49 protein-coding genes, 8 tRNA genes and 2 pseudogenes (2 of these 59 running past the window's edge) are annotated in these 56,614 nt (G+C 60.6%); 38 read left to right on the top strand and 21 right to left on the bottom strand.

From position 1 onward, the window contains the following. Positions 1–1,787 carry the 5' portion of a TonB-dependent receptor plug domain-containing protein gene (locus tag HU722_RS10050; RefSeq protein ID WP_345945871.1) on the bottom strand. Its footprint begins 334 nt before the window's first position, so 1,787 of the gene's 2,121 nt are visible here — the first part of the coding sequence; it begins with the start codon at positions 1,785–1,787; its stop codon lies beyond the left edge, outside the window. Positions 1,788–1,981: 194 nt separating this feature from the next. On the opposite strand from HU722_RS10050, the gene HU722_RS10055 reads away from it, so the two are divergent. The 9 genes from HU722_RS10055 to HU722_RS10095 all read left to right on the top strand — a co-directional run bounded on the left by HU722_RS10055 (position 1,982) and on the right by HU722_RS10095 (position 9,826). Further along, positions 1,982–3,007, top strand: coding sequence for an NAD(P)H-dependent glycerol-3-phosphate dehydrogenase (locus HU722_RS10055; protein ID WP_065872654.1), 1,026 nt, complete (start codon positions 1,982–1,984; stop codon positions 3,005–3,007). A gap of 10 nt (positions 3,008–3,017) precedes the next feature. Continuing rightward, a complete protein-coding gene (locus HU722_RS10060; RefSeq protein ID WP_065872653.1) occupies positions 3,018–3,365 on the top strand; it encodes a DUF4389 domain-containing protein in 348 nt (115 codons plus the stop codon). After that, on the top strand, positions 3,362–3,811 hold the full coding sequence (sixA, locus tag HU722_RS10065; protein WP_065872652.1) for a phosphohistidine phosphatase SixA: 450 nt from the start codon (positions 3,362–3,364) through the stop codon (positions 3,809–3,811). The genes HU722_RS10060 and sixA overlap by 4 nt, the downstream gene beginning before the upstream one ends. A gap of 85 nt (positions 3,812–3,896) precedes the next feature. Further along, positions 3,897–5,546 carry an AMP-binding protein gene (locus HU722_RS10070; RefSeq protein WP_186752968.1) on the top strand — a complete coding sequence of 550 codons (1,650 nt, stop codon included), beginning with the start codon at positions 3,897–3,899 and terminating at the stop codon, positions 5,544–5,546. A gap of 30 nt (positions 5,547–5,576) precedes the next feature. Beyond that, a complete protein-coding gene (locus HU722_RS10075) occupies positions 5,577–6,020 on the top strand; it encodes a hotdog fold thioesterase (protein WP_065882479.1) in 444 nt (147 codons plus the stop codon). Positions 6,021–6,117: 97 nt separating this feature from the next. Then, positions 6,118–6,921, top strand: coding sequence for an alpha/beta fold hydrolase (locus HU722_RS10080; protein WP_065891396.1), 804 nt, complete (start codon positions 6,118–6,120; stop codon positions 6,919–6,921). After that, the gene (locus HU722_RS10085) at positions 6,918–7,772 is read left to right on the top strand and encodes an alpha/beta hydrolase (RefSeq protein ID WP_065882483.1); all 855 of its coding nucleotides are present in this window, start codon (positions 6,918–6,920) and stop codon (positions 7,770–7,772) included. Before HU722_RS10080 ends, HU722_RS10085 begins: the two co-directional genes overlap by 4 nt. Before the next feature lie 102 nt (positions 7,773–7,874). Continuing rightward, positions 7,875–8,693, top strand: a complete 819-nt coding sequence (locus tag HU722_RS10090; RefSeq protein WP_065882484.1) for a DUF4892 domain-containing protein — start codon at positions 7,875–7,877, stop codon at positions 8,691–8,693. A gap of 71 nt (positions 8,694–8,764) precedes the next feature. Continuing rightward, positions 8,765–9,826 (top strand): AI-2E family transporter, encoded by a 1,062-nt coding sequence (locus HU722_RS10095; RefSeq protein WP_065872646.1) that lies wholly within the window; start codon positions 8,765–8,767, stop codon positions 9,824–9,826. Between the two features lie 38 nt (positions 9,827–9,864). On the opposite strand, the gene HU722_RS10100 is transcribed toward HU722_RS10095, so the two are convergent. Both HU722_RS10100 and HU722_RS10105 read right to left on the bottom strand, forming a co-directional pair. Beyond that, positions 9,865–10,902 carry a sensor histidine kinase gene (locus tag HU722_RS10100; protein ID WP_065882486.1) on the bottom strand — a complete coding sequence of 346 codons (1,038 nt, stop codon included), beginning with the start codon at positions 10,900–10,902 and terminating at the stop codon, positions 9,865–9,867. Next, positions 10,902–11,666 (bottom strand): response regulator, encoded by a 765-nt coding sequence (locus HU722_RS10105; RefSeq protein WP_065872756.1) that lies wholly within the window; start codon positions 11,664–11,666, stop codon positions 10,902–10,904. The genes HU722_RS10100 and HU722_RS10105 overlap by 1 nt, the downstream gene beginning before the upstream one ends. 259 nt (positions 11,667–11,925) lie before the next feature. On the opposite strand from HU722_RS10105, the gene pyrF reads away from it, so the two are divergent. Next, positions 11,926–12,624 (top strand): orotidine-5'-phosphate decarboxylase, encoded by a 699-nt coding sequence (gene pyrF / locus HU722_RS10110; protein WP_049709204.1) that lies wholly within the window; start codon positions 11,926–11,928, stop codon positions 12,622–12,624. Positions 12,625–12,761: 137 nt separating this feature from the next. On the opposite strand, the gene HU722_RS10115 is transcribed toward pyrF, so the two are convergent. Further along, positions 12,762–13,769, bottom strand: a complete 1,008-nt coding sequence (locus tag HU722_RS10115; protein ID WP_065882488.1) for an NADP-dependent oxidoreductase — start codon at positions 13,767–13,769, stop codon at positions 12,762–12,764. Positions 13,770–14,009: 240 nt separating this feature from the next. On the opposite strand from HU722_RS10115, the gene HU722_RS10120 reads away from it, so the two are divergent. From HU722_RS10120 to HU722_RS29210, 4 genes and pseudogenes are all read left to right on the top strand, one after another. Further along, on the top strand, positions 14,010–14,771 hold the full coding sequence (locus HU722_RS10120) for an SDR family oxidoreductase (protein ID WP_065872642.1): 762 nt from the start codon (positions 14,010–14,012) through the stop codon (positions 14,769–14,771). Between the two features lie 204 nt (positions 14,772–14,975). After that, positions 14,976–16,388 carry an aminotransferase-like domain-containing protein gene (locus tag HU722_RS10125; RefSeq protein WP_065882490.1) on the top strand — a complete coding sequence of 471 codons (1,413 nt, stop codon included), beginning with the start codon at positions 14,976–14,978 and terminating at the stop codon, positions 16,386–16,388. Positions 16,389–17,384: 996 nt separating this feature from the next. Then, a pseudogene (locus HU722_RS29205) lies at positions 17,385–17,561 on the top strand (HAMP domain-containing protein); the annotation flags it as partial. A gap of 204 nt (positions 17,562–17,765) precedes the next feature. Further along, a complete protein-coding gene (locus HU722_RS29210) occupies positions 17,766–18,470 on the top strand; it encodes a methyl-accepting chemotaxis protein (RefSeq protein ID WP_371905664.1) in 705 nt (234 codons plus the stop codon). Between the two features lie 36 nt (positions 18,471–18,506). Here HU722_RS29210 and HU722_RS10135 read toward each other — a convergent pair whose 3' ends face one another. After that, complete coding sequence (locus tag HU722_RS10135; protein ID WP_065882494.1) at positions 18,507–19,319, bottom strand: alpha/beta fold hydrolase; 813 nt, start codon at positions 19,317–19,319, stop codon at positions 18,507–18,509. A 117-nt stretch (positions 19,320–19,436) separates the two neighbouring features. Further along, on the bottom strand, positions 19,437–20,207 hold the full coding sequence (locus HU722_RS10140) for a hypothetical protein (protein WP_065872638.1): 771 nt from the start codon (positions 20,205–20,207) through the stop codon (positions 19,437–19,439). 358 nt (positions 20,208–20,565) lie between these two features. Between HU722_RS10140 and HU722_RS10145 the strand changes: the two genes are divergently transcribed. The 4 genes from HU722_RS10145 to HU722_RS10160 all read left to right on the top strand — a co-directional run bounded on the left by HU722_RS10145 (position 20,566) and on the right by HU722_RS10160 (position 20,980). Continuing rightward, positions 20,566–20,641 (top strand) — tRNA-Glu (locus HU722_RS10145). 4 nt (positions 20,642–20,645) lie between these two features. Next, a tRNA-Gly gene (locus HU722_RS10150) sits at positions 20,646–20,721 on the top strand. 104 nt (positions 20,722–20,825) lie between these two features. After that, positions 20,826–20,901, top strand: a tRNA-Glu gene (locus tag HU722_RS10155). Between the two features lie 3 nt (positions 20,902–20,904). Further along, positions 20,905–20,980: transfer RNA gene (locus tag HU722_RS10160), tRNA-Gly, on the top strand. A 140-nt stretch (positions 20,981–21,120) separates the two neighbouring features. Here the strand turns inward: HU722_RS10160 and HU722_RS10165 are convergent. Further along, a pseudogene (locus HU722_RS10165) lies at positions 21,121–22,859 on the bottom strand (dipeptidase). 138 nt (positions 22,860–22,997) lie between these two features. Continuing rightward, on the bottom strand, positions 22,998–23,639 hold the full coding sequence (locus HU722_RS10170) for an alanyl-tRNA editing protein (RefSeq protein ID WP_065882497.1): 642 nt from the start codon (positions 23,637–23,639) through the stop codon (positions 22,998–23,000). An 89-nt stretch (positions 23,640–23,728) separates the two neighbouring features. On the opposite strand from HU722_RS10170, the gene HU722_RS10175 reads away from it, so the two are divergent. After that, a complete protein-coding gene (locus HU722_RS10175) occupies positions 23,729–24,661 on the top strand; it encodes a LysR family transcriptional regulator (protein WP_186755211.1) in 933 nt (310 codons plus the stop codon). A 91-nt stretch (positions 24,662–24,752) separates the two neighbouring features. On the opposite strand, the gene HU722_RS10180 is transcribed toward HU722_RS10175, so the two are convergent. Further along, positions 24,753–25,160, bottom strand: coding sequence for a PA2817 family protein (locus tag HU722_RS10180; protein WP_049709191.1), 408 nt, complete (start codon positions 25,158–25,160; stop codon positions 24,753–24,755). 189 nt (positions 25,161–25,349) lie between these two features. Next, positions 25,350–27,797 (bottom strand): acyl-CoA dehydrogenase, encoded by a 2,448-nt coding sequence (locus HU722_RS10185; RefSeq protein ID WP_065945636.1) that lies wholly within the window; start codon positions 27,795–27,797, stop codon positions 25,350–25,352. 158 nt (positions 27,798–27,955) lie between these two features. On the opposite strand from HU722_RS10185, the gene HU722_RS10190 reads away from it, so the two are divergent. The 4 genes from HU722_RS10190 to HU722_RS10205 all read left to right on the top strand — a co-directional run bounded on the left by HU722_RS10190 (position 27,956) and on the right by HU722_RS10205 (position 31,134). Further along, a complete protein-coding gene (locus HU722_RS10190) occupies positions 27,956–28,615 on the top strand; it encodes a transglutaminase-like domain-containing protein (RefSeq protein WP_065872633.1) in 660 nt (219 codons plus the stop codon). A 57-nt stretch (positions 28,616–28,672) separates the two neighbouring features. Beyond that, the gene (locus tag HU722_RS10195; RefSeq protein WP_065872755.1) at positions 28,673–29,290 is read left to right on the top strand and encodes a glutathione S-transferase family protein; all 618 of its coding nucleotides are present in this window, start codon (positions 28,673–28,675) and stop codon (positions 29,288–29,290) included. 135 nt (positions 29,291–29,425) lie between these two features. After that, positions 29,426–30,358, top strand: a complete 933-nt coding sequence (locus HU722_RS10200) for an ABC transporter ATP-binding protein (RefSeq protein ID WP_049709188.1) — start codon at positions 29,426–29,428, stop codon at positions 30,356–30,358. Further along, the gene (locus HU722_RS10205) at positions 30,355–31,134 is read left to right on the top strand and encodes an ABC transporter permease (protein WP_049709187.1); all 780 of its coding nucleotides are present in this window, start codon (positions 30,355–30,357) and stop codon (positions 31,132–31,134) included. Before HU722_RS10200 ends, HU722_RS10205 begins: the two co-directional genes overlap by 4 nt. 65 nt (positions 31,135–31,199) lie before the next feature. Here HU722_RS10205 and HU722_RS10210 read toward each other — a convergent pair whose 3' ends face one another. Next, a complete protein-coding gene (locus HU722_RS10210; protein ID WP_065872632.1) occupies positions 31,200–31,736 on the bottom strand; it encodes a TetR/AcrR family transcriptional regulator in 537 nt (178 codons plus the stop codon). 91 nt (positions 31,737–31,827) lie between these two features. Between HU722_RS10210 and HU722_RS10215 the strand changes: the two genes are divergently transcribed. From HU722_RS10215 to HU722_RS10230, 4 genes are all read left to right on the top strand, one after another. After that, a complete protein-coding gene (locus tag HU722_RS10215) occupies positions 31,828–33,021 on the top strand; it encodes an MFS transporter (protein WP_186755209.1) in 1,194 nt (397 codons plus the stop codon). A gap of 43 nt (positions 33,022–33,064) precedes the next feature. Beyond that, positions 33,065–33,376: a cupin domain-containing protein gene (locus HU722_RS10220; RefSeq protein WP_028615765.1), complete on the top strand. Its 312-nt coding sequence runs from the start codon at positions 33,065–33,067 to the stop codon at positions 33,374–33,376. 106 nt (positions 33,377–33,482) lie between these two features. After that, positions 33,483–34,631, top strand: coding sequence for a TDT family transporter (locus HU722_RS10225; protein ID WP_065891408.1), 1,149 nt, complete (start codon positions 33,483–33,485; stop codon positions 34,629–34,631). Between the two features lie 58 nt (positions 34,632–34,689). Beyond that, positions 34,690–36,564: an MFS transporter gene (locus HU722_RS10230; RefSeq protein ID WP_065872629.1), complete on the top strand. Its 1,875-nt coding sequence runs from the start codon at positions 34,690–34,692 to the stop codon at positions 36,562–36,564. Between the two features lie 112 nt (positions 36,565–36,676). Here the strand turns inward: HU722_RS10230 and sugE are convergent, their stop codons facing one another. The 3 genes from sugE to rdgC form a co-directional block, all read right to left on the bottom strand. Continuing rightward, complete coding sequence (gene sugE / locus HU722_RS10235; protein WP_010211634.1) at positions 36,677–36,991, bottom strand: quaternary ammonium compound efflux SMR transporter SugE; 315 nt, start codon at positions 36,989–36,991, stop codon at positions 36,677–36,679. Between the two features lie 106 nt (positions 36,992–37,097). Next, complete coding sequence (locus HU722_RS10240) at positions 37,098–38,063, bottom strand: bile acid:sodium symporter family protein (RefSeq protein WP_065882506.1); 966 nt, start codon at positions 38,061–38,063, stop codon at positions 37,098–37,100. Positions 38,064–38,229: 166 nt separating this feature from the next. After that, complete coding sequence (gene rdgC / locus HU722_RS10245; RefSeq protein ID WP_065872627.1) at positions 38,230–39,150, bottom strand: recombination-associated protein RdgC; 921 nt, start codon at positions 39,148–39,150, stop codon at positions 38,230–38,232. A gap of 159 nt (positions 39,151–39,309) precedes the next feature. Here rdgC and HU722_RS10250 point away from each other — a divergent pair. Together HU722_RS10250 and HU722_RS10255 are read left to right on the top strand one after the other, a co-directional pair. Next, positions 39,310–39,385: transfer RNA gene (locus tag HU722_RS10250), tRNA-Val, on the top strand. Positions 39,386–39,404: 19 nt separating this feature from the next. Next, positions 39,405–39,481: transfer RNA gene (locus HU722_RS10255), tRNA-Asp, on the top strand. A gap of 141 nt (positions 39,482–39,622) precedes the next feature. Here HU722_RS10255 and HU722_RS10260 read toward each other — a convergent pair. The 3 genes from HU722_RS10260 to HU722_RS10270 all read right to left on the bottom strand — a co-directional run bounded on the left by HU722_RS10260 (position 39,623) and on the right by HU722_RS10270 (position 43,637). After that, the gene (locus tag HU722_RS10260; protein WP_065891409.1) at positions 39,623–42,055 is read right to left on the bottom strand and encodes a TonB-dependent siderophore receptor; all 2,433 of its coding nucleotides are present in this window, start codon (positions 42,053–42,055) and stop codon (positions 39,623–39,625) included. Positions 42,056–42,137: 82 nt separating this feature from the next. Next, on the bottom strand, positions 42,138–43,112 hold the full coding sequence (locus HU722_RS10265; RefSeq protein ID WP_065872754.1) for a FecR family protein: 975 nt from the start codon (positions 43,110–43,112) through the stop codon (positions 42,138–42,140). Positions 43,113–43,118: 6 nt separating this feature from the next. Then, the gene (locus tag HU722_RS10270; protein ID WP_065872625.1) at positions 43,119–43,637 is read right to left on the bottom strand and encodes a sigma-70 family RNA polymerase sigma factor; all 519 of its coding nucleotides are present in this window, start codon (positions 43,635–43,637) and stop codon (positions 43,119–43,121) included. 201 nt (positions 43,638–43,838) lie between these two features. Between HU722_RS10270 and HU722_RS10275 the strand changes: the two genes are divergently transcribed. The 5 genes from HU722_RS10275 (at position 43,839) to HU722_RS10295 (ending at position 48,953) form a co-directional block, all read left to right on the top strand. After that, positions 43,839–43,914 (top strand) — tRNA-Val (locus HU722_RS10275). Between the two features lie 19 nt (positions 43,915–43,933). Further along, a tRNA-Asp gene (locus HU722_RS10280) sits at positions 43,934–44,010 on the top strand. 303 nt (positions 44,011–44,313) lie between these two features. Beyond that, positions 44,314–45,897, top strand: a complete 1,584-nt coding sequence (locus tag HU722_RS10285) for a BCCT family transporter (protein WP_065882508.1) — start codon at positions 44,314–44,316, stop codon at positions 45,895–45,897. A 27-nt stretch (positions 45,898–45,924) separates the two neighbouring features. Beyond that, positions 45,925–47,934 (top strand): CocE/NonD family hydrolase, encoded by a 2,010-nt coding sequence (locus HU722_RS10290; RefSeq protein WP_186755207.1) that lies wholly within the window; start codon positions 45,925–45,927, stop codon positions 47,932–47,934. Positions 47,935–48,017: 83 nt separating this feature from the next. Further along, positions 48,018–48,953: a LysR substrate-binding domain-containing protein gene (locus HU722_RS10295; protein WP_065872622.1), complete on the top strand. Its 936-nt coding sequence runs from the start codon at positions 48,018–48,020 to the stop codon at positions 48,951–48,953. Between the two features lie 3 nt (positions 48,954–48,956). Here the strand turns inward: HU722_RS10295 and HU722_RS28990 are convergent, their stop codons facing one another. From HU722_RS28990 to HU722_RS10305, 3 genes are all read right to left on the bottom strand, one after another. After that, entirely contained in the window at positions 48,957–49,079 is a 123-nt protein-coding gene (locus HU722_RS28990; protein WP_256530446.1) for a hypothetical protein, read from the bottom strand. Positions 49,080–49,189: 110 nt separating this feature from the next. Next, positions 49,190–50,356, bottom strand: a complete 1,167-nt coding sequence (locus HU722_RS10300; RefSeq protein ID WP_186755205.1) for a catalase family protein — start codon at positions 50,354–50,356, stop codon at positions 49,190–49,192. Then, positions 50,353–52,161 (bottom strand): di-heme-cytochrome C peroxidase, encoded by a 1,809-nt coding sequence (locus HU722_RS10305; RefSeq protein WP_065872620.1) that lies wholly within the window; start codon positions 52,159–52,161, stop codon positions 50,353–50,355. The genes HU722_RS10300 and HU722_RS10305 overlap by 4 nt, the downstream gene beginning before the upstream one ends. Positions 52,162–52,419: 258 nt before the next feature. Here HU722_RS10305 and bamJ point away from each other — a divergent pair, with 258 nt between their 5' ends. The 4 genes from bamJ (at position 52,420) to HU722_RS10325 (ending at position 54,876) form a co-directional block, all read left to right on the top strand. Beyond that, positions 52,420–53,151, top strand: coding sequence for a BamJ family beta-barrel-assembly machinery protein (gene bamJ, locus HU722_RS10310; protein WP_049709171.1), 732 nt, complete (start codon positions 52,420–52,422; stop codon positions 53,149–53,151). Between the two features lie 465 nt (positions 53,152–53,616). Then, positions 53,617–54,075, top strand: coding sequence for a YkvA family protein (locus tag HU722_RS10315; RefSeq protein WP_186755203.1), 459 nt, complete (start codon positions 53,617–53,619; stop codon positions 54,073–54,075). A gap of 94 nt (positions 54,076–54,169) precedes the next feature. Next, the gene (locus HU722_RS10320; protein ID WP_065872618.1) at positions 54,170–54,508 is read left to right on the top strand and encodes a helix-turn-helix domain-containing protein; all 339 of its coding nucleotides are present in this window, start codon (positions 54,170–54,172) and stop codon (positions 54,506–54,508) included. Beyond that, positions 54,505–54,876 carry a hypothetical protein gene (locus tag HU722_RS10325; protein ID WP_005786715.1) on the top strand — a complete coding sequence of 124 codons (372 nt, stop codon included), beginning with the start codon at positions 54,505–54,507 and terminating at the stop codon, positions 54,874–54,876. The genes HU722_RS10320 and HU722_RS10325 overlap by 4 nt, the downstream gene beginning before the upstream one ends. On the opposite strand, the gene HU722_RS10330 is transcribed toward HU722_RS10325, so the two are convergent. Then, positions 54,873–56,614: the 3' portion of a bifunctional diguanylate cyclase/phosphodiesterase gene (locus HU722_RS10330; protein WP_065872617.1), read on the bottom strand. The gene runs 28 nt beyond the window's last position; only the last 1,742 of its 1,770 coding nucleotides appear in the window; the start codon falls outside the window, past its right edge; its stop codon occupies positions 54,873–54,875. The two genes, HU722_RS10325 and HU722_RS10330, sit on opposite strands and share 4 nt — an antisense overlap.

The raw sequence follows: 56,614 nt of genomic DNA on the forward strand, positions 1-56,614 counted from the left end.
TCGGCGTTGCTCACGCGCCAGTCGAACTGGGATTCAGCGCCGGTAAACCGTGAGCTGTTGGCGTTGCTGGCAATGTATTGGTTATTGCGCAGCGGCGAGCTGATCATGTTGGTGATCTCGTCGTAGAACAGTTTCACGTCCATGTTCAGCCCGATGTCGGCAAAAAAGCCGTTGTACCCTAGTTCCCTCGATTTCATCATCTCTTTATCGAGGTTGCCCGGGCCCCGGGTCTTTACGAAGTATTGCCCGGTGGTCTGCCCATAGGCCGGGGAGCCGAGGTTGGTGACGCGATAGCTCCAGTTGACATTGTTCTCGAACATGTCCGGCGAGCGGATCGCTTCGGAATACACCGCGCGCAGACCGTGGCGCGGGTTGATCAGGTAGTTGACGGCCACCCGTGGCGTCAGCGAGTTGCCGCTCAGGTGCGTGTCTTCGTACATCGCGCCGCCTTGCAGCAGCCAATGCTCGCTGGCGCGCCATTCCAACTGGCCGAACAGGCGCCAGGTGGTGTCGTCCAGAGTGCCGTTGAAATAGGTGTCGGAGTCGGCGCGGTCGTAGCGGTAGTTCATGCCGCTGACCAAGCGCAGGCTGTCGGACAGGCTGAGGGTGTCCTGAATCTCCAGGTCGTAGCGGCTTTCGCGGGTGCTTTGGTCGATGTCACCGCACACGCTCTGGTTGGCGCCGTTACGCCATTGGTCCAGCACCTGGTCGGCCAGGGCTTGCTCGGCGGGGCTGCCCGGTGGCGCACTGCCTTGGCTGTAAGTGTCCATGTGCCGGGCCAGCTGTTCGGCATAATTGGGGTTCAGCTGCCATAACTGGGTCAGCTCCGGGCTGAACGAGACCTTGGCATCACAGGCTTTCCAGATTTGCCGGCGATCCCACTGTTGGGCCGAGCCCTGGATATACAGGCTGTGGTCAGGATTGAAATCAAAATTCCAACGCAGGGAACCCGCGTAGTCCTTGGCTGTGACGTCAGAATTGTTACCGCCTTCGGTAATCCCGGCAAACACTGGAGTGTAGGTATAGGGTCGTTGGTTGGTGCCTTCCTTTGCATCCAACTGCACGTCGATGCTCTGTTGGGTGTTCAGCGTCTGGCTGATTGCCAGGCTGAAGCGGTTGAGGCGGCGGCCGTCACGGCGGTCGGCACCGGCAGCGTCGCTGTCGAAGCCGTCGTCCTGCTGCCCGGAGAGGGACAGGCGCAAGTCGCCGGTTTCCCAGCCTGCGCCCTGGCTGGCATAGAAGTCGTTGATGCCACGTGCGCCACGCACCACCTTGACCCGCGAGCCATGAGTGTTGGCTGGCGAGCGCGTGAGGATGTTGACCACCGCCATCAAGGCATTGGCGCCGTAGCTGACGGTGTTGGGGCCACGGAACACTTCGATGCGCTCTATATCTTCCATGGCGACCGGAATGTCGCTCCAGTCCACGGTGGCCAAGCCCGCGCGATACACCGAGCGGCCGTCTATCAGCACCTGCATGCGCCGCGCATCGCTGGCACTGGTGCCATGGTAGTTCACCGCCGCCTGGTTGCCGGTGGTGTAGCCGACCATCATCCCTGGTACCAGCCGCAGCAGTTCACTGATATCCCGCGCGCCACTGGCCTTGATCAGCTCGCTGTCGATCACGGTCATGCTGCCAGGCACGGCGGCGGCCGATTGCTTGAGACGCGTGGCGGTCAGCACTTGGGGCAGGGGCTGGCTGTCGAGGAACAGGTCATCGGCCATGACCGGCGCGCTGCACAGCAGCATCAGCCACAAAGGTAGACGAGGAGGAGGGCCCAAATACACGGCACGGCCTTGATAATTGCGGATAGCCGCCCATGTTAACTGAGGTGGGGCCTTTTGCCAGTCGTCGGACTTGTAATTACTTCATGCAAACCTGCCATTTTCCGACAAACGCACGAATTGATACGGGGGCTGGCCGCAAGCGGGTCGGCCCGTATAATGCGCCATCGCCACTGGTATGGATTAACGGATTGCATATGACTGAACAGCGCCCTATCGCGGTCCTGGGAGGCGGAAGTTTTGGTACCGCCGTGGCAAATTTGCTGGCCGAAAACGGTCACGCTGTGCGCCAGTGGATGCGCGATCCCGAACAGGCCGAGGCCATTCGAGTTAACCGGGAAAATCCGCGTTACCTCAAAGGCATCAAGATTCATCCGGCGGTCGAGCCTGTCACCGACCTGCTGGAAACCCTCACAGCCTGCGACCTGTGCTTTGTCGCGTTGCCGTCCAGCGCACTGCGTTCGGTGTTGGCGCCCCACGCCGAACGCCTAGCGGGCAAGCTGCTGGTCAGCCTGACTAAAGGCATTGAGGCGCAGACCTTCAAGCTGATGAGCGAAATCCTTGAAGAAATCGCTCCTCAGGCGCGCATTGGCGTGCTGTCCGGGCCGAACCTGGCGCGGGAAGTGGCCGAGCACGCGCTGACCGCCACCGTGGTCGCCAGTGAAGACGAAGCACTCTGCGAGCGCGTCCAGGCCGTGCTGCATGGCCGGACCTTCCGCGTCTATGCCAGCAACGACCGCTTTGGCGTCGAACTGGGCGGTGCGCTGAAAAACGTCTATGCGATCATCGCCGGCATGGCCGTGGCGCTGGGCATGGGCGAAAACACCAAGAGCATGCTGATCACCCGCGCCTTGGCCGAGATGACCCGTTTTGCCGTGAACCAGGGCGCCAACCCGATGACCTTCCTGGGGCTGGCGGGTGTGGGCGACTTGATCGTCACCTGCTCCTCGCCGAAAAGCCGCAACTACCAGGTGGGTTTCGCCCTCGGCCAGGGCTTGAGCCTGGAAGACGCGGTCACGCGCCTGGGTGAAGTGGCCGAAGGCGTCAACACCCTCAAGGTGCTCAAGGCCAAGGCCCAGGAGGCCGGCGTGTATATGCCGCTGGTCGCCGGGCTGCACGCGATCCTGTTTGAAGGGCGCACCTTGGACCAGGTCATCGAGCTGCTGATGCGCGCCGAACCGAAAACCGATGTCGACTTTATTTCCACCAGTGGTTTCAACTGAGGAACGCGTCATGAACGATCCAAAAGCAGCGCCCACGTACGAATCCATTGGCCTGCGCATCCTGTGGATGCTGGTGTTTGCCCTGGTGTGGCAAGTGGCGCAGTTCCTGCTCGGCGCGCTGGTGGTGGTGCAGTTGATCTACCGCTTGATCTATGGCGCACCGAACCTGGGCCTGATGAACTTCGGCGACAGCCTCAGCCAGTTCCTGGCGCAGATCGGCCGTTTCGGCAGCTTCCACTCCGAACAGAAACCATGGCCGTTCGCCGACTGGCCGACCCCGCGCGCACCCGAGGGCGAAGCCGCCCACAGCGTGCCGCCAGCGCCGCACCCGGTGCGTGATGAGGAGCCAAAGCTGTGAAGTTGTGGATTTTGCGTCACGGCGAAGCAGAAGCCCATGCCCCCTCCGACGCTCAGCGCAACCTCACCGAACACGGGCGCGCTGAAGTGTTGCGCAGTGCCGCGCACCTGATCGGCCAACCCCTCAGTGCCATCATCGCCAGCCCTTATGTGCGGGCACAGCAGACCGCGCACCTAGTGCGTGAGGCCTTGGGGTTCGAGCCGGATATTCGCACGGTGCCGTGGCTCACGCCGGAGGGCAATCCTGGGCAGGTGCTGGAAAAGCTCGACACCGATGACAACGTGCTGCTGGTCAGCCACCAGCCGTTGGTGGGCAGCCTGATCAGCTTTCTGCAGCATGGTCACCCGCGTCAGCCGCAGCCGATGCACACCGCCAGCCTGGCGGAACTGGAGGGGGATTTCCCGCTGGCGGGGTTGATGAGCCTGGTAGGCGTGAAACACCCGTAGGCGATATCGCTGCTTTGTGTGTGCTATATATTCAACCAAGCAAGTGCTTGGTTGGCTATCGTCGGACCACAAAGGAGCGCGTCCCATGCCCGTCGCTTTTCGTTTGCCGTTGCAGGTCTTCTTTGAACGTGAAGCGCGCCACCCGCGCCAGACCTTTCTGGTCCAGCCCACTGGCGGCAGCGAGGTGCAAAGCCTCACGTGGGGCGATGTCGGTCACCAGGCCCGTTGCGCCGCGCACTGGCTGCGTGCTCGCGAGTTGCCCCAGGGCTCGCACATTGCCCTGATCTCGAAAAACTGCGCGCACTGGATCATTGCCGACTTGGCTATCTGGATGGCCGGGCACGTCTCTGTGCCGCTGTACCCCAACCTCACCGCCGACTCCGTTGCCCATGTGCTCAGCCATTCCGAGGCGGCACTGGTGTTTATCGGCAAACTCGACGATTGGCCCGCCATGGCACCCGGTGTGCGGGCGGGTGTGCCGACCATCAGCCTGCCACTGTGCCCGTCGGGAACGTTCGATTTCAGTTGGGCCGACCTGCAAGCCTGCTCGCCGATTCAGGACAACCCCCAGCCTGCCGCTTCGGACTTGGCCACCATCATCTATACCTCCGGCACTACCGGCCTCCCCAAAGGCGTGATGCACAGCTTTGGCGCCTTGGGGTTTGCCGCCACCCGCGGCACCGAGTTATTTGGGCTGGGGGAGGGCGACCGGCTGTTGTCCTACCTGCCGTTGTGCCATGTGGCGGAGCGGATGTTTGTGGAGATGGCGTCGATTTACACCGGGCAAACGGTGTATTTCGCAGAAAGCCTGGATACTTTTCTGACCGATCTGCGTAGGGCACGTCCGACCGCACTGTTTGGCGTGCCGCGGATCTGGACCAAATTTCAGATGGGCGTCTACGCCAAGATCCCGCAAAAGCGCCTCGACACCTTGCTGCGCCTGCCCTTTATCGGCAAACGCGTAGGTCACAAGGTACTTGCCGGCCTGGGCCTGGACGCGTTGCGCATCGCACTGTCCGGCGCGGCGCCCGTGCCTGAGGCGCTGCTGCGCTGGTACCAACGCCTGGGCCTGGATGTGCTCGAGGTGTATGGCATGACCGAGAGCTGCGGCTACTCCCATGTGTGCCGTCCCGGCCAACAGATCCTCGGCTGGATCGGCCTGCCGTGCCCCGGTGTTGAAGTGCGCATCGACCCCTCGGGCGAAGTGCAGGTGCGCAGCGGTGCGACCATGCTCGGCTACTACAAAGACCCGCAGAAAACCGCCGAGACGGTTACCGCCGATGGTTTCCTGCGCACCGGTGACAAGGGCGAACAGGATGCCGATGGCCGCCTGCGCCTGACCGGGCGGCTCAAGGAAATCTTCAAAACCAGCAAAGGCAAATACGTGGCCCCGGCGCCAATCGAAAACCGCCTGGCCGAACATCCGCGTATCGAGCAGGTGTGTGTGGTGGGCGATGGCCTGAGCGCGCCTATTGGTTTGTGCGTGTTGTCGGCGCTGGAACAGGACCCGCAAGCGCTGCGCAGCAGTCTTGAACGCTGGCTGGAACAGGTCAACGGAGCGCTGGATAAACATGAGCGTCTGCGCCAACTGGTGGTGGTGAAAGACAACTGGGCAGTGGAAAACGGCTTTTTAACCCCGACCTTGAAGATTAAGCGCAACGTGATCGAGTCGACTTACGGCGCTCAGTTTCAGGTTTGGAGCGAGCGCACCGAGACGGTTCTGTGGCAGGATTAGGGCCATCATAAAACCAAAAAGGACCCTCCCATGAGCCTGTGGCGCACCCAACCGGATATCGAACAACTCAATGCCATGCAGAAAAACACCATCGGTGAGCTGCTGGATATTCGCTTCGACAGCGTGGACGACGAGTCCCTGACCGCCAGCATGGTGGTCGATCATCGCACCCATCAACCCTACGGCTTGCTGCACGGTGGTGCGTCGGTGGTGTTGGCAGAAACCGTCGGCTCGACGGCCGCCTACCTGTGTATTGATCCCGCCAAGTTCTATTGCGTCGGCCTTGAGGTCAACGCCAACCACCTGCGCGGTGTGCGCAGCGGGCGGGTGACGGCGGTGGCCAGGGCGATCCATATCGGCCGCACCACCCAGGTGTGGGACATTCGCCTGACCAGCGACGATGGCAAGGCCAGCTGCATCTCGCGCCTGACCATGGCCGTGGTGCCACTGGGCGAGAACCCGCCGGCGCGATAGGCGTGGCGTGAGTGTCATCATTCCTGGCGGTTACAGTCATTGCCGTGCCGGCCGGGCATGGTGACAATCAATCTCTGTTTTTGTAGATGGAACCGGTATGTCGCAGCACGTGTTTTTTGCTCACGCCAATGGCTTTCCCTCGGCCACCTACGGCAAGTTGTTTGCCGCGCTGGCCCCGGAATACGCAGTGGCTCACTTGCCGCAGCACGGCCACGACCCCAGGTTTCCGGTGGACGATAACTGGCAGAACCTGGTGGATGAGTTGATCCACCACTTGGAGCAGCAACCGGAACCGGTGTGGGGCGTGGGCCATTCCCTCGGCGGCGTGTTGCACCTGCACGCCGCCATGCGGTGCCCGCAGTTGTATCGTGGGGTGGTGATGCTCGACTCCCCGGTGCTGACTCGTGCGGACCGTTGGGTGATTCGTGCGGCCAAGCGCTTGGGTTTTATTGATCGCTTGACCCCGGCCGGACGCACCTTGGGCCGTCGCGAGGAATTTACCGATCTGGAGGCTGCGCGCAGTTACTTCGCCGGCAAGACGTTGTTCCGTGGCTTTGACCCGGAATGCTTCGACGCTTACCTGCAACATGGCTTGTATCAGGTGGGTGATCGCCTGCGCCTGCGCTTCGACCCGGCCACCGAAATCAGTATCTACCGTGGCGTGCCGCATACCAGTCCGGGCCAGGTGCGCCAATTGAAGGTGCCACTGGCAGTGGTGCGCGGCCGACAGAGCCGCGTGGTGATGCGTCACCACGCCAGCGGCGTCGGACGCCTGCCCATGGGCGAAATGCTCACCATGCCCGGCGGCCATATGTTCCCCCTTGAGCGCCCCCAAGACACCGCGACCTTGATCAAGAACCTGTTCTCCCGCTGGGACGCGCGCGAGCGTAGTTGCGCATGAGCACACCCGTCGAAGAAGTCCGCCTGAGCCTGCCGCATATCGAACTGGCGGCCCACCTGTTCGGTCCCGAGGACGGTGTGCCGGTGATCGCGCTGCATGGCTGGCTGGACAACGCCAACAGCTTTGCGCGACTGGCCCCGAAACTTCAGGGTTTGCGCATCGTTGCACTGGATATGGCCGGGCACGGGCATTCTGCGCATCGTCCTACAGGTGCCGGTTATGCCTTGTGGGATTACGTCTATGACGTGCTGCACGTCGCCGAGCAACTGGGCTGGAAACGTTTTGCATTACTTGGTCACTCCCTCGGTGCCATCGTTTCCCTGGTGCTCGCCGGCGCCTTGCCTGAGCGCGTGACGCACTTGGGGTTGATCGACGGCGTGATCCCGCCGACCGCCAGCGGTGACAACGCTGCCGAGCGGCTGGGCATGGCGTTGCAAGCGCAATTGAACCTGCAGGACAAGCGCAAGCCGGTCTATAACACCCTGGATCGTGCCGTCGAAGCGCGTATGAAAGGCGTGGTCGCGGTCAGTCGCGAAGCCGCAGAACTGCTGGCCCAGCGCGGTTTGATGCCGGTGCCGGGTGGTTACACCTGGCGTACCGATAGCCGTCTGACCCTGGCTTCGCCGATGCGCCTGACCGACGAACAAGCCATGGCCTTCGTGTGGCGCGTAAGTTGCCCTACGCAGTTGGTGGTCGCTGCCGACGGCATGCTGGCGAAACATCCCGAATTGCTTTCTCAGCTACCCTTTACCGTGACCACCCTGCCCGGTGGCCATCATTTGCACCTGAATGATGAGTCTGGGGCGCTCCTTGTTGCAGACTGTTTCAATCGGTTCTTCCGCGCGCCTTGACTTGGAGCGGTCAACTGCCGAGGCTGGGCGGATTGAAAGGGAGTCAACCATGAACAACTTCAACATCGCTATGACCAACGATGGCCAGGGCTCGTTGATCTTATGAGCGTGCGTAACGGATGTATCCGTGTCCTGGGCTTAAGCCTGCTTAGCCCATTGGTATTCGCCGCCGACCTACCGGGTAGCCAGGACCTGCCCGCCGTAGCCCGCCAGGTCGACGCGCAAATCGTCGATTACCGGCCCGCCGAAGAAAAAGAACGCATCTACCCCATGGGCGCGATCCGCAAGATCAGCGGCCAGCTGCGCTATGAAGGCCAGGCCATCGCGCGCGGCCAAGCCACCGCCATCACCTATGAGTTGCCCGCCGAACACAGCGCCAGCGCCGCGTTTACCACGACGCGTGAAGCGTTGCAGGAAAAGGGCGCGCAGTTGTTGTTCTGGTGCAAGGCCCGCGACTGTGGTGAAAGCAGCCTGTGGGCCAATGAGATTTTCGGCAACGCCAAGTTGGTCGGCGCCGACAGCCAGCAAGAATATTTGTTGCTGCGTCTGGCCGAGCCACAGGCCAACTCCCTGGTGGCGCTCTATGGCATCACCCGTGGCAACCGCCGCGCCTATCTGCATGTGGAGCAATTGGACGCCAGCGCGCCATTGGGCGATCTGTTGCCTACCTCGGCGACCCTGTTGCGCGAGCTGAAAAGCACCGGTGAGCTGGGCTTCCCCGCGCTCGCCGGCGCACCCGACGCCACCTGGCTGACCTTGATTTCCCGTGGGTTGAACCTCGACACCACGTTGCGCGTCAGTTTGACCGGGCCGAGCGCCGAAGCCTGGCGCCAGGGCCTGATCGACAACGGCGTGCGCGCTGCGCGCCTGGAAAGCGGCACGGGTGACGCCAAAGGCCTGCATGTGCATCTGATACGCTAGGCTTGACCAGGCGAACGGACCCGCGCCGTTCGCCTAAGCTGTCTTCCTAAGTCTTCTTCTAGAGATACCCCATGCTCAATAACGATCGCCTGCTGGTGCAAATCCTGCTGCTGGTGCTGTTTGGTGCCAGTCTATGGGTGATGGCACCGTTCTGGTCGGCGCTGTTCTGGGGCGCAGTGCTGGCGTTTGCCAGTTGGCCACTGATGGTCCTGCTCACGCGTTGGCTCGGCGGCCGGGAGTCTCTGGCGGCCGCCATCCTGACGCTGGGCTGGATGTTGCTGGTGGCAGTGCCGCTGGTGTGGCTGGGCTTCAACCTCGCGGACCATGTGCGCGACGCGGTGGCGTTGATCAAGGATATCCAGGTCGACGGCTTGCCGGCGGCGCCTACCTGGCTCGGTTCGATTCCCTTTGTCGGCGAGCGGCTGGTGGCAACCTGGGACAGCATCGACCAACAAGGCGCGGCCTTGATGGTCAGCATCAAGCCGTACCTGGGGCAGGTTGGCAATTGGTTGCTGGCGCGCAGTGCGCAGATTGGCGGCGGCATTCTTGAACTGACGTTGAGCCTGGTGTTCGTGTTCTTTTTCTATCGAGACGGGCCGCGCCTGGCGATGTTTGTCCATCGTTTATTGGAACGCTTGATCGGCGAACGCGCCGGCTACTACATCGAACTGGTGGCTGGCACCGTACAACGGGTAGTCAACGGCGTGATCGGCACCGCCGCCGCCCAGGCGGTGCTGGCACTGATCGGCTTCCTGATCGCCGGCGTACCGGGCGCGCTGGTGCTGGGCGTCGTCACCTTCCTGCTCAGCCTGATCCCCATGGGCCCGCCGCTGGTGTGGATCCCTGCCACGGCCTGGCTGGCCTGGAAAGGTGATTACACCTACGCGGTGTTCCTCGGTGTATGGGGCACGTTCATCATCAGCGGCGTGGACAACGTGCTCAAGCCCTACCTCATCAGTCGGGGCGGCAATCTGCCGCTGGTCATTGTGTTGCTCGGCGTGTTCGGTGGTTTGATTGCCTTTGGTTTTATCGGCCTGTTTATCGGCCCGACCTTGCTGGCGGTGGCCTACAGCCTGTTGACGGATTGGAGTGCGACCCAGGCTCAGGGGCGTCGGGAAGATAAGCCGCTGTAACGGTTGTATGAGGGCTAATGTGGGAGCGGTGCTGGGCCTCAGGCCCTGGGCAACCACATCACGGCCGTCAGTCCACCACCAGGGGTTTCCTCCAGGTTCAGGCGACCGCCGAGGCGTTCCGCCGCTTCCTTGGAAATCGTCATGCCCAGGCCGACGCCGCCGGAGTTGCGGTTGCGTGAGCCTTCCAGCCGGTAGAACGGCTCGAACACCGCTTCACGCTTGTCGGCGGCGATGCCCGGGCCATGATCGATGACGCGGATGACCAGTGCCTCGTGACTGTCCGTCAGCTCGATGCGTGCCGAGCCGGCATAACGCAAGGCGTTGTCGATCAGGTTGTTCAGGCATGAACGCAAGGCCATCGGCTGCACTTGCAACGGCGCGCAGGTGCCGGCGAATTGCACATCCGAACCCTGGTCCTGGGCGTTTTCGCTCATCGACTCCACCAGCGCTTGCACGTCCAGCCAATGCCGGGTTTCGCTGGTGCGTTGTTCGTGCAGGTAGCTCAGGGTGGCGTCGAGCATGCCGATCATGTCGTCCAGGTCCTGGCGCATCTGGCCCTGCAGCCGCGTATCTTCGATCTGTTCCAGGCGCAGCTTGAGGCGTGACAGCGGGGTACGCAGGTCATGGGAGACCGCACCGAGCATGCGCGCGCGTTGGCTGACCTGTTCGCGGATGCGTTTTTGCATCAGGTTGAAGGTCGATGCCGCCTGCCGCGCTTCCAGCGGCCCGGACTCTTCCAACGGCGGGCTGTCGAGGTCCAGGCTTAAACGCTCGGCCGCCTCGCTGAGGCGTTGAATCGGTCTGCTCAACAGCTTGGCCCCGTACCAGGCGGCGATAATCAGTGAGACAAATTGAAACGTCAGGGGCACCACCGGGCCGCCAAACCAGGGGCGGTGGCGCTCTTTGCCCTCCGGTACCATTGTTCCGTCCGGTTGCTCGATAAACCGCTCAGGCGGTGGCGGCGGCGGTTGGCCGTAATGGTGGAACCAGAAGAACGCCAGCGCGTGGGCCAGCACAATCGCTACCAGCAACACGCCAAACAGCCGACCAAACAGCGTATTGAAGGGGGCACGCATCAGCCAATATCCCGCGCGTCGAACAGGTAGCCTTCGCCACGCACGGTCTTGATCAACTGCGGTGCCTTGGGATCATCCCCGAGTTTCTGCCGCAGTCGCGACACCAGCAAGTCGATGCTGCGATCAAAGGCTTCAATTGAGCGGCCACGGGCTGCATCCAACAACTGCTCGCGGCTCAGCACGCGGCGCGGGCGTTCGATAAACACCCACAGCAAGCGGAATTCCGCGTTGGACAGCGGCACCACCAAACCATCGTCGGCCACCAGCTGGCGCAGCACACTGTTCAGGCGCCAGTTGTCGAAGCGGATATTCGCGCGCTGTTCAGTACGGTCATCACGCACGCGGCGCAGGATGGTCTGGATGCGCGCCACCAGTTCGCGCGGCTCGAACGGCTTGGACATGTAGTCATCGGCGCCCAGTTCCAGGCCGATAATGCGGTCGGTGGGTTCGCAGCGGGCGGTGAGCATCAGGATCGGGATGTCCGATTCCGCGCGCAGCCAGCGGCACAGCGAAAGGCCGTCCTCGCCTGGCAGCATCAGGTCGAGCACCACCACGTCAAAGGTTTCGGCTTGCATGGCTTGGCGCATCGTGGTGCCGTCGGTGACGCCGGTGGCGAGAATGCCGAAGCGGGCCAGGTAGTCAATCAGCAGTTCGCGAATCGGCACATCGTCGTCAACGATCAGCGCACGGGTGTTCCAGCGCTTGTCATCGGCGATCACCGCGGCTTTTTGCTCGTCGTTCATAAAGACGGAAGGGGTATGCATAATGCGATCATCTGCCTGGTCGTTGCGGTCAGCATAGGCGCCCAGCCCCATGGCTGGAAGTGCTGGTCGGTGGGTCGTGCAGGCGAGGCTAGCCGTAGGGCGTGTTGTGGGCATGTCGTGAATGTATCAGCTTTGAAATAATCTCCAGAAATGCCCGCCTGACGGCGCTTGGTCAGTATTTACCGATCATCGGATCCCGCAACGGCGCTGCTTGCGCTACAATCCGCGCCGATTTCGACTTGCCTGAGAGCCCATTCCAATGTCCGTCTGCCAGACTCCTATCATCGTCGCCCTGGATTACCCCACTCGTGACGCCGCACTGAAGCTGGCTGACCAGTTGGATCCCAAGCTTTGCCGCGTCAAAGTCGGCAAGGAACTGTTCACCAGCTGCGCCGCGGAAATCGTCGGCACCCTGCGTGACAAAGGCTTCGAGGTGTTCCTCGACCTGAAATTCCACGACATCCCGAACACCACCGCCATGGCGGTCAAGGCTGCCGCCGAAATGGGCGTGTGGATGGTCAACGTGCATTGCTCCGGCGGCCTGCGCATGATGGCCGCCTGCCGTGAAGTGCTGGAACAGCGCAGCGGCCCCAAACCGCTGCTGATCGGCGTGACCGTGCTCACCAGCATGGAGCGTGAAGACTTGGCCGGTATTGGCCTGGACATCGAGCCCCAGGAGCAAGTCCTGCGCCTGGCCGCCCTGGCGCAGAAAGCCGGCCTCGATGGCCTGGTGTGTTCGGCGCTGGAAGCGCAGGCGCTGAAAACCGCGCACCCATCGCTGCAACTGGTGACGCCGGGCATTCGGCCGGCGGGCAGCGCCCAGGATGACCAGCGCCGTATCCTGACCCCGCGTCAGGCACTGGATGCGGGTTCGGATTACTTGGTAATTGGCCGCCCGATCAGCCAGGCGGCGGATCCGGCGAAGGCGCTGGCGGCCGTGGTAGCCGAAATCGCCTGATCGATCACAGAGCAAAATGTGGGAGCTGGCTTGCCTGCGATGCTGACAACTCGGTCTTTTAGTAATACCGAGGTGATGCTATCGCAGGCAAGCCAGCTCCCACATTGAGCAGTGCTTACAGTGGTATTCGGGGTGTGTCAGTTGACCTTGAGTACCAGTTTGCCAAAGTTCTCCCCGTTGAACAGCTTCATCAACGTCTCCGGGAACGTCTCCAGCCCCTCTACGATATCTTCCTTGCTCTTGAGCTTGCCCTGCGCCATCCAGCCGGCCATTTCCTGTCCGGCCGCGGCAAAGTTCGCCGCGTGATCCATCACCACAAAACCTTCCATTCGCGCGCGATTGACCAGCAATGACAGGTAGTTGGTCGGGCCCTTCACGGCTTCCTTGTTGTTGTATTGGCTGATGGCACCGCAAATCACCACGCGCGCCTTCAGTGCCAGGCGGCTGAGGACGGCGTCGAGAATATCGCCGCCGACGTTATCGAAATACACATCCACGCCCTTGGGGCATTCGCGCTTGAGCGCGGCGGGCACGTCTTCGCTTTTGTAATCGATGGCGGCGTCGAAGCCCAGTTCATTCACCAGGAACGTGCACTTGTCTGCACCGCCGGCAATGCCCACCACGCGGCAGCCTTTGAGCTTGGCGATCTGCCCGGCAATGCTGCCCACGGCGCCGGCCGCGCCGGAGATCACTACGGTTTCGCCTGCCTTGGGGGCGCCGGTGTCCAGCAACGCGAAATAGGCCGTCATGCCGGTCATGCCCAGGGCAGACAGGTAGCGCGGCAAAGGTGCGAGTTTTGGATCAACCTTGTAGAAACCACGCGGCTCGCCCAGGAAGTAATCCTGCACACCCAAGGCACCGTTGACGTAGTCCCCGACCGAAAATTTCGGGTTGTTGGACGCAATCACTTTCCCCACACCCAGCGCACGCATCACTTCACCGATGCCGACCGGCGGAATGTAGGACTTGCCTTCATTCATCCATCCGCGCATGGCCGGGTCGAGGGACAGGTATTCGTTGCGCACCAGCACTTGCCCATCCTGGGGTGTGCCCACCGGCACTTCCTGGTAGGTGAAGGTTTCCCGGGTAGCCGCGCCGACCGGGCGCTTGGCGAGCAGGAATTGGCGGTTGGTCTGGGCGGTCATGGCAGGGACTCTTCTGGAAATGAAGCTGAAGTCATAGACCCTGAACGGCCAGGGAGCAAGGTTCACCCAATGCGCGAATGCTTGTCGATAGGCATTGCTGATAGTCAGCCTAGGTCTGTTATCACTGCGATCCATGCAGCCTTAACCGGCCTTTTGATAGTGCTGACGCGTCCGGCGTGGCGTTGGCTAGACTCGGCCCACGGTTAGATTCCCCATAAAACACTCTGCAGGACATCCTCCATGAGCATGACGTTTTCCGGTCAAGTCGCCTTAGTAACCGGTGCCGCCGCCGGTATTGGCCGCGCCACCGCCCTCGCATTCGCCGCCGAAGGCTTGAAGGTCGTGGTTGCCGACCTGGATGCAGCGGGTGGCGAGGGCACCGTCGCCCTGATCCATCAAGCGGGTGGCGAAGCGCTGTTTGTACGCTGCAACGTCACGCTGGAGGCCGATGTGCAGCAATTGATGGCCCAGACCATCACCGCCTATGGCCGCCTGGACTACGCCTTCAATAACGCCGGGATCGAGATCGAGAAAGGCAAGCTGGCCGACGGCAGCCTGGATGAGTTCGACGCGATCATGGGCGTCAACGTCAAAGGTGTGTGGCTGTGCATGAAGTACCAGTTGCCGCTGCTGCTGGCCCAAGGCGGCGGGGCAATCGTCAACACGGCGTCGGTCGCGGGTTTGGGCGCGGCGCCCAAGATGAGCATTTACGCCGCTTCCAAGCATGCGGTGATCGGCCTGACCAAATCGGCGGCCATCGAGTATGCGAAGAAGAAAATCCGCGTCAATGCGGTCTGCCCGGCGGTGATCGATACCGATATGTTCCGGCGTGCCTATGAAGCCGACCCACGCAAAGCCGAATTTGCCGCCGCCATGCATCCGGTCGGGCGCATTGGCAAGGTCGAGGAGATCGCCAGCGCGGTGCTCTACCTCTGCAGTGATGGCGCGGCCTTTACCACTGGCCAGGCCTTGGCGGTGGACGGGGGGGCTACGGCTATCTAGGACCTCACGTCGCCCGCTATTCGAAAAGGTTTGGGAGGGCTGTGGGGCGTTTCCATAGCTGGCAATGGGCCCTGTCAGAATGTGTATCAGTAGGTAAATAACTTAATAAAATCAATACTTTAATAAGATTTGGCGACGGGTTGCGAGGGGCTTCTGTGCTTAACTGTTCTGGGTTGAATAACAAACAGTTGAAGTGAGTGGCGCATGGATTTAGGGATCGATCGACAAGCCCTTGTACCGGTGGTGCAGCAAATCATCAGCGCAGTGGCGCAGTGGATTCGCAACAGTGGGGCGAGCCCCGGTACACGCTTGCCGTCCATTCGACAGGTGGCCCTCGATAACCTGCTCAGCCAGTCCAGCGTGATCGAGGCGTTCGAGCGGATGGTCGCCCAGGGCTTGCTGGTGTCGAAACACGGCTCGGGGTTCGTGGTCGCGCAGCCGTCCGGCTCGCATGAGGGCCAATGGTACGAAGGCGCAGAGCGGGAATGGGGGCCGTTCGTCGATAACCCAATCGGTGAGCTGAAACTGGGCTGCGGCTGGTTGCCGGATGCCTGGCGCGAAAGCGATGACATCAGCTATGCGATTCGTGAAGTCACCCGTACCGACACCGCCGGCTTGTTCAACTACAGTACCCCATTGGGTTTGCTGGCGCTGCGCGAGCAACTGCTTAAGCGACTGACCCAGATCCACATTGCCACCCACCTTGACCGCATTCTCACCACGGCAGGCGCCAGCCATGCACAGGACTTGCTGATACGCACGCTGCTCAAGGCTGGCGATTGCGTGGTGGTCGAAACGCCGGGGTACGGCAACCTCTATCGGCAGCTGGCGTTCCACGGCGTGCAACTGCTGCAAGTGCCGCGCACCCAAGGAGGCCCGGACCTTGCGGCGCTGGAAGCATTGCTGCAGCGGCATCGGCCCAAGTGCCTGTTCATCAACAGCCTGTATCACAACCCCACCGGCACCAGCCTGAACCGCACAGTGGCTGAACGTTTGCTGGAACTGGCGCACCGCGAGAACTTCCTGATCATTGAAGAGGATGTGTTCGGCGACCTGCAACCCGCCAGTTGCACGCGGCTTTCAGCGTTGCCCCATGGTGATCGGGTGATCTACGTCGCAAGCTTTTCCAAGACCCTGAGCAGTGCCCTGCGCGTGGGTTTTCTCAGTGCCAGCACGGTGATCATCGCGCAACTGGCGAGCCTCAAGACCATGAACGGGTTTGGCACCTCGCGATTTGCCGAGGCGGTGGTGGCCACGCTGCTGGCTAATGGCACCTATCGCAAGTGGGTGCAGCGCCTGCGCAAGCGACTGCGTGCGCAAATGGCCGCTACGTTGCAGGTACTGGAGGACGAGGAGTGGGAGGTGTTCGCCAAACCCGCTGGCGGTATGTTCCTGTGGGCACGGCCAGGGTTGGGGGATCGGTCAAGGGTGCAGGGGTGTGCCCGGCGGCTCGGCGTCTTGTTGTCGCCGGGGGTGCTGTTCAGTCCAACCGGCGAACCCAGCGATTGGCTGCGCATCAATGTGGCCTATGCGGCCGATCAACGAGCCTTGGCATTGTTCCGCGCCATGGGGCCTGCCAGATCGACCTCAACCATCCTGAAAACGACGAGCGTGTAGCTTTTTGCCATTATTGTGGCGCCAACGACTTGTGTTCAATGCCTTGTGGTTGCGAATCTCGCCTGAGTTAACCGGGCTTGATGGCATCTGCCATTGCAAGAGGATTCAAGTGCAATGATTTCGGCCGTGCAACGACATTTCGCCAACCTCGGTATGGCAAAGAAACTGGGCTTGGGCTTCACGCTGGTATTGCTGCTGACCGCGTTGGTCGCGGCCATCGGCGTGTGGTCCCTGCAATCCGTTGGGCAGCGTTTTGAAGGCCTCAAGGCCATGTCTTCGCTCAACAGCGGCCTGCTCAAGGTGCGCCTGATCGAGCAGGACTACGCGTTGCATGCCGACCCCAAGGCCGTCGATGCCCTGCATGAGAGTGTCGATACCCTGGCAGCGCTCGCGGCCAGCCTCAAGGCTCAATCGCCCGCCAACGTGCCGGTGATGACCGATGTCGAGCAAGCATTGGCGGAATACCGCAAGGCATTCGATGAGTTTGTCGAATTGACCCAGACCAAGGACCTGGCCTTGGAAATGGCCAGTTGGTCGGTGTCCAGCGTGGCGAACAACCTGGACGTCTTGCAGGCCGGGCTGGCAGATGACGGTGCCTATGGCCTGAAGGAAAGCCAGGGCAAGGAGGGCGCTGAGTTTATCGAGCAGGCGGGACAGGTCAGCCAAGTCTCACGCTTGATGTTGCAAGCCATGAACGAAGCCCATGTGCGTCTGGATCAGAGCCGCAAAGTGAGCGAGGAAGACAGCGAGCAGGGCAAGATCGAGCAGGCGGACCAGGCCCTGGTGCAGGTCGAGCAACTGAAGACCTCGGTCAAGGATTCGGGCTACCAGACCGTGCTCAACGAAGTCTCCGGGCATATCGCCGGGTTCAGTGAAAAGCTCGGCGAATACACCGGCCTGCTGGCGCAGGAGAAAGTGGTCTACAAACAGTTGCATGATCGGGCGGAGCAAGTGGTCAGCCGGGTCAACCAGGCTTACAGCGCCGAAGATCAGTCGATGCAGGCGCAGTTAAAGAAAAGCGCAGGGCTGATCATCGGTTCTTCGGCCCTGGCACTGCTGGTAGGGTTGATTGCGGCGTGGGTGATAACCCGATTGATCGTTGCACCGCTGCGCAGTGTGATCGCCGTGGCCCAGCAGATTGCCGCCGGCGACTTGAGCGGGCGCATGGAAGTCAGTCGTCGCGATGAAATCGGCCAGTTGATGCAGGCGATGCAGCAGATGGGCAGTGGCTTGAGCCAAATGGTCAGCGGCCTGCAAGCCGGTATCGAACAACTGGCCAGCTCGGCGCATTCATTGTCCAGCGTCACCGAGCAGACCAATATCGAAGTCAGCAGCCAAAAAGAAGAAACCGAACAGGTTGCCACGGCGATGAACCAGATGACCGCCACCGTGCACGACGTGGCGCGCAACGCCGAAGAGGCCGCGCAAGCCGCGCAGACGGCGGACGACAAAGTCGACAGTGGCCAACGGGTGGTGCGCCAAAGTCTGCAGCGCATCGAATTGCTGGCCACCTCCAGCACCAGTGCCAGCACCAGCATCGAAAGCCTCAGCGCAGAGATCCAGCATATCGGCACCGTGTTGAGTGTCATCAAAAGTGTGGCGGAGCAGACCAATCTGCTGGCCCTCAACGCAGCCATCGAAGCCGCCCGCGCAGGCGAACAGGGGCGGGGTTTTGCGGTGGTTGCCGATGAGGTACGCGCGTTGGCCAAGCGCACCCAGCAATCCACTGAAGAAATCGAGCGGCTGGTCAGTACCCTGCGCAGTGCGGCGCAGTCGTCCGTGCAGCAGATCCAGCAAAGCGGCGAGCTGGTGAAGCTGGCAGTCAGCGATGCGCTGGAAACCGAAAGCGCCCTGGGCAGCATCGCGGCGGCGGTGTCGTTGATCCAGCAGATGAACCAGCAGATTGCCGCTGCGGCCGAGGAGCAAAGCTCGGTGGCCGAAGAGATCAACCGTAGCGTCACCAGTATCCGTGCCAGTGCGGATCAGTCGGCGCTGAGCATGCAGGGCAACGCTGCGTCGAGTATTCAACTGGCGCAGTTGGGGGCGGAGCTCAAGGGCATGGTGGGGCATTTCCGCCTGTGATCGCAGCGTGTGGGCTGCGATCACAGGGGAGGGCGGTCAGGCGTGGTTGGCCAGGAAGGTCAGCAGCGCTTCGTTGACGAAGTCCGGATTTTCCCTCGCACTGATATGGCCGGCCTGCGGAATCAGGATCAGGCTGCAGCCGATCAGGCCGGCCATCTCCTCGGACTCGGCGGGAGGGCGCGGTTTGTCCTGTTCGCCACACATTACCAAGGTCGTGTCGGCATCCAGGCGTGGCAGCTGCGCCAGCACATCCTCGCGACTGAAGATCAACCGGCCCAGGGGCACGATGCTGCGCAGCAGGCGCTCTTTGGAGTAACCCTGCAATTGCTTGCGGAAATCCTGGTACAGCGCTGATTCACGATCGATGCCTGGGCGGAAGAAGATCGGCGCAATCACATCCAGCAAAGGTTCAGGGATGGCGCCGGCGTCTTCGATCATCTTGAACAGCGAGAAATAGTACTGGCGCGTGGCCTCGGGCTCGGCGCCGAGGTAGGTGTCCATCAGCACCAGGCTGTTGACCCGCTCGGGTGCGAGCAACGCCAGCCGCGCGCCCCACATGCCACCGACCGAGAGACCCACCAGGTTAATGTGCGCGATGTCCAGCTGGTCCAGCAGGGCCAGGGTTTGGCGTGCCAGGTCGTCGAGGGAATGGGTTTGCGCCGGCAACTGGCCGGATTCGCCATGGCCCCACAGCTCGGGGACGATCACGCGGTACTGTTGCGACAGGGCTTCGATCTGCGGTGACCACATGTCGCGGTCCCACAGGTAGCTTGAGCCGAGCAGGACGACGGGGCCGGAGCCCTGGTCGACGTAGTGCAGCGGTTGTCCATCAATGACGGCGACAGGCATAGCAGGCCTCTGACTTCACGGAGTGAGGGGCACTTTTTTACGCTAGTCGAGGGGCGGGGGATAGATGCAAAGTGATGGCATGTGGCGAACAGGGTTCGCCACATGGAGAGGGGCCAATCAGTCGTAGATGGCTTTTTTCTTCCATTCCGCGTCGGCGTCGACCACTTTGAGGCCTTCGGTCAATTCGTTGACCTCGTCTTCGGCAGGCTTGCTGTTGGTCAGTACCGTGGAGTTGGCACGGACCAGTTGGGCTTCCAGTTGTTGCAGCTGCGCGCTGTAGATCACCGGCTCCGGTTGTTTGCGCAGGTACTGCACGCCACGTTCGAATGCCAGGCGCGCCTGGCCCGGCTGGCTTTGCTGCAAGGCATGCTGGCCGAGGTTGTTGAAGAACTCGATATGCAGCAACACCAGGATATGGCGGATTTCCTTGATCCAGTGCTTGGCCTCGTTGGTCGACAGGAAGCCGTCCTGGGCCGCGCGGGTGACCTGGCCGTGCAGGGCTTCAAGCAGGAAACGCACGTCCTTGGCCTTGGCTTCGGTCTGGATCGGCGCGGGCGGGTTGTTCACCGGGATCGATTCACCCTGGGCCACCAGCGTATTCAGCTCGGCAATGCGGGCCTTGATCGGTGTGCTGGTCTTGTTGAGGTTCAACAGCCGCTGGTTAACGTTGAGCTCCAGTCGGGTCAGCAACAGTTTGAGCGCCGGGGTCATCAACTGGCCGGGAAAGGTCTCGGTGATCTCACCGCAACGGCGTAGCCGATCATTGAGTTCGATTTCGGTACGTTTCTTTTCCAGCTTGTTGTTTTCCACCACGTGGTTCATATAGCCAATGGCAATCAGGATGGCGATAACGGCTATTACCAACAGGGTGATCATGAGTGGTGTCACCGGTGTGACCTCTTTATAGGGTTTACAGTGGAGTGTAGTGACTGGGCGTTGCGGCGGATAGAACTGATCGACCAGTTGCCCAGGTAGTTTGCTTCTATATAGATAGGCGTTCCCTGCATGGATGCACATTGCCATCATTTGCCGGAGTGAACTATAGCGTCTTGTCGGGCGCCAGAATATAGGCGTCAAAGCCCGAACGGGCATAACGCCCGCACAAGCCCGGAAAGCAGGGGGAAGTCATTGATTTAAATAAATTATCCTTGGGGGTTGACGACCTTTCAATCCATCCATAGAATGCGCGCCACTTACAGCGTAAAGCACACAGCGAAACGCGGTAGGGAGTGAATGTTGTACGTGTGTCCCCTTCGTCTAGTGGCCTAGGACACCGCCCTTTCACGGCGGTAACAGGGGTTCGAGTCCCCTAGGGGACGCCAATATGCGGGAATAGCTCAGTTGGTAGAGCACGACCTTGCCAAGGTCGGGGTCGCGAGTTCGAGTCTCGTTTCCCGCTCCAAATTTATGCAGTGTTGCTCTCGGGCGACACTGAGTGAAACCAGGGCATGATCTTCGGATTTAATCTCTGGGCACTGAAATACACACCATGTGTTTCAGTAGCGTGTCCCCTTCGTCTAGTGGCCTAGGACACCGCCCTTTCACGGCGGTAACAGGGGTTCGAGTCCCCTAGGGGACGCCATTTGCGGGAATAGCTCAGTTGGTAGAGCACGACCTTGCCAAGGTCGGGGTCGCGAGTTCGAGTCTCGTTTCCCGCTCCATATTCAATGAAAACGCCGATCAGAGATGATCGGCGTTTTTGTTTGCGCGCTCGAAAAGGCAGGCGTGATATCGCGTAAGGTTTGCGATTTATCGCTTTGCTCGAATCAAGGGCTCGCCATTGCGGCGAGCCCTGGTAACGTCAGAGCTTCGGCAACTGCCCGATACGCCCCATCATTTCCGTGACGATCTGCAAGTCCAGCAAGAACTGGTCGACCGTCTTGAACTCATTGTCGGTGTGCCCGGTGTATTTCACTTCCGGGCGTGCCAGGCCGAATTGCACGCCGTTGGGCAGCTCGTGCACGGACGTTGCGCCGGCCGAGGTACCGAACTTGTGCGCCATGCCGAGGTTTTCGCTGGCCACTGCCAGGAGGGCTTTCACCCATTCACCTTCCGGGTTGCGGAACATCGGTTCGGCCACCGAGTAGGTGAAGTCCACCTTGACCTTGGTTTTCTTGTCCCAGGCGCTTAATTTATCGGCGATTTCTGCCTTGAGTTTCTCCGGGGATTTGCCCTTTGGCACACGCAGGTTCACCGCCAGTTTGAAGGCTTTGTCATCCAGGCCGACAAAGGTCAGCGAGGTGGTCAGCGGCCCCATGAATTCGTCAGAGAAGCCCACGCCCAGCTTGCCGCCGAGGTAGTCCAGGCCCCAGTTGTCAGACGCATAACGTGCGGCATCGGTAATATGGTTGTGCTTGAGGGCGATTTTGCCGTCGATGCTGTGGATCAGCTCCAGCATGCGCGATACCGGGTTGATGCCGAACTCCGGCTCGGACGAGTGAGCCGAAACACCAGTGACCGTCAGCTTGACGTCTTTACCGTCCACCTTGGCGGCGACCTCGAAATCACCGCCGTTACGCTTGGCATATTCAGTGCCGGCCTTTTGCAGGCTGGCGGCCAATTCAGCAGGTTTGTCGCTGACAAACGTTGCAACCGAGGCCGACGGGATCTGGTTAGTCGCCATGCCGCCGGTCATCGAGATAATTTCCGCGCCTTTGCCTTCACCCTTGCGACGCGGGAACGTCGCCATCACCGTGCCGTAGCCTTTTTCGGCAATCACCACCGGGTAGCCGCCATCCAGCGCGAGGTTGTATTGCGGCGTCGGGTTCTTTTCAAAGTAATACGGAATTGCGTCGCCGGAGGTTTCTTCGGTGGTGTCCACCAGCAGCTTGAAGTTACGCGCCAGCGGCAGCTTCTCTTCCTTGATGACCTTCATGGCATACATGGCTACCACAATGCCGTTTTTGTCATCCTCGGTGCCACGGCCGTACATGCGGTCGCCGATCCGTGTGACTTTGAATGGGTCAAGTTTGGTGCCGTCTTTCAGCACCCAGTTTTCCGGCGTTACCGGTACCACATCGGCGTGGGCATGAATGCCGACCACTTCATCGCCGCTGCCTTCCAGGGAAATTTCGTACACACGATTATCGATATTGCGGAAATTCAGGTTGAAGGCCTTGGCCAGGTCCTGGATCTTGCCGGCGATCTTGATAAATTCCGGGTTTTTATACTGCGGTACACCGTCCACATTGAACGTCGGAATTTCCACCAGCTCTCGCAGGGTTTCGAGCGCAGCCTTGCCGTATTTCACTCGGGTATAAATGCCCAGCAGGCGGTGGATTTCGTTTTGCTGCTCGGCGCTCAGGGTTTTGTTATCCAGGAACGCGCTGATTGCCGGCCCCACATCGCCGGTTTTGCCCAACTCCCCCTTGGCCAGAGTAGCGAGGAAACCACGAAAGTCAGTGACTGAGGTTTCGCTGAAATTTTTCAGAATCACCGTGCTTTGAGCGGGGGTGATGTTGGCAAAGGCGGGGCGCAGATGGCCGAAAGGCTCGCTGCAACCAGGGTGGCGGCAACCAGGTGCTTGAGTGGAAAGTGCATTGTTAGAAGCATTCCTTTGCAGGTAGTGAGTAGGAGGTTTCTGATCGATCTGTCAGAAACATTTCCACACACTACCATCACCCCGCTTGAGAGTGGGAGCGCCAATCCCATGAAGTGTCTGCCAAATGGGTGGGGAGATCACACCGCTATGACTTCGCCGATGCTATAGCGCACCGACAGCGCGCCCTTTTTCTCCGATAGCGCCAGGATGCGGATCTGGCCCAATTCACTCAATGTTTGCACGTGCGTGCCGCCACAGGCATAGGCGGGCAATTCACCGAAGCCGACTTCGCGGGTGCCATCGTCCAGGGTTGTATGGCGAGAATAGTCGGCGCTGATCCATCGATTGACCTGCTTTTGAATCAGCTCGGCCTCCATGGCTTGTGCGGCTTCGCCACGGATAAAAGTAATCTTGCCTTCGCCGGGCCAGTGGTGGGCCTTGATGGGCATCCATCCCAGGGTTTCGCCGGCATTGCCAATCAAGTGCCCTGCCGAATGCAGGCGCGTATGCAGGGCCCGACGTTGCTCGTTGACCCGAGCGGTGATCGGGCCGGGCGGCAGGGGGTGATCGACGTAATGCACCACGCGGTCGGCGTCCTGGCTGACTCGCAGTACGTTGCTCTCACCGAGCCAGCCAGTGTCGCAGGGCTGCCCGCCACCTTGGGGATGGAAAATCGTCGACTGCAAGGTGACTGCAAAGTGATCCTCATGCGGGGTGCAACTCAGCACTTCAAGCTCGGCAGTCAGGTGATCGTGGGTGAAAAACAGGCGCTCGGTCATTATCTACATCCGCATCGGGGTTCTACCGACAGTATAAATAGTGCGCAACTGGGTGATAATCTGCCCAATCTTCAATGGACCTGTGCACCATGAGCATCAATCTACCTTTGCCGCTGCTGGGCGAAATGGCGATTTTCGTCAAAGTGGTGGAGGCCGGCAGCTTCTCCGAAGCCGCCCGGCAAATGGGCGCTTCACCCTCCTCGGTGAGCCGCAGCATCTCGCGCCTGGAGAAAGCCCTGGCGACTCGGTTGCTGCAACGCACCACACGCAAATTGCGCTTGAGCGAGGGTGGCGAAGAGGTGTTCAAGCGCTGCCAGGAAATGGTCAGCGCGGCGCGTTCGGTGATGGAAATCAGCGGGCAGTTCAACCATGAAGCCGAAGGGCTGGTGCGGGTCAGCGTGCCCAAGGCGGTGGGGCGGTTTGTGGTGCACCCGCACATGCCGGAGTTCCTGCGGCGTTATCCCAAGGTCGATGTGCAGTTGATCCTCGAGGACCGGCCGGTGGACCTGATTGATGACAATGTCGACCTGAGTATTCGCATCACCGACAGCCCGCCGCCGGGGTTGGTGGGTCGGCAGTTACTGCCTATCGAGCATTTGTTGTGCGCGACGCCGCAGTACTTGGCCGAGCACGGTACGCCGGCCCATCCTCATGATTTGCTGGAGCACAGTTGCATCTACCTGGGGGAAACGCCGGGGGATTCTCGCTGGAAATTCCGCCAGGCCGGCAAGGCCGTGACGGTTGCCGTGCGCGGGCGCTATGCGGCGAACCATACGGGTGTGCGCTTGGATGCGGTGTTGCAGCATGTAGGGATTGGCAGCTTGCCGTATTTCACGGCGCGCCATGCCTTGGAAGAAGGGCGGTTGGTGCAGGTGTTGGCGGGGTGGGACTTTATTGCGTCCTACCATGGCGAGGCATGGTTGCTGCATTCACCCACGCGGTATCTGCCACCGAAGTTGCGGGTGTTTATTGATTATCTGGTGGAGTGTATGGCGAAGGAGCCGACACTGCGCCGACGGTAGATGTGGGAGCTGGCTTGCCTGCGATGCAGGCAACTCGGTCTGCAGTTAAACCGAGGTGATGCCATCGCAGGCAAGCCAGCTCCCACAGGAATCAGTGCTTGCTCTGGTCTTGTGGCATGGCCAGCAGCTGTTTTTCCCGGTTCCAGTCGAATGGTTCGTCGTTTTGTTCGGCTTCGAAGCGACGTTCTTCCAGGGCCTGGTACAGGTCCAGTTCTTCGTCGGGCATAAAGTGCAGGCAGTCACCGCCAAAGAACCACAGCAGGTCGCGCGGCACCAAGTGGGCAATTTGTGGGTAGCGCAGGATGACTTGGCTCATCAGGTCCTGGCCCAGGTATTGGCTTTCAATCGGATCGATCGGCAGCAGGGCGCGCAATTCGTCAAAACGCTCCAGAAACAGCGTATGGCTTTCCTCGGGCACCTGCTCGGCTTCGCCGACGGCAACCAGGATGCTGCGCAAGTGGTCGAGCAAGACGAGATGATCGGCAACGATGTTGGACACGAGATAAGTCCTCTAAAGCAAAAACGGGCGCGAGAGTATATGCCTCGGTGCCCTGCCTCACAAATACGATTCATTTTGACGAGTGGCTGTTGTTGTCAGGCAACGCAGCGTGGCGACAACAGACGCCGTCAAAATGGATCAGTATTTGTGAGGCAGGGCACTTTGCCCGTAGTTATATGACCGCTGGGGTCAGCGGACTTTACCCTCAGCCTGGGTCAGCTCTTCCTTGCTGAAATCATCCACGTCGATGACCTTGCGCCGTGCCGCTTCGGCATCACGCAACGTTTGCGCCTCAGCCGGTTGCAGTACCCCGGCGTGCAGCGCGGCGTCGATGGCATGTTCCCCGGCAGCCGGTTTGACCTGGCCGCTTTTCAACGCGGTGTGCAGTTTTTTCTGCAGCGGATGGCTCGCGCCGAGCAGGTCGTAGGCATGTTGCAGGGCACCCACTGGGTCTTCCGCCGATTGCGGGCGGTAGCAGCCGGCGAGCAGTTCTTCCAGGGTTGGGTCGCCTTTGGCACGGCCGATTACCGCAGCCACTTCGGCATCCAGTGCATCGGACGGACCGGTATGGCGACGCCCGAACGGGAACACGATCACCCGCAGCAGGCAGCCCAGGACCTTGTTCGGGAAGTTGCTCAGCAGTTCATCCAACGCCCGCTCCGACTCGCCGAGGCTCTCTTCCATGGCCCAGGTGAACAGCGGTTGCAGATGATCCGGTGAATCCAGGTCGTGATAACGCTTGAGTGCGGCCGAAGCCAGGTACATATGGCTCAGCACATCACCCAGGCGTGCCGACAGGCGTTCGCGGCGCTTCAGCTCGCCACCCAGCAGCATCATGCTCAGGTCGGCCAGCAGCGCGAACGCGGCAGCCTGACGGTTCAATGCGCGGAAATACCCCTGGCTCAAACGGTTGCCCGGCGCTTTCTCGAAATGACCTACGCCCAGGTTCAGCACCAGAGTGCTGGCGGCGTTGCTCACGGCGAAACCGATATGTTGCATCAGCAGGCCGTCGAATTCCTTCAGCGCCTGGTCATGGTCTTCGCGACCGGCCAGGGCCATTTCCTTGAGCACGAACGGATGGCAACGGATGGCGCCCTGGCCGAAGATCATCAGGTTGCGCGAGAGGATATTCGCGCCTTCCACGGTGATGAAGATCGGCGCACCTTGCCAGCTGCGGCCCAGGTAATTGTTCGGGCCCATGATGATGCCCTTGCCACCGTGCACGTCCATGGCGTGGCCGATGCACTCGCGGCCACGTTCGGTGAGGTGGTATTTGAGGATCGCCGACAGTACCGAAGGTTTCTCCCCAAGGTCCACGGCATTGGCGGTCAGCATGCGCGCGCTGTCCATCAGCCAGGCGTTGCCGCCGATACGGGCCAGGGCTTCCTGGATACCTTCGAAGGCCGACAGTGGCACGTTGAACTGTTCGCGCACCTGCGCATATTGGCCGGTCACCAGGCTGGTGAACTTGGCGGCGCCGGTCCCTACGGCGGGCAGGGAAATCGAACGGCCTACCGACAGGCAGTTCATCAGCATCATCCAGCCCTTGCCAAGCATTTCCTGGCCACCGATGAGGTACTCCAAGGGAATGAACACATCCTTGCCGGAGTTGGGGCCGTTCATGAAGGCGGCGCCGAGGGGGAGGTGGCGGCGGCCGATTTCCACGCCGGGGGTGTCGGTCGGGATCAGCGCCAGGCTGATGCCCAGGTCTTCTTCTTCACCCAGCAGGTGGTCCGGGTCATGGGCCTTGAAGGCCAGGCCCAGCAGGGTCGCGACCGGGCCAAGGGTGATGTAGCGTTTTTCCCAGTTCAAGCGCAGGCCGAGGGTTTCCTTGCCTTCCCATTCACCTTTGCAGATCACGCCAGTGTCGGGCATGGCGCCAGCGTCGGAACCCGCCAGCGGGCCGGTCAACGCAAAGCAAGGGATGTCATCGCCACGGGCCAGGCGCGGCAGGTAATGGTTGCGTTGTTCGTCGGTGCCGTAGTGCAGCAGCAGTTCGGCCGGGCCGAGGGAGTTGGGCACCATCACGGTAGACGCGAGGTCACCGCTGCGGGTGGCAAGTTTCATCGCGACCTGGGAGTGGGCATACGCCGAGAAACCCTTGCCGCCATATTCCTTGGGAATGATCAGCGCGAAAAAGCCGTGGGTCTTGATGTGTTCCCAGGCAGCCGGCGGCAGGTCCATGGCCTGGCCGATTTCCCAATCGCTGACCATGGCGCAGAGTTCTTCGGTCGGGCCGTCGATAAAGGCCTGTTCTTCTTCGGTCAGTTGGACCTTGGGATAGGCCAGCAACTTGTCCCAGTCAGGGCGACCACTGAACAGCTCGCCGTCCCACCAAACGGTGCCAGCGTCGATGGCGTCGCGCTCGGTTTCGGACATCGGCGGCAGGACTTTCTGGAACCAGCTGAACAGCGGCTTGGTGAAGTATTGGCGGCGCAGATCGGGTAGCAACAGCGGCGCGGCCACAACCGCGATCAACACCCAGAAGATCAGCAGCAGCCAACCCGGCGCGTGGCTCCAGGCGCCCATCGCCAGCAAGTAGACGGCGACCACGCCCAAGGCGGGCAGGGGGGCGACGCGGCGGTGTGCGAGGTAGGCAATGCCGACCACCAGCACCAGTATCCACAACAACAGCATATTCAATCCTCCGTGAAACCAGGGGCGAAACCACCAGGGAGCTTAGTCGGCATCCGAGCAAGCGGGGTGATCAGGGTGTAACGAGATTTGGCCGATTCGTCGTTAACTCCACGGCAGGCCTGTGGTTAGACTCCAGGCTTCCTTTGGAGATAACACTCATGGATACCTACCTGAGTCCCAGCCGCTTCATCGATAGTGACCACCCTGCGGTGGTGGAGTTCGCCGAAAAACATCGCGGAACCCGTGCGAACTTAAGTGACCAGGCAGTCAGCCTTTACTACGCCGTGCGTGAGGCGATTCGCTACAACCCCTACACCTTCAGTCGCGATCCAGACACATTAAGTGCCAGCTTCGCCCTGTCCACCGGCGAAAGCTACTGCGTGCCCAAGGCCACGTTGCTCGCGGCCTGTGCCCGCCATTGCGGCATCCCGGCGCGCATCGGCCTGGCGGACGTGCGCAATCACTTGTCGACCCCGCGCCTGCTCGCCTTGCTCAAGAGTGACGTGTTTGCCATGCACGGTTATACCGAGCTTTACCTGAATGATCGCTGGGTCAAAGCCACGCCCGCGTTCAACAGGCAACTGTGCGATGTGTTCGACGTGCCGCCGCTGGATTTCGACGGTATCAACGACAGCGTTTTCCACGCTTTCAACCGCCAGGGCCAGCGTTCGATGGAGTACGTGATCGACCATGGGCAATTTACTGACGTGCCCGAGGCGTTTTTCTTCGCCCATATCCAGCAGTGTTACCCGCACCTGTTTGCCGAGGATATGCCGCCCCTGCTTGGCGATATGCACAGCGATTTAAGCCGCGCCTGAACCGGCGTATGCTGCTGCGTTCATCCAGCCATGTTCATCAACAATAAAGGCGCGGTCATGCTGAAGATCTGGGGTCGTAAAAATTCATCAAACGTCAGGAAAGCACTGTGGTGCGCCGAGGAGCTCGGCCTGGACTATGAGGCAATTGATGCGGGCGGGGCGTTTGGTGTGGTCGACACACCGCAATACCGAGCGTTGAACCCTAACGGTCGGGTGCCGATGATCGAAGACGGCGACTTTGTGCTGTGGGAATCCAACACCATCGTGCGTTACCTCTGCGCCAAGCAGGCGTCCAGCTGGTACCCGAGTGACCTGAAAACCCGCGCCAACGCGGAGAAGTGGATGGACTGGACCACTTCCACGTTCGCCGAACCGTTCAAGATCGTGTTCTGGGGCGTGCTGCGCACCCCGGCCGAAAAACAGAATTGGGACAGCATCCACGCCGGGCGCCAAACCTGTATCGATGTGCTCAAGACCGTTGACGAGGCGCTCGCCACACAGCCGTATCTGTCGGGCAATGAGGTCGGCATGGGCGATATCCCCTTGGGCAGCTTCATCTACGCCTGGTTTGAAATGCCCATCGAACGGCCCGCAATGCCCCATCTAGAGGCCTGGTACCAGCGCCTGCAGCAGCGACCGGCCTACCGCAAGGCGGTCATGACCGCGTTGACTTAATACTGACTATTAATACAGGTGACTGTACTTGTGCCGCGCGGGCAAGCACCATGCCCGCCATGCATCGCAGGTTGAACTACCTGCGCTGCGCCCTCATCTATTCTTTCTATTCCCTTCTTTGGTGCGTATCCCGATATGAGTTCCGCTCTGTCCATCCGGCAGCTAACCAAAACCTACGGCAACGGTTTCCAGGCCCTGAGTGGTATCGATCTGGACGTTGCCGAAGGTGACTTCTTCGCCTTGCTCGGCCCCAACGGCGCCGGCAAATCCACCACCATCGGCATCCTCTCGACCCTGGTCAACAAGACCAGCGGCTCGGTAAATATCTTCGGCCACGACCTGGACAAATCCCCGGCGGCGCTCAAGCGTTCCATCGGCGTGGTGCCCCAGGAGTTCAACTTCAACCAGTTTGAAAAGACCTTCGATATTGTCGTGACCCAGGCAGGCTACTACGGCATTCCGGCGAAAATCGCCAAGGAACGCGCCGAGCAATACCTGACCCAACTGGGCCTGTGGGACAAGCGCGATGTGCCTTCGCGCTCGCTGTCCGGCGGCATGAAGCGCCGCTTGATGATCGCCCGTGCGCTGGTGCATGAGCCGCGCCTTCTCATCCTTGATGAGCCCACTGCTGGCGTGGATATCGAGCTACGCCGTTCGATGTGGACATTCCTCACCGAGCTGAACGAGAAAGGCATCACTATCATCCTCACCACCCACTACCTGGAGGAGGCTGAGCAGCTGTGCCGCAACATCGGCATCATCGACCATGGCACCATCGTCGAGAACACCAGCATGCGTAACCTGCTGGGCCAGTTGCATGTGGAAACCTTTTTGCTCGACCTGAAAAATAACCTGTCGGTGGCGCCGCAGCTGATGGGCTACCCAAGTCGTCTGCTGGACAGCCATACCCTGGAAGTGCAGGTGGATAAAGCCATGGGCATCACCGCGCTGTTTACGCAGTTGGCGACCCAGAACATCGAAGTGCTGAGCCTGCGCAATAAAACCAATCGCCTTGAGGAGTTGTTCGTGTCCCTGGTGGAGAAAAATCTGGCGAAGGTGGCGGTATGAGTTCCGAACTGCAACCCAACCTCGTCGCGCTGCAAACCATCGTCTATCGCGAAGTGAAGCGCTTTACCCGGATCTGGCCGCAGACCCTGCTGCCGCCGGCGATCACCATGGTTCTGTACTTCGTGATCTTCGGTAATCTGATCGGCCGGCAGATCGGTGACATGGGTGGTTTCACCTACATGGAATACATCGTGCCGGGTCTGATCATGATGTCGGTGATCACCAACTCCTACGGCAACGTGGTCTCCAGTTTCTTCGGCAGCAAGTTCCAGCGCTCGATTGAAGAATTGATGGTGTCGCCGGTGTCGCCACACACCATCCTGATCGGCTACACCGCCGGTGGTGTGCTGCGCGGCCTGATGGTCGGCGTGATCGTGACCTTGTTGTCGCTGTTCTTCACCCACCTGCAAGTGCATCACCTCGGGGTCACCATTCTGGTGGTGGTACTGACGGCGACGATCTTCTCGCTGCTGGGTTTCATCAACGCCGTGTTTGCACGCAACTTCGATGATATTTCGATCATTCCGACCTTCGTGCTGACGCCGCTGACCTACCTCGGTGGCGTGTTCTACTCGATCACCTTGCTGCCGCCGTTCTGGCAGACCGTGTCGCTGGCCAACCCGGTGCTGCACATGGTCAACGCCTTCCGCTACGGTATTTTAGGTGTGTCGGATATCAAGATCAGCGTGGCGATTACGTTCATGTTGGTGGCGACCGTGGTGCTGTATATCGGTTGCGCGAAGCTGCTGGTGAGTGGGCGCGGGATGCGCACGTAACACAGGATTAATGTGGGAGCTGGCAAGCCAGCTCCCACATTTTTGATCGGCGTGTAGGGCTTTGATTATTGCAATGCCAATTCGATCAGCTCATGCAGCTCTTCAACCTGCAACGGTGCGCTGGCAAACAGAATCCTGAACACCGTCGGCGCCGCCAGAAGGTTGATCAGCCGGTCTACGCAGGGTGGCGTGTTGTCGGGGTAGCGATCCACAATCGTCTGCAACTGCCCGCCAATCAGGGTCACGCAATAGCCCGGCGTCTGGCTGCACTGCACATCACGCATCATGTTCCGCCCAGGCTCCGAACTCATCTCATCCAGATACTGCTCGGCCCAGGCCTGCAAATCGCCGCGCAGGCTGCCGGTATTCGCCGGCTCGCTGTCCGGGCGCATCCGCGCCAACGCCACATCCGCCAGCAACACAGAAAGATCGCCCCAACGCCGGTAGATGGTCGACGGCGTCACCCCCGCACGCGCAGCGATCATCGGCACGGTGACGCTGGAGCGCTCGTGGGCTTCCAGCAATTCGCGCACAGCGCTATGCACTGATTCTTGTACCCGGGCACTACGGCCCCCCGGGCGGAGGCCTTCTTTTATCGCCATGTGTAAAACCTTAACACAAAGAATTTGCTTTAAGCCCAGTCTGGTAGCACACTCCATAAAAGCAAAATATTAGCTTTAGCGGAGTGTGCGCATGTCTAGCCCTATTTCTCAGCGTTCCAGCCTGGTGTTCCTTGCGGTCACCTTGCTGACGTTTCTTGCCGCCTCCAGTGCGCCGACGCCGTTGTATCACCTGTATCAGGAGGGCCTGCATTTTTCCGCAGGCATGCTCACGCTGATCTTCGGTGTCTATGCGCTGAGTCTCCTGGCGGCGCTGCTGACTGTCGGCTCACTGTCGGATCACCTGGGACGCAAGCCGGTGATCTTCGCTGCATTGATCCTGAACATGCTGGCGATGCTGCTGTTTATCAATGAAGGCAGCGTGGCCTGGTTGATCGCCGCACGTACGCTGCAGGGCTTTGCTACGGGCATGGCCACTGCCGTGCTGGGCGCGGCACTGCTCGACACGGATCGCCAGCAAGGGCCACTGGTCAACAGCGTGGCGCCGCTGCTGGGCATGGCGTGCGGTGCGATGGGCAGCAGTCTGCTGGTGGAATTCGCGCCGCTGCCGACCCAGTTGATCTACTGCACGCTGTTGGTGCTGATGCTGTTGCAGGCCGTGTACGTATGGCGCCTGCCGGAAACTGTCAGCCGTATTCCCGGTGCACTGGCTTCGCTGCGTCCGACTTTGCATGTACCGCCGCAAGCGCGCCGGGCCTTGTTGTTGTCGCTGCCGGTGGATGTGGCGGTGTGGGCGATGGGCGGATTCTACCTGTCCCTGGCGCCGTCACTGGTACGGGCCGCCACCGGTTCGACCTCCAACCTGATCGGCGGCGGCCTGGTGGCGGTGTTGACCTTGAGCGGCGCATTGATGATCTTCACACTGCGCAATCGCCAGGCCGACAAAGTGCTGCGCCTGGGGGCCGGCTTGCTGGCAGTCGGTGTGGCGCTGATCCTCACGGCCGTGCACAGCGCCAGCCTGCCGTTGTTTTTTATCGCCACGCTGATCGCCGGCAGTGGTTTTGGCGCGGGCTTCCTCGGTGCCCTGCGCAGTGTGGTGCCGCTGGCTTTGCCCCATGAGCGCGCGGGCTTGATGTCGGCGTTTTATGTGCTGAGTTACCTGGCGTTCTGTCTGCCGTCTTTGCTGGCGGGCAACCTGATTCGCAGCTTTGGTTTGATCGTCACCACCGACGGCTACGGCGCGGTACTCATCCTGCTGTCCCTCGGCGCACTGGTCGGCCTGCTGTTGCAGGATTCGGCGCGCGCCAAGGCGACGACAGGCGGCTGATAGGTAATAATCGCCTCTCGTATCGCCCGACCGAGATTCAAGCATGAAGATCATCCGCAGCAAGGACTTCACCGGCAGCCGCGCCTGGGAGGCGTTGGATATCGCCAATATGAACGGCATCACCACGCGCCTGCACTGGACTGACCAGCCGTATCGCTGGCACATCAATGATGGCGAGGAAGTGTTCGTGGTGCTGGATGGCCGGGTGCAGATGCACTACCGCGACAACGGCTTCGAACAGGTGGCGGAGTTGGGCGTAGGGGATATCTTCTATGCCAGTGTCGGCACCGAGCATGTCGCCCATCCCCAAGGCCCGGCGCGCATTCTGGTGATCGAATGCGAAGGCAGCGTTTAGACTATATCTGCAAAGTAGATAACAGTTAGAGATATTACCCGTTATATAGATATTCGATCAGGTTCTACCATGGTCTTAACCTCATGCGAGGAAGAGGATTGCCATCATGACCTGCTCGAATACCATCAGTTACAAACCTTTCAGTCACCTGACCCGTCCGCGGGAAGTGATTCGCCAGTTCACCCCTAACTGGTTTGCCGCCACCATGGGCACCGGCGTGCTGGCGCTGGCGTTGGCGCAGTTGCCGGTCAACCTGCCAGGTTTGCACGCCATCGCCGAAGCGCTGTGGTTGTTCACGGTCGGCCTGTTCGTGTTGTTCAGCGTGTTGTACGCAGCCCGCTGGGTGATGTTTTTCCACGAGGCGCGGCGGATTTTTGGGCACTCTACGGTGTCGATGTTCTTCGGCACTATCCCCATGGGGCTCGCGACCATTCTCAATGGCTTGCTGCTGTTCGGCCTGCCGCGTTGGGGCAGCGAAGTGATCCCGCTGGCTGAAGCGCTGTGGTGGCTGGATGTCGCGATGGCCTTGGCCTGCGGCGTGCTTATCCCGTTCATGATGTTCACCCGCCAGGAACACAGCATCGACCAGATGACCGCCGTTTGGCTGCTGCCCGTGGTTGCCGCCGAAGTCGCCGCCGCCAGCGGTGGCCTGCTGGCACCGCACCTGGCGGACGCCCATTCGCAACTGGTGATGCTGGTGACCAGCTACGTGCTGTGGGCGTTTTCCCTGCCGGTGGCGTTCAGCATCCTGACCATCCTGATGCTGCGCATGGCCCTGCATAAACTGCCCCACGCCAATATGGCCGCGTCGAGCTGGCTGGCGCTAGGCCCCATCGGCACTGGTGCGTTGGGCATGCTGTTGCTGGGGGGAGATGCGCCGGCGATCTTCGCGGCCAATGGCTTGCCGGGTGTCGGTGAAATGGCTGACGGCCTCGGGCTGGTAGCGGGCATTACACTGTGGGGCTTTGGCCTTTGGTGGATGCTGATCGCCGTACTGATTACCCTGCGTTACCTGCGCGCCGGTATCCCGTTCAACCTGGGGTGGTGGGGCTTCACTTTCCCCTTGGGGGTGTACGCCTTGGCCACACTGAAGTTGGCGGGCCTGCTGCACCTGGGTTTCTTCAGTGTATTCGGCTGTCTGTTGGTGGTGGCGTTGGCGCTGATGTGGCTGATCGTCGCTAAACGCACGGTGCAGGGCGCCTATAAAGGTGAGCTTTTTGTTTCGCCATGCATTGCAGGACTAGCGAATAAGTAAGCCGGATTAGGTAAAGTCGTGGCCTGAATCGATAACAGGCCACGCAGGAACACGGACGATGAGCCACCCCTCGCAATTTACCTTGCTGCGCACACGGCGTTTCCTGCCGTTTTTCATCACCCAGTTGCTGGGTGCGTTCAACGACAACATCTTCAAGCAATCGCTGATCCTGGCCATTCTCTACAAGCTCACCATCGACGGTGACCGGTCCATCTGGGTCAACCTCTGTGCCTTGCTGTTCATCCTGCCGTTCTTCCTGTTTTCGGCGCTGGCCGGGCAGTTTGGCGAGAAGTTCAACAAGGACGCATTGATCCGCGCAATCAAGATCGGCGAGATTGTGATCATGGCTGTGGGCGCGACGGGCTTCCTGACCAACCACCTGGAACTGATGCTGCTGGCACTGTTTGCGATGGGCACCCACTCGGCGCTGTTCGGCCCGGTGAAGTACTCGATCATGCCCCAGGCGCTGCACGACGATGAGCTGGTCGGCGGCAACGGCCTAGTGGAAATGGGCACGTTCCTGGCGATCCTGGCCGGTACCATTGGTGCCGGGATCATGATGTCGTCCACCTATTACGCGCCGGTGGTCGCCGTGGCGATCGTCGGTGTGGCGGTATTGGGTTACTTGGCCAGCCGCAGTATTCCGAGGGCGGCGGCGTCGACCCCGGGGTTGCGCCTGAACTGGAACATTTTCAGTGAATCCTGGGCCACCTTGCGCCTGGGCCTGGGGCAGACGCCGGCCGTTTCGCGCTCAATCGTGGGTAACTCGTGGTTCTGGTTTGTTGGCGCGATCTACCTGACGCAGATCCCGGCGTACGCCAAGGAATGGCTGTACGGCGACGAAACCGTGGTCACGCTGATCCTCACGGTGTTCTCTGTGGGTATCGCCCTCGGCTCGATGCTTTGCGAAAAACTCTCCGGGCGTAAGGTGGAAATCGGCCTGGTGCCGTTCGGCTCATTCGGCCTGACCGTGTTCGGCCTGTTGCTGTGGTGGCACTCCGGCGGTTTCCCGCAGAACGTGCAGGCCAACGATTGGCTCGCCGTGCTCAGTTACGGCCAAGCCTGGTGGGTGTTGTTCGATATCCTCGGCCTGGGCGTGTTCGGCGGCTTCTATATCGTGCCGCTGTACGCGTTGATCCAGTCGCGCACCGCCGAGAACGAGCGTGCGCGGGTCATCGCTGCCAACAACATTCTTAACGCACTGTTCATGGTGGTCTCGGCGATTGTGTCGATCCTGCTGCTGAGCGTGGCCAAGCTGTCAATTCCCGAATTGTTCCTGGTGGTGTCGCTGCTCAACATCGCGGTCAACACCTACATCTTCAAGATCGTCCCCGAGTTCACCATGCGTTTCATGATCTGGCTGCTCAGCCATTCCATGTACCGCGTGGAGCATCGCAACCTGGAAGCGATCCCGGACGAAGGCGCGGCGCTGCTGGTGTGCAACCACGTTTCATTTGTCGATGCGCTGCTGATCGGCGGCGCGGTGCGTCGGCCGATTCGCTTTGTCATGTACTACAAGATCTACCGTTTGCCGGTGCTGAACTTTATCTTCCGCACGGCCGGGGCGATTCCCATTGCGGGGCGTCACGAAGACATCCAAATCTATGAAAAGGCTTTCACACGGATTGCGCAGTATCTGAAGGAAGGGGAGTTGGTGTGCATCTTCCCGGAGGGCAAGTTGACCGCCGATGGCGAGATGAACGAGTTTCGCGGTGGTGTGACGCGCATCCTGGAGGAGACGCAGGTGCCGGTGATTCCGATGGCGTTGCAGGGGTTGTGGGGGAGTTTTTTCAGCCGCGATCCGAACAAAGGGTTGTTTCATCGGATCTGGTCGCGGGTGGTGTTGGTGGCGGGTGAGCCGGTGACGGTAGAGGCCGCGACGCCTGCGCAGTTGCAGGAACGGGTGGGGGTGTTGCGGGGGAGTGTCAGGTAGTTTCGGGCTGGATTAATGGCCTATTCGCAGGCAAGCCAGCTCCCACATTGGACCGCATTGTTCAAGCGAACGCGGTCTGGTGTGGGAGCGGCGGTTCGACAGCGGTAATGGATCAGGTGCTGATCTTGAGCCCAATAAGCCCGCAAATGATCAACGCCACACTGGCCAACCGGAACAGCGCCATGGATTCCCCAAACAGGATAATCCCGGCGATCACGGTGCCCACGGCACCGACTCCGGTCCAGATGGCATAGGCCGTGCCCAGCGGCAGCTCCTTCATCGCCAGCCCCAGCAGGCCAAGGCTTACGGCCATGGCGGCAATCGTCAGGGCCGTGGGCAGCGGCTTGCTGAAACCGTCGGTGTACTTCAGGCCGACGGCCCAGCCCACTTCAAACAGACCCGCAAAAAACAGAATGATCCAGGACATGATGACCTCCTAACGCTAGGTGGGGTCGTCCCCGGATTAGGCGCTTGAAAGCGTCGCGGGGTCGTCCCCGCGAAGCTCGTAAGAGTGCCCAAAAGTGATCGACTGATCAAGTTTGCGGGGTGTTCTCCAGGGCGCGACGGTCTTCCTTCTCGCTCATGCGGCGGAAGTAAGTCGAGAGCAACGCCCCGGAAATATTGTGCCAGACGCTGAACAACGCACTCGGCACCGCCGCCAAGGGCGAGAAGTGCGCGCTGGCCAATGCGGCACCCAGCCCGGAGTTCTGCATGCCCACTTCCAGCGCCAGCGACTTGCGCTGCGCCAATGGCAACTTGAACACGCGGCCGGTGAAGTAGCCCAGCAAGTAACCGAAGCTGTTGTGCAGCATCACCACGGCCATGATCAACAGGCCCGACTCGGCAATCTTCGCCTGGCTGGCGGCAACCACCGCCGCGACGATGATCACGATGCTCACCACCGACACCAGTGGCAACACATCCACCGCGTGGCGCACCCGATCACCGAGCACGCGTTGCGCCAGTACGCCGAGCACGATCGGCAGCAGCACAACTTGCAGGATCGACCAGAACAACTCCATGAACGATACCGGCAGCCAGGCCGACGCCAGCAGCCAGATCAACGCCGGCGTAAGCAGCGGGGCGAGGAGGGTGGTGACGGCGGCGATGGCCACCGACAGCGCCAAGTCGCCGCGGGCCAGCCAGGTCATCACGTTGGAGGAGGTGCCGCTTGGGCAGCAACCGACCAGGATCACGCCAACGGCAATTTCCGGCGGCAGGTGGAAGGCCTGGCACAGCAACCAGGCCACGCCCGGCATGATGACAAAGTGTGCGACCACGCCCAATGCCACGCGCCACGGATGGCGGGCGACTTCGGCGAAGTCATCAATCTTGAGGGTCAACCCCATGCCGAACATCACCAGGCCCAGCAACGGGACGATGGCGCTTTTCAGGCCGATGAACCAGCCGGGTTCGAGGAAGGCGACGACGGCGAAAATCAACACCCAATAGGCGAAGGTATTGCCGACGAAGCGGCTCAAGGCGGCGAGTGCGCGCATGGGGATGTCCTTGTTATTAGAGTGCTGGAGGTGGCAACTCGATCAGATGTGGGAGCTGGCTTGCCTGCGATAGCATCAACTCGATTTAACTGAAGACCGAGGTGCCTGCATCGCGGGCAAGCCCGGCTCCCACACTGACCGTGCCCACATAAGATCTAATGAGCTTTTAGATGCCCTGTGGGGTCTCTTCACCGCCGAGTGCTTCGACCAGCGCGGGGATGAAGTCACCAAACGTCAGCATCATCAGGGTAAAACTCGCATCCAGTTGGCCCAGGGCTTCTTCACCGCCGTCCTGTTCCGCCTGGTCTTGCAGCAGGTCTTCGAACTTCAGGCGCTTGACGGTCATCTTGTCGTCGAGCATGAAGGACAGTTTGTCCTGCCAGGCCAGCGACAGTTGGGTCACGACTTTGCCGGTGGTCAGGTGCAGTTGGATCTCTTCGCCGGTCAGGTCCTGGCGCTTGCAGCGCACAATGCCGCCGTCTTCGTGGGTGTCGCGCAGTTCGCACTCGTCGAGCACGAAGAAGTCATCTGCCGGCTTTTGGGTGGTGACCCAGTCGGTCATGATCGCGGTCGGTGCTGTTTTCACGGTGAGTGGGCGAACCGGCAGGGTGCCGATCACTTCACGCAGTGTGGACAACAAGTCTTCGGCGCGCTTGGGGCTGGCCGAGTTGACCAGGATCAGGCCCTGTTTTGGCGCGATGGCGGCGAACGTCGACGAACGCCGAATAAAGGCACGCGGCAGGAAGGCCTGGATGATTTCATCCTTGATCTGGTCGCGTTCCTTTTTGTAGACCTTGCGCATTTGCTCGGCCTCGATCTCTTCGACTTTCTCCTTGAGTGCATCCCGCACCACGCTGCCCGGCAGGATGCGTTCTTCCTTGCGCGCGGCGATCAGCAGGAAATCACCGCTGACGTGAACCAGGGGAGCCTCTTCACCTTTACCAAAAGGCGCGACGAAACCGTAAGTGGTCAACTCCTGGCTGGCACAAGGGCGCGCCAGTTTGGTGGCCATGGCCGCTTCCAACGCCTCGGCATCAACAGGCAGATCTTGGGTCAGGCGATAGATAAGCAGGTTCTTGAACCACATGGGGCGAGTCTCTCCTTTATACAAAGGGGGGCATTATTCTCTTGATAACGTCCCAGGCCAACCCTGCCTAAGCCATTGGAAGCTATCAAAAAAAAGATTTAAGAAAGTGCTTGCCAGACCTGGGGCCGCTCCGTAGAATGCGCGCCACACCGAAACGAAGGGTGATTAGCTCAGCTGGGAGAGCGTCTGCCTTACAAGCAGAATGTCGGCGGTTCGATCCCGTCATCACCCACCATTCGCTTCAAGTGTTACGCGCAGCGGTAGTTCAGTCGGTTAGAATACCGGCCTGTCACGCCGGGGGTCGCGGGTTCGAGTCCCGTCCGCTGCGCCATATTCGGTTACCTGGAACGCTGAACGCCAGGTACCACAGGAAGCCCGCTCATTGAGCGGGCTTTTTGCTGTCTGGGCTTTGCAAAAATAAAAAAACGCCGCCGATCATTTCCGATGATCGGCGGCGTTTTTTATTGGGGGATCAGAAATCCCAGCGTGTGGTCACCATGAAATTGCGTGGCTCACCATAAGCGGCGGAGTTATAGAAGCCGATGTTGGTGTAGTAAGACTTGTCGAAGAGGTTGTTGACGTTCAGCGTCGCCGACAGGTTTTTGCTGACCTGATATTTGGTCATCAGGTCGACCAGCCAATAGGCGTCCTGGGAGAACGCTTCATAGCCGCCATGGGGAGAGTTATAGATGTCCTGCCAGCCCACGCTTTGCCAGCGCACGCCACCGCCTACCGTCAACTTGTCGAGGTTGCCCTTGAGCTTGTAGGTGGTGAACAGCTTGACCTGATCTTCGGGCTCGAAGGTGGAGATCTTCACGTCCTTGTCGTCGCGCACGACCTTGTGGGTGTAGCCGGCCTGGAGTTGCCAGCCGGGGGCAATCTCGCCGGACATCTCCAGCTCATAACCTTTGGTGACGGCCTTGCTGCTTTTGTAGGCGTAGTTGTTCGGGATCGGCGTCTGGTTGTTGTACTCGTCATCCGAGAGCGCGCGGTTGGATTCATGGATTTCAAAGTAGGCCGCGCTGGCGTTCACGCGACCGTCAAGGAAGTCGGCTTTTACGCCCAGTTCCCAGTTCTGGCCTTCATCCGGCTCAAGCAGTTTGTTGTCGCGATCGCGGTTGTAATTCTCTTGCGGCATGAAGATATCGGTGTAGCTGGCGTAGACCGCGTACGTGTCGTTGAGGTCGTACACGGCGCCGATGTACGGCACGAATCGTCCGGACTCGCGGTAGTTGGGGTTATAGCCCGTGACCTGGTAGTTGACCACGCGCCCGCCCAGCAGCAGCTTGAGGTCGTCGGCGAGGTTCAGCCGCGTGGTCACATAGGCGCCCGTCTGGCGCACGGTGTCATCGGTCAGTGATTGCGCCTTGCCCCAGTCCGGTATCGTGGCGTGGCCGCGCCAGTTATTGAAGTCGACGATATTTGGGGAGAGGTTCCAGTAGCCTTTGCCTTTCCATTCCGAGGCGCTGATAGAACCGCCGAGCACCAGTTCATGTTCGCGCCCGCCCAGGCTGAAGGGGCCGCTCACGTACAGGTCGGCGGAATCGCTGACGGTTTCCCCGGTGTATTTGCCCGAGGTGAGTTGCGCGGTGCCGTCCGGCTGCGGCTGGTCGCCCTGGATCGAGCCCATCAAGGCGTGATAGCCGTTGATCTTGTGGTCCAGTTGCAGCTTGCTTACCCATCCATTGCCCAGGTCGTGTTCGAGCATGGCAAATACGGTGCGGGTGTATTGCTCCCAACTGCTCCAATCGGCAGCGTTGTTGAACGAGCGCTTGACGCTGTTGCGGTCGCCGTTGGAGTTGATCAGCGGAAAGCTCCCCGACCATGAGGAGCCTTTTGGCAGAGTGTCCTGGTAATCGCCGCCGACGGTCAGCAGGGTATCGGGCGACAGGTCGAACTCCATGATGCCGTAGTACGTCGGGCTCTGGCGCGAGTAGTGATCCATGAACGAATGCTTGTCCTGGTAGGCCGCCACGGCCCTGCCACGCACGTTGCCGCTTTCGGTCATCGGGCCGCTCACGTCCAGCTCGCTGCGGTAGTTGTCCCAGGAACCGGCACCGAGGGTCGCGTGGCCCTGGAAGTCCGCTGTAGGTTTCTTGCGCACCAAGTTGATCGTCGCGCCCAGGGAGCCTGCGCCGGTGAGCAGGCCGGTGGCGCCCTTGAGCACTTCTACGCGGTCGTAGATCGCCATGTCGCTCAGGGTGTTGCCCGCCGAGTAGGCGACGTTGCGCGCCGTCGAGGGAATACCGTCGTACTGGAAGTTATTGATCGAAAAGCCGCGGGCGTAGTAGTTGGTACGCTCGGTGTCGAAGGCCGAAACGGTAATGCCTGGAGTGTGGCGCATCACGTCGTCGACGCTGTTCAGGCCGAAATCGTCCATGTGCTGGCGGGTGACCACGCTCACTGACTGCGGGGTTTCCTTGGGGGTCAGCACCAGGCGTGTGGAAGTCGCGATCGTGCCGGGCGTGTAGGAACCTGTACCTTCGGTGACGTTGCCCAACTGGTTGGCGGTGACGGCGGTCGGGCTCAGCTCCATGGTGCCGTTGCCGGCGAGAGGGGAGGGCTGCAGTGCGTAGACCTGATCACCCTTTACCGCGCGGTAGCCGCTGCCCTGCAGCAAGCTGTCGAACCCGTCCTGTATACCGTAGCTGCCTTTCAAACCTGGGCTTTTGAGGCCTTCCAGTTCGTTGGACTGGAACACGATGGCCACACCCGCCTGCTGGGCAAAGCGGTTGAGCGAATTGCCCAGCGGCCCGGCCGGGATTTCGTAGGTTTGGGCGGCGACGCTGACGGCGTCGGCCTGGGCCAGGCTGGTGTTCAGCGTACTGGCAGTGAGCAGGGCCAGGGACAACGGCGCGCTTTTCAGTAGCCGAAAGCGTCCGCGCGGGTAGGAAGGGGTGTGCATGGTGAAGGCAGTCCTTTATGTGTCGAATTACCTTCCTTGACGGGCAGCCTCGAAAAAACCGGAAGCAAATGCGAATAATTATTTATTGGGTAAGTGTCTGTGGGCTTACGACGATCAGCCACGGCGTAAAGGTCTGCACCTTGATCGGCAAGGTTTGCGCGAGTAACTGCAAGGCGTGGTCGCTGTCATCCAGCGGGATCACGGCTGACACCCGCAGGTTTTGCAGGGCGTCGCGATCAAATTGCACGCGACCGGCGCGATGCCGAGCGATTTCATCCAGCACCTCCGGCAAAGGCCGGTTCTCCACCACCAATTGATGTCGACGCCAGGCTTCGTTGATGCTCGACGGGTCGACAGTGCCAACCAAGCGCACGGCAGTCGACTGCATCAGGGCCTGCGAACCGGCGTCGACTTCCAGCGTCTGCTGGCCGTTGGCGCTTTGTGCGGCCACGCGGGATTCGAGCATGCTGAGTACGGTGATATCGCCCTCGCGCTTGACCACAAACCGCGTGCCCAGCGCACGCAGTGTGCCTTGGGGCGTCTGTACGACAAACGGCCGCGTGCGATCGTGAGCGACCTCCACCAGGATTTCGCCCTGCAGCAGTTCAATGCGACGCTGCTTGCCATCGAAATGCAGGTTTGCCGCGCTGATGCCGTTGAGGGTCAGCGTCGAGCCATCCGCCAGTTGCAGGGTTTGCCATTGGCCTGGCCCGTTGCGCACGTCGGCCATCCACTGCTGGGGATAAGGACTCACCAGCAATGCTGCCGTCGGAATCGCCAGGCTGCACGCCACTGCCAGCGCGCGCAGGGCGTTCTTGCGGCGACGGCTTTTTGGTTGGGTAAACGCTGCGTTCAACGCTGCCCGCGCCGGTGCTTTTTTACCCCGCAAGGCCTGCATGCGGGCGATGACGGCTTCCATGCGGGCCGCGGCCTCGGCGTAGTGCGGACCTTGCTGTTTCCAACCTTCAAATGCCAGGCGCTGGGCTTCGCTCAGTTCGCCCTCATGCAGGCGCAGCAGCCATTCGGCGGCTTGTTCTTCGATCTGTTGGTCCGACATGCTCAATCAGGTATCCATGCTGTGGCCGCAGTGCATGAGCGCCTGGATCAGGTACTTGCGCACGGTGCGTTCCGACAACTTGAGCTGTCGGGCGATCTGTTGTTGGGTCATTTCCTCAAGGTAATACAGCACGAATGCCTGGCGCGAATAGACGTGCATGCCCTCCAGGATAAAGGCGATCTGTTCGAGGGCTTCAAGCGTGGTGTGGATTTGCTCGGGCGATTGAAACCCTTCGAGCGCGTCCACGGTGAGGGCCAATTCCTGCAGGTAAGCCTGTTCAATCTGCCGGCGCCGTGCCTGGTCGATGATCAGGCGTCTGGCCGTCGTGCTCAAGTAGGCCCGGGGTTCGCGAATGCCGGCTACGGATTCGCGCGCGTTCAGGATGCGTGCAAACGTGTCCTGCGCCAGGTCAGCGGCATTCTGGTGGCAGCCGAGCTTGCGCCGCAGCCAGGTGAGCAGCCAGCCATGATGCTCGCTGTAGAGCTGGGTAATTTCCCTTTGGAATGGCGGTTCACCCACAGACATAAGCGTGGCTCAGGCGTTATTGAGAATAGTTTTTAATTGTGCGGCTAAGCACCCGGTAAACGCAATAGACTCGCATTTGCGCGAGCAGAAGCCCGTTTTTACGGGGTTTTGCCGGGCTCTGGAAAAAACCCAAAATAAAGTGCATTTAAATCAAGACATTGCGAATTTTTGGTGTATGATGCCGCCCACACCGAAAGTGAAGGGTGATTAGCTCAGCTGGGAGAGCGTCTGCCTTACAAGCAGAATGTCGGCGGTTCGATCCCGTCATCACCCACCATTCGCTTCAAGTGTTACGCGCAGCGGTAGTTCAGTCGGTTAGAATACCGGCCTGTCACGCCGGGGGTCGCGGGTTCGAGTCCCGTCCGCTGCGCCATATTCGGTTACCTGGAACGCTGAACGCCAGGTCACCACAAGAAGCCCGCTCATTGAGCGGGCTTTTTTTCGTCTGCGATTTATCCTCAATGCGCCTTGCCATTGTGCACTGCATGTTCGCCCTGAACTGTGCTGGTGCGTCATGACGTGGGGGAATACCCCCATGCACATTGGTTGATTGCGTCCCTGACCGCTTAAACGGTTATCTATAGCCACGCGAAGACTTCCAGGCGAGTCACGGCAGCAGGATGCTGCAGTGCCCGCTCTCTAAGATAAAAATAGTCTGCAAGGGGAATGGCTCTCTATGAAATATCCACTGCGTCCGTTGGTGTTCTGGCCAACGTTCCTGATCCTGCTGGCGGCGGTGATCGCCAGCTACGTCGACCTGAATGCCTTCCTGGCGATCAGCAAACAGCTCAATAACCTAATCCTGAAAAACTTCTCATGGCTGTTCAGTGCCGGCTCGTTTGCCATGGTGGTGCTGACGGCGATCGTCTACTTCTCCGCGTTGGGCAAGGTGCGTATCGGCGGCGAAGACGCCCAGCCATTGCTGAGCAAATGGCGCTGGTTCATGGTGGCGCTGTGCACCACGCTGGCCGTGGGCGTGCTGTTCTGGACCACCGCCGAACCGCTCTACCACCTGTATGGCCCACCCACCAGCCTGCCGATCGAGGCGGGCAGTTCGGCGGCGAAGAGCTTTGCCATGTCGACGATGTTCCTGCACTGGACCATCACCCCCTACGCCATTTACCTGGTGCCCTCGCTGGTGTTTGCGCTGGTGTTCTATAACCGTCGCAGCAACTTCTCCATTGGCGCCATGCTCGAGCCGCTGCTGGGCGCAGCGCGGGTCAAGCGCTACGCCGGGCTGATCGACACCCTGGCGATGTTCGCCCTGGTGGCGGGCATGGCCTCATCCCTGGGCACTGGCGCGCTGACCCTGGCCGGTGGCCTGGCCCAATATATCGGCGGTGAAACCACGCCGTTCCGCCTAGCCATCATCATTGCGATCATCGTCATCACCTTTGTCGCCTCGGCCGCTAGCGGCCTGCAGAAAGGCATTGTGATGCTGTCCTCGTTCAACACCTGGATCATGCTGGCGCTGGGATTGTTTGTGCTGCTGTGTGGGCCGACCTTGTACATGTTCAGCCTCGGCGTCGAGTCCCTCGGCGTGTACCTCGACACCTTCTTCAGCCGCAGCCTGTTCACTGGCGCCGCGAGTGGCGACACCTGGCCGCACAGCTGGACGGTGTTCTACTGGTCGGTGTGGTTTGCCTGGGCGCCGGTGAGCGCGCTGTTCCTTGGCAAGATTGGCCGTGGCTATACCGTGCGCGAATTCATCCATATCAACATGCTCTACCCGGCGTTGTTCACGGCGATATGGATCTGCATTTTCTCCGGCACCAGCCTGTACTTCGATGCCCTCGGTGACGGCAGCCTCAACCGTGTGCTGAACGAGCAGGGCGTGGAGCACGTGCTGTACCAGATGTTCCAGCAATTGCCGGCCAGCGGCCTGATGATCGCGTTCCTGCTGTTCGTAGCGTTCATCTCGTTTGTCACGGCGGCGGACTCCAGCACCGATGTGATCGCCAACCTGTGCAGCAAGGGCGTGACCGCGGATTCCGATCTCGACGGCAACCCGCTGCTGAAGATCGTCTGGGGCCTGATTATCGGCACGGTGTCGTGGGTCATGGTCGCGTTTGTGGGCATCGACGGGGTGAAGATGCTCTCCAATCTCGGCGGTTTGCCCGGGATGATCCTGGTGTTATTGGCCAGTACCTCGCTGATTTTCTGGCTGAAAAATCCCGCGTTGCTGGATGTGAAACGCCTTCAGCGGACCCCCGAAACGCAATCGCGTGGCGCCAGCCCGGTGCCGGATTTCGCCCGCTGATCGATTGAACCGCTGTAGGAGTTACTGATGGAAATCGTCACTGAATTTGCTTACACCGTGCGCGAAATCGAGCACTGCCTGATCCCCTTGAAGGACGGTACCCAACTGGCCGCCCGCATCTGGTTGCCGGAAGTCGCCGGCCTGCAAACCTTCCCGGCGATCCTGGAATACCTGCCGTACCGCAAACGCGACGGCACCGCCGTACGCGATGCGCTGACCCACCCGTGGATGGCGGGGCAGGGCTATGTGTGTGTGCGGGTGGACATGCGGGGCAACGGTGAATCCCAAGGTTTGATGGCCGATGAATACCTGCTGCAGGAACAGGAAGACGCCCTCGAAGTGATCGACTGGCTGTGCCAGCAACCCTGGTGCGACGGTAATGTCGGCATGATGGGCATCTCCTGGGGCGGCTTCAACGGGCTGCAAGTCGCGGCGCGCCAGCCCGAGGCGTTGAAGGCGATCATTACCCTGTGCTCCACCGATGATCGCTTTGCCGACGACATCCATTACAAGGGTGGCAATCTGTTGATGGAGAACTTCGGCTGGGCCGCCACCATGCTCAACTTCAGCGCGGCGGTGCCGGATCCTTTGCTGGTGGGCGACGACTGGAAACACCTCTGGCACCAACGCCTGGACGCCATGCCGTTGCTGGCGGAAACCTGGCTGCAACACCAGACCCGCGATGACTATTGGCGCCATGGCTCGGTGTGCGAGGACTATTCGAAGATCAAGGCGGCCGTGTATGCAGTGGGGGGCTGGGGCGATGCCTACCGCAACACCGTTTCGCGCCTGATGCAAAACCTACCGGGCCCGAAGAAAGCCATGATCGGTCCTTGGATACACAAGTACCCGCATTTCGCCGTGCCCAACCCGGCCATCGGCTTCCTGCAAGAGGCCAAGCGCTGGTGGGATCATTGGCTCAAGGGCACCAATAACGGGGTGATGGATGACGCATCTTGCACCTTTTACCTACAGGATATTCTGCCGCCGAAGGGCAGTTATGCCGAGCGGCCGGGGATCTGGGTGCAGACCTCCGGCTGGCCGGATCCGCAGGTGCAATGGGCGGATTTCAGCCTCGGCGAACAGGGCCTGAGTGCAGGCTCACTGCCGTTGGCGGCGCCGCGCAGCATCTGCTCGCCGCTGACCACCGGCCTGCACCAAGGCGAATACTGCGCCATTTGGTTTGGCCCCGATGGACCGACGGATCAACGTCGTGATGACGCCAACTCGCTGTGCTTCGACTCCCCGTTGCTGACCGAGCCGCTGGCGTTGCTCGGCGATGCACGTCTTAAGTTGCGCCTGGCAAGTGACACCGCCTGTGGTCAATTGGTCGCCCGGCTGAATGCGATAGCGCCGGACGGGCAAGTCACGCAGATCAGTTACGGTGTACTCAATCTCACACTGCGTGAGGATTTTTCCCAGGTAACACCTGTAGTCCCCGGTGAACCCATGGACGTGCAGTTAACCCTCGACCACATCGGCATGCGCCTGCCCGTCGGCTACCGTTTGCGTCTTGCCCTGAGTACCGCGAGTTTCCCGTTACTGTGGCCGAGCCGTGAGTTGACCACTCTGACGTTGCTGCCGAGCCTGCAAAGCCTGCAACTGCCGATATTCAAAGGCGAGGCGGTGGACTGCCCGTTCGAAGCGCCGCAGTCAGCTACGCCGGTGGCGATGGAAGTCCTACGCGCCGCTGCGCCGAAACGCACCTTGATCGAAGACGTGGGCAGTGGCGAAGTCTGCGTGAAAATTGAAGATGACTTGGGTTCGGTGCGTTTTACCGACCACGGCCTGTCGGTGGACCAGCGTTGCACCGAGCAATACCGCACTTTGCCCTGGGATCCGCTGTCGACGCGGGCCGATATCGAATGGCACTACCGAGTCGGCCGCGACCAGTGGGCCGTGGAGGTGGAAAGCCAATTGAGCGTGCACGCCGACGCCGAGTGGTTCTACATCGAAGCGGAGCAGACCGCCTGGGAAAACGGCCAGTTGGAACACCGTCGGCAATGGAGTAAACGCGTGGCCAGGGTCGCACTCTGAGCAGGCAACTGGCAGGATGCTTGCCAACGTGATCTCTGCGGGCCTGGGGTAACCTGGGCCCGTCATTGCCAATGGACTTGCTCATGTCGCGCCGAAACGTCGATCTTCCTCCCCTCAATTGCTTGCAGACCTTCGAAGCGGCGGCCCGCCATTTGAGCTTTACCCAGGCGGCCCATGAATTGAACTTGACCCAGAGCGCGGTCAGCCGCCAGGTCAAACGCCTCGAAGAAGACCTGGCCCGCCCGCTGTTTTATCGGCTGGCCCAGGGCTTGAGCCTGACACCCGCCGGGGTGCGTTATTTTCGTACTGTCCAACGCCTGTTGCGCGAGCTTGACCGCGAGTCCGCCGAGTTGCGCAGGCGCGGTGCCGATCGCCAGTTGACCCTGGCCAGTACGCCCACCATCAGCTCTATCTGGCTGGCCGGTCTGTTGCCGCAGTTCCAGCGAGACCATCCGGACCTGGATATCCGCGTCCTGTGCAGCGAAAGCCCCAGCCATCTGGATGTCAGCGAATATGACCTGGGTTTGTTCTATCACTTGGATGAAATGGCCGCGCCCCACGGCCTTGAGCTGTCGCCGGTGTTCGACAGCGAACAGGTCATCACCGTGTGCAGCCCCGGTTACCTTGAGCGCCACGGCCCGATTCGCGACCTGCATCATCTGTTGCACGCGCACACCTTGCTGATCGTGGAAGACCATCACCACGACTGGCTGACGTGGGCCGACTGGTTTGCGGATGCGGGTGCCGATTACTACTCGCCGCGCCATGCCTTGCGCACCAACAGCTATCAACTGTTGATGCAATCGGCGGTGATGGGCCACGGCGTCGCCCTGGGGTGGAAGCGCTTGCTGGAAAGCGACCTCGACTCCGGGCGCCTGCAAACGGCCTTGCCCCACAGCATGCACAGTCGCGGCCGCTTGCACCTGATGCAGCCGCATCATCGCAATCCACCCGCGGCGGTGCGCAGTTTTCGTCAGTGGTTGCGGGCCCGTACCGAAGAGGCTGGGCTCGCTGGCTGAAGGTCAGTGCTGACCGGTTTTTTTCTTTTTGATCTGGCGCGTCGCCAGGTGTTCGAAGCAAAAAGACGCGGTGCCGAACACGGCGATCAGGGTGAGTACGATCATGCCGAGGGTTGAGCCTTCCACGGTGATTTCCTACGGGTGATGGGGTAGGTACTCACGGTAGAGGCGGGGTGGAAATGGCTCAATAGACCCGACGCAATCCTTACGCCGTCGGGTCCATTGTTACGCATTCTTTATGGCGCGTTGCGGCTGTGGCGGTAATCGCTGACCGCTTCATACACGGCTTTGCGCAAACGGTTGATACCGCCGATGGGGCGGTGCTCCGCTACGCCAAACCAGGGGTTGAAGGATTGGTTGTCGCACGCCAGGTTCTGCTCGGGCGTATCGAAATCCTGCGCCGGGATATGCACCTTCGCCACGGTTTCATACGGCGCGTCGCTTTCTTTCCATTCGATGCTGGTGTCTTCGATCGGCATGAATTTCTGCGGGTTCTGGCGCTGGATCTGCAGCACGAAACACGCAGGCACGCGGTCGGTGGACAACTGCTGGCTCAAGGCGCCGCGCAGGAAATTCGGCAGGTCCTGGTTTTGTTTCGGCAGTTGATATTCCGGGCAGTTTTGCGGGTCGGGCGCGACGCGGAATTTGGCGTTGGCCGTGCCGAACTTGTAGGGTGAAACTGAAAAGTACGTAGTCTGCGTCGGGCTGGCCGGTGCGGGTGCGAGGGTCGCCAGGGCGATGAACAAGTGACGCACTTGCCAGCTGCGTGGGTCGGCCTTGGGGAAGAACGCCAGCACCTTCTTGCCGTCCGCCTGCGCGCCGATGTTCTGCGCGTACTCCGACGCATCGCTGACAAAGAAGTTCGGGTGGCTGAACATCACGAAGTCTTGTTCCGTGCGGGTCTGCTGGTCGGCCAGCAGCTGCTTGCCCGGCACATCCAGTAACTTGAGCGCCATGCCGCGGGCATCACGGATGCTGTCGAACTGCGGGTAAGCGTTGCCGTTGGACAACCGCATCATCGCCTGCCAGGTCTTGCCCGGTTCGGCGAACACGCCCTGTCGCAACGCCGGGTCGAGATCGGCGAGCACACTGACTTCGGCTTTCACGCAACCGTGGGCCTTGGCGTGAGCATCACGCAGGTAGCGCGTGCCCTCGCGGTGCTGGTCGACGATGCGCACCGCCGTCTGGATGATGCCTTGGGTCATCGCCGCTTCGCCCGCTGGGATTTGCTCATCCGGTGACACCGGGCCGCTGTGTTGCCAGGCGTACCAGGCAGTCGCCGCCAGCCAACCGAGCAGGCCGAGGCCCACCAGCCACAGCAAGGTTTTGCCGAGAAATGCGCCGATGCGCAGCCAGAGGCGGCCGAGCAGGGAAGGTCGGTCGTAGGGGGATCGAATCATCATGGCAGTTGTTGCTCCAGCGGGCCGCCCAGCACTTTGAGGTATTCCAGCAGCGCCCAGCGTTCCTGCGGTAGCAGGCCACGGCCGATCACGCCATTGCCACGACTGCCGGCACGAAACTCGTGGCCGCTGTTGTGGTTGCCGGTGATTTTGGTATCGAACACAAAGGCATTCTTGAACGCACCGGTTTCAAAGCCGAGATGGCGCGGGTCGTAGTCGAAAGTGCCTTTATAGAATGTGGTGCTGCGCTCGTCCTGGGGCGAGAGCAACTGGTAGATCGTCGGCACCGAACCGTTATGCAGGAACGGCGGCGTCGCCCAGACGCCAGCCAGTGGCCGCGCCTTGTAGGCGCGCAACTCGCGTACGCCGATGGGCAGGCCGTAACCGTCCAGGCGCGGGCGCTCGGCCGGGGTCACGCCGGCGGCGCGGTAAGCATGCTCTTCGACGAAGGCAGTGACGTAAGCCAGCCCCTTGGCCACGGACATTTTTTTCAGGTCCAGTGGCTCGGTCGGCGTGGGGTGCAGTTCGACGTTGAGCGTGGCCAGTTCCGCGGGGTCCCACTGCAGGGCGCTGAGGTCGTAGCGTTGGTCCGCAATGTTGCTGGCGGTGCCGGGGTCGGTACCGATGTAGTCCACGGGCAGCATTTTAAGCTGCTGCACCGGGCGCCCGTTTTCCTGGGTGACGCTGGGCACATGGCAGCCGGCGCAGTTCTCGGCGAACAGTGTGCGGCCTTGAGCAGCGAGGGGTTTGTCGACGGCGCCGAACAGGTCCTCGGGCCAGGTCGGTGGCTTGAGGCGTTGCAGGGTTTCTTCGATCAGGTTGAGGTCGCGCACGCGGACGCTGGACGGGTAGCGCGCATCGCCCTGGAGCGGCTGGCCGGCGGCGTCGAAAAAGCCCAGCGTCGCGCCTACGCCCAGGGCTTCACCGATATTGCGCGCCATGGGTTGCTGGGCCGAGCCGTTCCATTGCACCCAGTCGAAGGTCCAGATATCCCACAATTGCGGGTAGTCCACCGGGGCGTTGGCAACGCGATAATTGTCCGGGGAAATCGCGTCGCCAAAGCTGGCGTTGGCGATACGGCCAAAGGCGTCCGTGCGGCCGGGGCCTTCTTCGGTGGGGTAGAGACCACGGTGAGTGTCGTTCCAGGCCACTTTGAGAAACTTGTTCAGGGACTGCTTGAAGTCCTCGCGCAGTTGTTTGTGCTCAGCGTCATAGCGATCTCCCAGCACTTGGCGGGCGAAGCGCTCGAACTTCCATGGGTTGTAGTAGGTAGCCGCAAGGCTGGCGACCAGGGCCTGGCCGAAACTGCCGCCGCGCAAGGTTGGCACGCTGGAAGGCAACACGTGCTGGGCGGAACCGCCGTCGACACGCAGCGCCTGGTTTTTGAAGTGCAACTCGCCGGTGTGGCAGGCGGCACAGGTGATATCCAGGTACTCGACGTTGCTGCCGGCGTTCTTGTGTCGGGCGAAACCTACCGGCAGATTGCCGGGGTTTTGCGCGGTGGGCACCTGTTTGGGATCGACCAGGAAACCGAAGCGCGCCAGGTAATCCGGCGTGGCAAAACGTCGCTCGGAAAACGGCAGTTCCAGGGCGGTGAACCAGTCGTAGTGCAGGCCTTTTACTTGAGTGCCCTGGGGCGTGAAGTAATAAGTCTGGCGGTCGGCGGCACTCCATTGGTCCTGATAGTGCACCTGCTCCACGGGCACGTATTCCGGCAGCTTGGGGTTGACGGTGTAATAGAGCACCACGGCCAGTAATAGGACCAGAAGGGTGAATATCAGCAGTAATACACGGGAAAAAATGCGCAAGATGGCTATCCTTGTCTCGGTCTTGTCGAAGAGTCGTGTTGTTATGCCACTACGCCACAAGTGCGGCAAGTGGCCATGAGCTTGGTAGTAGGCGGTCCCACGATCCTTCGCGGGGCCCCATCATGAATGAAAATGCTTTTAAACACGTGAACTTATCAGAAGTTTCCTGCTCACATGCCGGTAGCCATTGGTCGTGGCCGCCTGATAAGCTCGCGACTTTATTCGAATGCCCTTTTGGCGCATGAACAAGGAAATAGCATGAAACAGCATCGGTTGGCGGCGGCGGTGGCCCTGGTTAGCCTGGTACTTGCGGGTTGTGATTCGCAGACCAGCGTAGAGCTGAAAACCCCGGCGCAGAAAGCTTCCTACGGCATCGGCCTGAACATGGGCAAGAGCCTTGCCCAGGAAGGCATGGATGACCTGGATTCCAAAGCAGTAGCCCAAGGCATCGAAGATGCCGTCGGCAAAAAAGAGCAGAAGCTCAAGGACGACGAACTGGTTGAAGCGTTTGCAGCACTGCAAAAGCGTGCTGAAGAACGCATGACCAAGATGAGCGAAGAGTCGGCAACCGCCGGCAAGAAATTCCTCGAAGACAACGCCAAGAAAGATGGCGTCGTCACCACCGCTTCCGGTCTGCAGTACAAGATCATCAAGAAAGCCGATGGCGCCCAGCCTAAGCCGACTGACGTGGTGACTGTGCACTACACCGGCAAGCTCACCAACGGCACCACCTTTGACAGCTCCGTGGATCGCGGTAGCCCGATTGACCTGCCGGTCAGCGGCGTGATCCCAGGTTGGGTCGAAGGCCTGCAACTGATGCACGTTGGCGAGAAGGTCGAGCTGTACATCCCGTCCGACCTGGCTTACGGCGCCCAGAGCCCGAGCCCGGCGATTCCAGCCAACTCCGTGCTGGTATTCGACCTGGAACTGCTGGCCATCAAGGACCCAGCCAAGGCTGAAGCCCCTGCTGCACCAGCCGCCAAGAAGTAATAGGCGCCTGAACACACAACGCCCCGTCTCGACGGGGCGTTGTTGTTTCCGGGCGCAGCATCTACATGATCTTGTAGTGAGCGGGCTTGCCCCGCGCTGGGTGGCGAAGCCGCCCCGTATCAGGCACTGAGTTCTCCAGTCAGAACTGAGGTGCCTGGGGTTTGGGCGGCTTCGCCACCCAGCGCGGGGCAAGCCCGCTCACTACGGGCCGATGTCCACAGGCTGTGCAAATCCAAACGAACGTCCACACCTGGCAACAGTCTGATATAAAACCCGAGTATGGCTAGCCGCACAGCAACACCAAGTCAATGAAATCTTGGGTTTTTTTAATGTGCGCAAAAAACGCCCGATCTGACTGCAAGCCTTGTATATCGTGGCTTTCAGCCGATAAAACAGGCTCTGTTCACAAGGTTATCCACAATTTGTGTGGATAACCTTTTATGTTGCCTGGAACTGGAGTGACAGATGAAACCACCCTTCAATTTCACCCGTTTCCTGCCCATGGCCGCACGCCTGCTGGGGCGTGGGCGTTTACCGACGCTGCTGTTCGCTGTCGCCGCTAAAGGCTCCAGCCAGGGCAATCGCCTGGGTAAGCTCAAGGATGACTTCAAGTTGCTACAGTCCCTGTGCCTGGCCTACTGGCGTGGCGAGTACCGCGCAATCAGTCCCGAGGCGCTGATTTCAGTTGTGGCAGGGCTGATGTATTTCCTCAGCCCGATTGACGCGATCCCGGACTTTATTCCCATGTTCGGCATGCTCGACGACATCGCCGTGCTGGCATGGGTCATGAAGACCCTGGACGGCGAACTGAGCGCTTTTCGCGCCTGGCGTGACGCTCAGCGTCCGGAAAAGCTCGCCGTGGTTGAGCGTCTGCCCGCGACGCCAGCCCTGTTGGCCAAGGAAAACCCGCAAAAAAACGGATGACGCGGCATATCCCCCTGCGACCTTTGTGGCTGTTAGGATTACACTCCTAAGGAAAGTGCTTACTCAGTAAGTGTTGTTATCCTACGGGGCAGTCATGGATATTCAGATAATTTCACGGAATGGCGAACCCGAATACGCGGTGTTGCCATGGGATCAGTACCAGGCGCTGCTAAAAGCTGCCGGTCAGCAACAACCTTCGCCACCTCCTTCTTCTACTGCCCAAGCTGCTCCCGAGCAGGATCTGCGCCTGCTCGCAGACCTGCGTGGCCTGCGCGAAGCCAAGGGCCTGGCGATCGAGACCCTGGCCCGCACCGTGGGTATCAGCCCCTCGTATCTTGGATTGATCGAAAGTGGTGAGCGCCAGCCGGATGCCGCGATCCGCCGCAGCCTGGCCTGGGAATTGGGCGTTGCAGGTTGGAGGGATGAATCGTGAGCCTACGTATCAGTCGTCAACACTGGGATGGGTTACTCAATGAACTGGACCAGGCGCGCCGCCAGCGCCATCTGCTGACTTACCGCGCGTTGCTGGAGCGCTTACAGTTCCCCACGCCGGCCATGCAAACCCTGGCCGCTGCCCTGGAACACCTGGCCGCGCTGGACGCCAAGGCCGAGCAGCCGTTGCGCAGCTCATTGGTGATCAGCCAGGGCGCCAGCCGCCTGCCGCGTACCGGTTTCTTTGAATGTGTGGAGCGCCTGGGGCGATTCAGCGGGCCATCCGATGGCGTGGCGGCGGCTTCCTGGCACGCCTCGGAAGTGGTGCGGGTATTCGAATACGAGTACCCGGAGTCTGCCGAGGCCTAAAGCGCGGGGGACAAGGTGTCCATGCTGTCGATCACATGGATGCTGTAGCCGGCCACATTCTTGGCGTGATGCTTGGCTTGCGACGCCAGCTCCGCCAACTGGCTGGCATCGAGTTGTCCACAGGCCTGTGGATATAAATGCACCACGCCGATGGACAGCGACAGCAGCGCAAATTCCTGACGCACGCCCTGGCGATTCAGTGCCACGAAGCAGCCGGCATCAAGGTGTTCGGCGCGGTAGAAACGCCGGCATTGGGTGTGGAAGTCATCCAGCAGTTGATTAAGCCGCTTGCGCCAGTCCTGCGGGCCCAGCACCAACAAAAAGTCATCGCCACCGATGTGCCCGACAAAGTCGCGGCTAGGGTCTACGCGGTCGTTCAAGCACTGCGCCAGGCACAACAACACCTCATCCCCGCGCCCGTAGCCGTAGATATCGTTGAACGGCTTGAAGCTGTCGATATCCACGTAGCAGATCACCGACTCGCGCTGTTGTTGCAGCAACCGCGTGAGGCATTGCTGGATCGGCACGTTGCCCGGTAATAGGGTGAGTGGGTTGGCGTAGCGCGCTTGCTGGATTTTCAGCTCGGTGATCAGCTTGAGTACATCGATCACTCGGCCCAAGCCCAGGTAGTCGCCATTGAGCGTAATAATGAAATCTTCTTCGATGCGTTGCCGTGCGCGGCTGGTGAGCAAGCGACTGACCTGTTGCAGGGACTGGCTCAGCTCCACCGCCAGAAAGTCGGTACTCATCAAGCGGCTGATGGGCTTGCGCGCAAACAGGTCGGTGGCGAACGGCTTGAGCAACGCATCCGACAGCGAATGCCGGTGGACGATGCCGATCGGGTGCCCGCGCCCATCCAGTACGGCCAGGGAATTGAGGTTGGCCTGACGGCGAAACGCTTCGAGCACTTGGGCGGTGGCGGTGTCTTGGTCTACCGCGGGCTGTTCACTGAGCAAGGCGCTGAGGTCACTGGCTTCATCGTTCAGTGCCACGTTGGCACTGTCGGGCTTGGGTAGCATCAGCCGCGCTTCCTGCGGCGGTTGTTCCTGCGGGCGGCAGAGCAGGTAGCCTTGGACCAAGTCGACGCCCATCTCCGTCAACACCGCCAGCTCCTCGGGCAGCTCGATGCCTTCGGCGATCACCTGGGCGCGCGAAGCCCTGGCGATTTGCAGGATGGAACCGACAAACTCACGCTTGAGCGCATCCTGATGAATGCCGTCGATGAAGTGCCGGTCGATCTTCACGTAATCCGGGCGCAACTCCGACCACAGCCGCAGGCTGGAATACCCAGCGCCCAAGTCATCCAGGGCAATCGAGAAACCCATGTTGCGGTAGTGGTGCAAGGCGGTTTGCAACAGGTCGATATCGTTGGTGGGGGTTTGCTCTGTGAGTTCGATCACCACTTGGCTCGGTGGGATGCCGAAGTCATGCAGCAGTTGCAAGGTGCGTCCCGGTTGGTGCGCGGTTTCCATCAGCGATTGTGGCGAGACGTTGAGGAACAGCTTGCCCGGTAACTTCTGCTCGCTGAAGCGCCGGCACGCACTTTCGCGGCAGGCGATCTCCAGTTCGCTGAGGCGCCCGGCCTGGCTGGCGATCGAGAACAGGGCGACGGGGGAGTGCAGCGGGCTGTTGGACGGGCCGCGACTGAGGGCTTCGTAGCCGAGGATGCGCCGTTCGGACAGGCTGATGATCGGTTGGAACAGGCTGTGCACACTGCCTTGAGCCAGGATAGAGCCCA

This window comes from Pseudomonas tritici, assembly GCF_014268275.3.
Taxonomy (GTDB): domain Bacteria; phylum Pseudomonadota; class Gammaproteobacteria; order Pseudomonadales; family Pseudomonadaceae; genus Aquipseudomonas; species Aquipseudomonas tritici.

Excerpts from the sequence above, each read along its gene's own strand:
- HU722_RS10195 (WP_065872755.1), top strand. The coding sequence starts at position 28,673 with ATGCTGAAGATCTGGGGTCGTAAAAATTCATCAAACGTCAGGAAAGCA.
- HU722_RS10175 (WP_186755211.1), top strand. The coding sequence starts at position 23,729 with ATGAGCATCAATCTACCTTTGCCGCTGCTGGGCGAAATGGCGATTTTC.
- HU722_RS10270 (WP_065872625.1), bottom strand. The coding sequence starts at position 43,637 with ATGTCTGTGGGTGAACCGCCATTCCAAAGGGAAATTACCCAGCTCTAC.
- HU722_RS29210 (WP_371905664.1), top strand. The coding sequence starts at position 17,766 with ATGACCGCCACCGTGCACGACGTGGCGCGCAACGCCGAAGAGGCCGCG.
- HU722_RS10115 (WP_065882488.1), bottom strand. The coding sequence starts at position 13,769 with ATGACCGCCCAGACCAACCGCCAATTCCTGCTCGCCAAGCGCCCGGTC.
- HU722_RS10210 (WP_065872632.1), bottom strand. The coding sequence starts at position 31,736 with ATGGCGATAAAAGAAGGCCTCCGCCCGGGGGGCCGTAGTGCCCGGGTA.
- HU722_RS10090 (WP_065882484.1), top strand. The coding sequence starts at position 7,875 with ATGAGCGTGCGTAACGGATGTATCCGTGTCCTGGGCTTAAGCCTGCTT.
- HU722_RS10095 (WP_065872646.1), top strand. The coding sequence starts at position 8,765 with ATGCTCAATAACGATCGCCTGCTGGTGCAAATCCTGCTGCTGGTGCTG.
- HU722_RS10075 (WP_065882479.1), top strand. The coding sequence starts at position 5,577 with ATGAGCCTGTGGCGCACCCAACCGGATATCGAACAACTCAATGCCATG.
- HU722_RS10185 (WP_065945636.1), bottom strand. The coding sequence starts at position 27,797 with ATGCTGTTGTTGTGGATACTGGTGCTGGTGGTCGGCATTGCCTACCTC.
- HU722_RS10215 (WP_186755209.1), top strand. The coding sequence starts at position 31,828 with ATGTCTAGCCCTATTTCTCAGCGTTCCAGCCTGGTGTTCCTTGCGGTC.
- HU722_RS10170 (WP_065882497.1), bottom strand. The coding sequence starts at position 23,639 with ATGACCGAGCGCCTGTTTTTCACCCACGATCACCTGACTGCCGAGCTT.
- HU722_RS10290 (WP_186755207.1), top strand. The coding sequence starts at position 45,925 with ATGGAAATCGTCACTGAATTTGCTTACACCGTGCGCGAAATCGAGCAC.
- HU722_RS10320 (WP_065872618.1), top strand. The coding sequence starts at position 54,170 with ATGGATATTCAGATAATTTCACGGAATGGCGAACCCGAATACGCGGTG.
- HU722_RS10060 (WP_065872653.1), top strand. The coding sequence starts at position 3,018 with ATGAACGATCCAAAAGCAGCGCCCACGTACGAATCCATTGGCCTGCGC.
- HU722_RS10120 (WP_065872642.1), top strand. The coding sequence starts at position 14,010 with ATGAGCATGACGTTTTCCGGTCAAGTCGCCTTAGTAACCGGTGCCGCC.
- HU722_RS10300 (WP_186755205.1), bottom strand. The coding sequence starts at position 50,356 with ATGATGATTCGATCCCCCTACGACCGACCTTCCCTGCTCGGCCGCCTC.
- sugE (WP_010211634.1), bottom strand. The coding sequence starts at position 36,991 with ATGTCCTGGATCATTCTGTTTTTTGCGGGTCTGTTTGAAGTGGGCTGG.
- HU722_RS10200 (WP_049709188.1), top strand. The coding sequence starts at position 29,426 with ATGAGTTCCGCTCTGTCCATCCGGCAGCTAACCAAAACCTACGGCAAC.
- HU722_RS10285 (WP_065882508.1), top strand. The coding sequence starts at position 44,314 with ATGAAATATCCACTGCGTCCGTTGGTGTTCTGGCCAACGTTCCTGATC.
- HU722_RS10315 (WP_186755203.1), top strand. The coding sequence starts at position 53,617 with ATGAAACCACCCTTCAATTTCACCCGTTTCCTGCCCATGGCCGCACGC.
- HU722_RS10100 (WP_065882486.1), bottom strand. The coding sequence starts at position 10,902 with ATGCGTGCCCCCTTCAATACGCTGTTTGGTCGGCTGTTTGGCGTGTTG.
- bamJ (WP_049709171.1), top strand. The coding sequence starts at position 52,420 with ATGAAACAGCATCGGTTGGCGGCGGCGGTGGCCCTGGTTAGCCTGGTA.
- HU722_RS10085 (WP_065882483.1), top strand. The coding sequence starts at position 6,918 with ATGAGCACACCCGTCGAAGAAGTCCGCCTGAGCCTGCCGCATATCGAA.
- HU722_RS10105 (WP_065872756.1), bottom strand. The coding sequence starts at position 11,666 with ATGCATACCCCTTCCGTCTTTATGAACGACGAGCAAAAAGCCGCGGTG.
- HU722_RS10230 (WP_065872629.1), top strand. The coding sequence starts at position 34,690 with ATGAGCCACCCCTCGCAATTTACCTTGCTGCGCACACGGCGTTTCCTG.
- rdgC (WP_065872627.1), bottom strand. The coding sequence starts at position 39,150 with ATGTGGTTCAAGAACCTGCTTATCTATCGCCTGACCCAAGATCTGCCT.
- HU722_RS10070 (WP_186752968.1), top strand. The coding sequence starts at position 3,897 with ATGCCCGTCGCTTTTCGTTTGCCGTTGCAGGTCTTCTTTGAACGTGAA.
- HU722_RS10205 (WP_049709187.1), top strand. The coding sequence starts at position 30,355 with ATGAGTTCCGAACTGCAACCCAACCTCGTCGCGCTGCAAACCATCGTC.
- HU722_RS10265 (WP_065872754.1), bottom strand. The coding sequence starts at position 43,112 with ATGTCGGACCAACAGATCGAAGAACAAGCCGCCGAATGGCTGCTGCGC.
- HU722_RS10190 (WP_065872633.1), top strand. The coding sequence starts at position 27,956 with ATGGATACCTACCTGAGTCCCAGCCGCTTCATCGATAGTGACCACCCT.
- HU722_RS10240 (WP_065882506.1), bottom strand. The coding sequence starts at position 38,063 with ATGCGCGCACTCGCCGCCTTGAGCCGCTTCGTCGGCAATACCTTCGCC.
- HU722_RS10220 (WP_028615765.1), top strand. The coding sequence starts at position 33,065 with ATGAAGATCATCCGCAGCAAGGACTTCACCGGCAGCCGCGCCTGGGAG.
- HU722_RS10125 (WP_065882490.1), top strand. The coding sequence starts at position 14,976 with ATGGATTTAGGGATCGATCGACAAGCCCTTGTACCGGTGGTGCAGCAA.
- HU722_RS10080 (WP_065891396.1), top strand. The coding sequence starts at position 6,118 with ATGTCGCAGCACGTGTTTTTTGCTCACGCCAATGGCTTTCCCTCGGCC.
- pyrF (WP_049709204.1), top strand. The coding sequence starts at position 11,926 with ATGTCCGTCTGCCAGACTCCTATCATCGTCGCCCTGGATTACCCCACT.
- HU722_RS10225 (WP_065891408.1), top strand. The coding sequence starts at position 33,483 with ATGACCTGCTCGAATACCATCAGTTACAAACCTTTCAGTCACCTGACC.
- HU722_RS10055 (WP_065872654.1), top strand. The coding sequence starts at position 1,982 with ATGACTGAACAGCGCCCTATCGCGGTCCTGGGAGGCGGAAGTTTTGGT.
- HU722_RS10295 (WP_065872622.1), top strand. The coding sequence starts at position 48,018 with ATGTCGCGCCGAAACGTCGATCTTCCTCCCCTCAATTGCTTGCAGACC.
- HU722_RS10260 (WP_065891409.1), bottom strand. The coding sequence starts at position 42,055 with ATGCACACCCCTTCCTACCCGCGCGGACGCTTTCGGCTACTGAAAAGC.
- HU722_RS10135 (WP_065882494.1), bottom strand. The coding sequence starts at position 19,319 with ATGCCTGTCGCCGTCATTGATGGACAACCGCTGCACTACGTCGACCAG.